The sequence below is a fragment of the Paenibacillus sp. UNC217MF genome, from assembly GCF_000686865.1.
GTDB lineage: Bacteria > Bacillota > Bacilli > Paenibacillales > Paenibacillaceae > Paenibacillus_B > Paenibacillus_B suaedae.
In genome coordinates, this window is record NZ_JMLT01000010.1 from 230,685 (window position 1) to 288,355 (window position 57,671).

Consider the following 57,671-nt stretch of genomic DNA (forward strand, 5'->3'; position numbering starts at 1 on the left):
CTTGCAGGGAAATCAGTTATCGTTGAAAAACCATTCTGCGATACCGTTGAACACGCGAAAGAATTATTAGCTTTAGGCCGCGAAAAAGGTGTAGTCGTGATGCCTTACCAAAACCGTCGATTCGATGGTGATTTCTTAGCTGTGAAGCAGGTCGTTGAACAAGGCTTCCTTGGCGACATTATGGAAGTTGAATCGCATATTGATTATTTCCGTCCTGGTTCAATCAGCCGCGAAGGTTCGAAAGAAGAAGGTTCATTCTATGGATTGGGTATTCACATGATGGATCGCATGGTTTCGCTATTCGGACGTCCAGATGTGGTGACCTACGATATTCGCAATAATGAAGTGGCAGGTGCGATTGATAACTATTTCGATGTGGATCTTCATTACGGACACCAATTGAAAGTTAAACTGAAAACCAACCATGTCGTAGCAAAAGATTATCCGCGCTTTATCGTTCACGGAACAAATGGCTCATTCATCAAGTACGGTGAAGATCAGCAGGAAAATGATCTGAAAGCAGGCATTATGCCTGAGAGTGCAGGCTTTGGTGAAGATTCACCGATGCACTATGGCATTGCGAAATACCGGAACGCGAACGGTGATTGGATTGAAAAACAAATCAAAACTCCGCTTGGCGATTACGGCCGTTTCTATGATGCAGCGTATGAAACCATCGTACATGGCGCAGCAAAGCTTGTGAAAGACGAAGAGGCGATAACAAGCATGGAAATCTTGGAGAACGGATTTGCAGCACCATCCCCTTCCGTTTATAAGCTTGAGGCATTGCATTTGAATGAATAGAAGTTGTCTAAGCAGAACATCCAGCACATAGGAGGCGAGGAAATGGCAAGCGGGTCTACGCAAGTAAAATACCTCGCCATTTACCAAAAAATCAAACAGCAGATTTTAGACGGTGAGTATAAAGTCAATGAGAAAATCCCAAGCAGCCCGATCCTTGCTGAAGAATTCGGTGTGTCGGTTCTCACCATCAAAAAGGCGTTGGATCTGTTAGTTCGTGACGGCTACATTATCCGCCGACGGGGCAGTGGAACGGTGGTACAGGATTGGCATCAGCAGGAGAAGGCGCGAATGATTCAGACCTTAACTGGTACGAAAGCTGTATACGGCAGTGAGGTTGAAAGCAAGATCATCGAGTTTGTGATTGTCGGCGCAGATGAAACCATTGCCGGAAAATTGGGGATCGCAGCCGGCGATTTTGTCTATAAAATCATCCGCCTCCGCATCATTCACGGTATTCCAACGATTATGGAGCATACATGGATGCCGATTTCGATCATACCAGGTGTTGAAGTTTCGGTTCTAGAGCAATCAATATACTCGCACATACAAAACAAGCTTGGTCTTGAAGTGGGGACATCGATTGTCCGGGTCAAAGGAATTCGCCCAGATGAAAGGGAAAAGCAGTTTATGGACGTGCAGGATCAGGATTTCCTGATGCGGGTCGAACAGGTAGCCTACCTGACTGACGGACGCACCTTTGAGTACTCTTACGCCGACCATCTGCCAGAAACCTTTGAATTTGAAACTGTCATTACCGCGAAGAATTATAAAGAATCATAGACGTAACAGGATGGAGCAATTTATTTGCCCATCCTGTTTTTATTTATCCTCAATTAAGCGTTAACCCCAGAATCACTTTTGTAGCCCGGTTTCCTTTGGAAATCTCGAATGCGTTCAGGAATGAAGATTGATCGATGAACCTCCAGGTGTAAAAGTTGATGCTGGTGTAAGCATGAAAAAATACGGATATAAAAGATGATTTCTTAGACGAGTAAGGAATTGAAGCAGCTGTAATTTTTAATGATAAAACTTATCTATATGTATAATTGTGCAAATAAAATGAATGATAGGTTATGTACCAAAACGTAGTGCGCTGATAAAAATGAGTTCAAACGATCAGGTATTGATGAAGTTAGTCTAAAATATGCCGGAATGATCATGAGTATTTAAGGTGTATAGGGAATGAAATCAATTTTAATGTTAGATAACCTTACATTAAATAAAAAAATACCTTACATGAGTATTGACGAAAGAGCATCCTGCTACATATAATGATTTCAACAAATAATACAAAGTGAACATTCGGATGAAAAGAATATGAAATGTTCGGATTGGGGAGGAATCGAGATGTCAGTCAATACCGTGTTGGAGTTAATGAAAGAGAAACAAATTGAGTATGTGGATTTTCGTTTTATTGATCTGTTAGGTCGTGCGCATCATATCAGCTTGCCTGCATCCGAAGTGGATGAGAGCACGTTCGAGAACGGCGTTGCGTTTGACGGTTCCTCGATTACTGGTTTCCGTGGAATTGAAGAATCCGATATGGTCATGATGCCAGATACGGAGAGCAGTTATGTCGATCCATTTACGGCACGTCCGACGCTCATTATTATGTGCAACATCTTCACGCCTGACGGCGAGCGTTATGAGCGTGATCCTCGCAGCATTGCACAGAAGGCGGAAGAGTATTTGGCAACCACAGGAGTAGGCACGGATGCTTACTTTGCGCCAGAATCTGAATTTTTCATCTTCGATGATGTTCGTTATGAGAATACAATGAACAGTTCTTCCTTCTTCGTCGATTCCGAAGAGGCTTCTTGGAACACGAACCGTAAGGAAGAGGGAGGGAACCTGGGCTTCAAGATTCATACAAAAGGCGGATATGTACCCGTAGCGCCAATCGATACACAACAAGACTTGCGCAGTGAGATGTGCAGCCTGCTGCAAGAAGCAGGACTTCGCATTGAACGTCATCACCATGAGGTTGCAACGGCAGGGCAAGGCGAGATCAACTTCCGCTTTGATTCACTGACGCGTACTGCGGATAACCTGATGAAGTATAAATATATTGTGCACAACACGGCACGCCGCTTCGGGAAAGTAGCGACCTTCATGCCGAAGCCGCTGTTCGGGGATAACGGAAGCGGGATGCATGTGCATCAATCGATCTTTAACGGCGATACACCGTTGTTCTATGAAAAGGGCGGCTATGCGAACTTGAGCGAGATGGCACTGCATTATATCGGCGGAATTTTGCACCACGCGCCAGCGCTTATCGCATTGACGAATCCGAGCACGAACTCCTTTAAGCGACTTGTGCCGGGATATGAAGCGCCTGTAAATCTTGTGTTCTCGAAAGGCAATCGTTCTGCGGCTGTACGTATTCCGGTAGCGGCTGTTACACCGAAGGGATGCCGGATTGAGTTCCGTACACCGGATTCTACGGCGAATCCATACCTGGCCTTCGCTGCAATGTTGATGGCAGGTCTCGACGGAATCAAGCGCAAGCTGGATCCTACAGAGCTTGGTTATGGTCCATATGACCGCAATATTTATGAACTGTCGGATGCGGAGAAGCGTGAGATTCGCAGCGTTCCAGCGACGATGGAAGAATCACTTGATGCGCTTGAAGCTGATTATGAATTCTTGCTTGAAGGCGGCGTATTTACCAAAGCATTTATCGAAAATTATTTGCATATCAAACGCAAGGAAGCCAAATCCGTAGCGATCCGCATCCATCCGCAAGAATATAGTTTGTATTTTGATTGCTAATTCCGACATTCATATCGTCATAGCCTTCGTGTCCCTAGCGGATACGGGGGTTTTTGTTTTTGGAACTTACTACGAACAGCAGCTTATTTTCTTCATGTTGTCCCTGGTTCCACAATTTTTATTTGACGGCATCGGGCATTAGAAGTTATCATGTTACTGAAATTACTTAAACGTTTAAGTTGAGTTAACCTGTCATGATGTGAAAAACGTTTCTGCTTGAATTCAACAACTAATAGATGGGATGGGAGGGGAAGAAAGTGTCTAAACGCTTCTTCATTTCAATGTTGATGGTCTCATTGTGCACCATGATACTGCTCTCGGCTTGCGGCGTACAGCATGCGACCTCAACATCTCCGGAAGCTGAAGGGAAGAATGCACATCAGGGAGAAGGGCAAGCCAGATCGCAGCCGGAGAAGGGAGCCCATTTGCTCGTATGGGAATCGAAGGGGCCTGAACTAGATTTTTTGAAAGCGGTCGCAGAAGATTTTGAACAGGAATATGGGATTGGTGTAAAAGTAGTGGCGGTTCCGTCAATCGACGCTGTCACGAAGCTGACGACGGATGGACCAGCCGGAATCGGGGCCGACGTGTTTTCCGCGCCGCATGATCATTTGGGGAATGCAGTCATGGCTGGACTCGTGCTGCAAAATGATGTGTACGACGAACAAATGAAACATCAAATTATGGATTCCGCCCTAGAAGGTGTCACCTATGATGGGGTGTTCTACGGTTTTCCAACCGCGATCGATACGTACGCGCTGTACTACAATAAAAAACTGCTGAATAAAGCTCCTGCCACTTATCAAGAGCTCATTCGGTTCGCTGATACGTATAACGATCCAAAAAACAAACAGTACGCCTTTATGTGGAATGTGGGGCAATTGTATCAGTCTTACTCGTTTCTGGCAGGCTACGGGGGATACATCTTTGGCAATGGAGGGAAGGATGCTGGCGATATCGGCTTGAGCAATGCGGAATCGATTGCAGGAGCCGAGTTCTTTCAATCTTTGAAAAAAATACTGCCTGTCAACAGCAACGATATGAACGACAATATCATTACCGGATTTTTCATGGAAGGGAAAACAGCTGCTATCATAGGAGGGCCTTGGCTCATGACGGACGTGAAGAGCGCGGGCATCGATTTCGGAGTGGCGCCGCTTCCTCTGCTGCCTAATGGAGAACATCCACGAAGCATGTCCGGCATCCGGGCGCTGTATGTGAGTTCCTATACCGAATATCCGGTTGCTGCGAAGCTGTTCGCGAGCTATGCGACCTCTCGCAAAAATCTCGTCAAGCGATATGAAATGACAACACAGCTGCCGCCGAGACAAGACATGATGGAGGAGCCGAGCATCAAGGGGAATGCGAACGCACTTGCCTTTCTGGAACAAACGAAGCATTCTGCTCCAATGCCGTCCATCCCAGAAATGGGCAACGTATGGGTGCCGGCGGGGGCTGCCCTTGCTGCAATATGGAATGACAATCAACAACCAGGCGAAGTTTTAAAGAAGGCAGTCGAGCAGATCAATACAGCGATTCAGACAAAAAAATAGGGTGCTCAAAATCGGACTTTTTAAACTACATCTAAAAAATCGACGAAGGCGGTCTTCCGAATGGAACTGACAACAGGTGCCCGTCGGCATCGGACGAAAGCGGCTGTATTCTCCGCTGTGTGTATCGGATTAGGCCAGCTGTACAACAAGCAGTATATGAAGGGCTTGCTGTGGATGATCGCGGCACAGTTATTCTTTTGGATCTACTATCCGATTGCTTATCGAGGAATAAGAGGGCTGATAACGTTAGGCGACGCGCCTACGAAGGTGGTTGCCGGACAAGTGTTCAAAGGCGATCATTCTATTTTCATGATGATTGAAGGACTTATTACGTTGGTGCTCATTCTCTTGTTCGCCGGGTGCTATGTCCTGAATATTTATGACGCAAAGAGAAACGGAGCATTGCGGGATGAAGGACACCCTGCTCCGGGGTTCATCGAATCCATCAAGCAGACGAAGCTTCGGCATTTCCCATATCTGCTGCTGCTGCCTTCTATCTGCTTCGTGCTGTTCGTAACGGTAGTGCCGCTCATCTTCAATGTGCTGATTGCCTTCACGAACTATTCGGCTCCGAACCATATTCCCGACCGGAACTTAGTAGATTGGACGGGGCTAAGCTCGTTTTATGATTTATTTGCACAAGAAGCGTGGCGCAACACCTTCTTCGGCATTTCGGTGTGGAACATCATCTGGGCTGCGGCCTCTACGGTGTCCGTCTTTTTTAGTGGGCTTCTGCTAGCATTGATGGTGAACCATCCCAAAGTGAAATTCAAAAAGTTTTGGCGTACGATGTTCATTTTGCCGTGGGCGGTTCCGCAATTTATATCGATTCTGGTATTCAGGGTGCTGCTGAACGGTTCGTTCGGACCTGTGAACGATATGATCACCAAGCTCGGCTTCGCGCCAGTACCTTGGTTGTCTGATCCGACAATGGCCAAGTTTACGATTCTGCTCGTGAACTTGTGGTTCTCCACTCCGTTCCTGATGGCATTGATGTCAGGGGTATTAACGACAATGCCGAAGGACTTGTACGAAGCTGCCGCTGTGGATGGAGCAACGGGAACGCAGAGATTCGTCAAGCTGACGCTTCCGTTGGTATTGGCGGCGACGGCACCGATTTTAATCATGCAATTTGCTTTTAACTTCAATAACTTCAATTTGATCTACATGCTAACGGACGGCAATCCGACCCAGCCTGATTATTATTACGCGGGCAGCACGGATATTTTAATCTCTTGGATATTCAAGATGACGTTGAATCAAAGCCAGTTCAATATGGCCTCTGCTGTCTCGATCATTATGTTCGTCTTTATCACCGTATTCTCCTTATGGAACTATCGGCGGATGAAGATAACTCAAGAAGAGGATATGGTCTAAATGTCTAAATTTTTGAACAACTTGGTCGTGGCGGGCATTTACGCGGTGTTTGCCGTGCTGCTCCTGACAACGGTATATCCGCTGATTTGGGTGATTGGAACTTCGCTTAACCCGGGCAATTCCTTAATGGTAAGCCGAATGTTTCCTGATCAGCCCACGCTCGCTCATTATACGGAACTGATTCGAAATACGGATTTCGTGCTCTGGTTTTCGAACACAGTCACGATCGCTCTTGCGAATGCGGCATTGTCAACGACATTGGTGGCAGCGACGGCCTATGCATTTTCCCGTTTTCGATTCAAAGGGAGAAAGCAAGGGTTAATGACATTGCTCATTCTTCAAATGTTTCCGGGCTTTCTGTCCATCATGGCAATCTTCGTGCTGCTGATGCAGACGAAGCTGCTTGATACGCATTTGGGTCTCATTCTCATCTATGCGGGCGGTTCTATTTCGATGGGAACTTGGGTCATGAAGGGCCATTTCGACACGATTCCGAAAAGCTTGGAGGAAGCGGCCTATATTGATGGCGCGGGCCACCTTGAGACGATGTTCAAAATCATATTGCCATTGTCTTTGCCTGCAATTACGTTTGTTGCATTGAACAGCTTCATTACGCCATTCATGGATTTTATCCTGCCGCAAATCGTGCTCAGATCATCTGAGAAGATGACGCTAGCCCAAGGCTTGTACAACATGGTGGCGAACGAGACGAATTCAAGCTTTACGACCTTCGCTGCTGGCGCCGTTCTTGTAGCGCTGCCGATTACGTTCCTGTACATGTATTTCCAGAAGTATCTCATTCATGGGATGACGGCAGGTGCAGACAAAGGCTGACGACAGGGGTACATCCTGAGCAATCTTCGTGATCAAAAGCGACCATAAATTAGTGTCTAAAAGTCGGTTTTCAGCACCGAGAAGGTTGCAAGAACTCGAAGAAAGAGCAGCGGAATTCGAGAGTGAATGCAAGATTCGATGTCGAGTTTACACCTTGAATAATCTTCGTGATCAAAAGCGACTTAAAAAGGAGTTTGTTATGTTACTGGAAGCGATCTACCACAGACCCGGAAATTCATACTGCTATTCTTACGATAACGACACGATCCATATCCGGCTGCGCGCGAAGAAAGGCGATCTTCGGTCAGTCACAGCTCTGTATGGTGATAAATACGATTGGGACAAGACCGTAAGGGAAGCTGCCATGTTCATCATGGGTAGCGACGAACTGTTCGATTATTGGCATGTGGAGGTAGCTCCTCCGCACAAGCGGCTTCGTTATGCCTTTGAATTAGCTGCGGGCGAGCAGACGATATGGTATACGGAAAAGGGATTCGTTGCCGAAAAGCTAGCTGATCCACTGACGTTTTTCGACTATCCGTTCTTATGGTCAAGCGAGGTGCTACAGCCGCCGGCGTGGGTGAAGGATGCGGTGTTCTATCAGATTTTCCCTGATCGGTTTGCCAACGGGAACCCTGACAATGATCCTGAACAGGTGCGGTCTTGGACAGCCGACGATCCGGGGCAGGATGATTTCTACGGCGGTGATCTCCAAGGGGTGTTGGATCGTCTGGATTACATCAGCGAGCTTGGCGTTAATGCCATTTACTTTACCCCGTTGTTCGAGGCAAAGACGAATCATAAATATGACACGACGGATTATTTGAAGGTGGATCCGCAGTTTGGCGACGTGGCCCTGTTGAAGAAACTGGTGAAGGCCTGCCACGACCGGGGGATTCGCGTTATCTTGGATGCGGTATTCAATCATTGCGGCTATTGGTTCGCCCCGTTCCAGGATGTTATGAAGCATGGGGAAGCATCACGCTATCGGGACTGGTTCCATATCGAGCAATTTCCGCTCGTGCGGGAGCCGAGAGCATCTTACCGCTGCTTCGCCTTCGAATCTCACATGCCGAAGCTGAATACGGTCAATCCCGAAGTCAAAGCCTACCTGCTTGAAGTCGCGCAATATTGGATTCAGGAATGCGATATCGATGGCTGGAGATTGGATGTTGCGAATGAGATCGACCATGATTTCTGGCGCGAGTTCCGCAGAACATGCAAAGGATTGAAGTCGGACTTTTATATTTTGGGTGAGATATGGCATGATGCGATGCCTTGGCTGCGCGGCGATCAGTTTGACGCGGTCATGAATTATCCGGCTACGGAGGCTATTCTTGATTTCTTTGCAAAAGGGACAATCGATGCGGAACAGTTCTCTTATCAAGTGAACAGGCTGTTGGCTGATTATCCGAAGCAAGTGGGTGAAGCTACCTTCACGATATTGGGCAGCCATGATACCCCGCGTTTGTTAACCATGGCTCAAGATGAACGCAAAATGAAGCTTGCAGCGCTGTTCCAGTTCACATTCCTCGGTGCCCCATGCATTTATTACGGGGACGAGGTGGGCATGACAGGCGGGCCGGATCCGGATTGCCGGAAGCCCATGGTATGGGAAGAGGAGAAGCAGAATGGCGGACTGCTGCGTTTTTATCGGGAACTGATCGCTTTGCGTACCGCCCATCCAGCACTGCGGCAAGGCTCATTCCGATTCGTTTATGCGTCCGGAGATCACTTGGTCATACGAAGACAGCATGCTGACGAGCAAATGTATATTTGCTTCAATAATAGCGAGCAGGCAGGAGCGTTCTCCTTTTCGTTGGAGCAGGCCAATTCGTTGTCGTTATCACCTTCGATGCTCGGAGACGGATCTTTTACGTTTGAAAATAACAACGTTGCGATTAGCTTGCCTGCGTATGGCTGGATGGTATTGATGACTGAATCAAGATAAATGAAGCTAAATAAAGCTACGACTAGATATGTTCTGTGGGAGACTAGGGCTAAATTGACACCCTATGGGCGGTATGCTTTAATTGGCTTAAACGTTTAAGTCTAAGCCAAGCGAGGTCGAATAAGATGAAGAAGACAACGATAAAAGATATCGCCCAAGCAGCGGGTGTGTCCATTGCTACTGTGTCCTATATATTGAATGACGTTAAGAATCAATCCATTTCGAATGAGACGCGCGTCAAGGTGTTAAAAATCGCGCAGCAGCTCAAATACGTGCCGAACCGAACAGCCCGCTCTTTAAAAGTAAAGAAGTCGGGCTTGATTGGAATTCTGGTATTCAAGGACGATCAACAAAGCCTTGGGTCAGATTTGAAGTACGCCAAGACCATAAGCAAGATCGAACAGCAATGCAGTGCGCTTGGCTATCATGTTATTTATATGCAAATCGACAATACGGAACCGTCATACAAGGTTATTATGGAACGGAATTTGGACGGCGTATTTTTAATCAATGTGGATCAGGAGCGATTTGCGACGATTACGCCCTACTTTGGCTTCGGGATACCCGTGTTTGTCGTGGACAGTTATATTGAAGACTCGCTTTTTCATAAAATTATGCCTGATGTGGAAGCGGGCTTTCAACGATCGCGCGATTTGCTGAATGAAGCTCCGCAGTTTCTTATCATGGATCGCTACAACAATAACCAATGGGCGGATGTCATCAAGCAGGCATCGGGTTTGCCGGAAGAACGGATTCATGTATATGAACACAGCCAGGGGATGGAGTCCTTCTTGACCAAGTTCGATGGCCAACCGGGCATCGTACTGAACGAATTTATTGCCAATGAAGCCGCCAAAGTCCATCCCAACTTGATTGCATGGTGCACGTGCCACTGTCCCGAAATTCTCGGTCAAGATACAGAGAGGGTCACTTTCGACTTGAGTAGATACGATTCATTTGTAGGCGTTATGAACAGCTTTATTGATGATGTGGAGTATGTGCACGAGGAGAAGTTTTTGAAATTACCAGTCTCCTCGTAGATCAATATATGAGGAGAAATGCGTAGTGGATTCATCACGTCTTATTGAGATCGACGAGTTTTATTCGAGGATCTTATCTAATAGAAGAAAAGTATTTATTTACTTGCCTCCGAGCTATCGGACGAACGAACAGAAGCGGTATCCCGTGCTCTATATGCACGATGGGCAGCATGCCTTTTTCGCGGATCACAAGGGAGACTCCTGGGATGTCCATCTTACGGTTGATCGTCTTGTAGCCGAAGGCAGGATGAAGGAAATCATCGTGGTTGCCATTTCCCATATCGAAGATGCACGGATTGCGGAGTACATGCATGCGAATCCGGATGGGCACAACCTATTCAACACAGCGAACCAAGGTGAGCGGTATGAGCAGTTTCTCGTAGAGGAAGTGAAGCCTTATATCGATCGAGAATACCGTACACTTCCAGGCAAGGAGCACACTGCCTTAATGGGGTCATCCGCTGGCGGCTTGGTGTCCTACAATATCGGATTTCGCCAATCGGATACGTTCGGCATGATCGGGGCATTATGTCCGTTCGTCGTTAGCGTAAATCCGGATACGATGGAGGATCGCTGGCTAAGTCATATCTATACGGAAAAGAAGGATCTCAAGATCTGGATGGATGTCGGTGATGCGGAAGGCTTTACCGTTATGGAGAAGCATGTGCGGCAGGTCGTAGACACGCTCGTTCGGATCGGATATGAGCCAGGGAATGATCTGATGTATTACTATGCCGTCGGTTCCGGACACGCGCAGAAGGATTGGGCCGCAAGGGTTCATGCGCCGCTCCTTTATTTCTTCGGAGATATCGGCATGCCTGTACATGCTGAACTGCACGGTTCCCATGTAGTCGGAATTCTGGGGCCGACGCTAAGGTTCAATGCGGTCGTTCATTACGACAGCGGTTTTGTCATGACGGATTTGAACGCTCGGTATGAAGTGGCCGATCCCCGCATCCTAGAAGTAACCGTGGATGGAACGCTCATTCCGAAGCGGTCGGGCAAGACGCGCGTGATCTATCATCATGATCAGCTCACGGCACATGCAGATATTACAGTCATTCCATATCTTTCGGAGAAGGCTGCAGTTACGTTGGTCGTAAAGGTACCCGAAAATACGCCGCCTACCGAAAGGCTGTATGCAGGGATTGAGCTGCCAATGATCGATGAAGGGCAATATGGAGGCACGTTCGAGGTGCCGCGGGATATGGCGTTCGAGTTCCGGATTTCTCGTGGCTTGGGCAAACATGAGACGGATCGTTACGGACAAGAAGTGCCATATCGCAAATTTACGGTTACTGATGGTTTGGAGCTGTATTACGAAGTCGAGAATTGGATTGATCTAGCGGCGGAAAGGGTGGAGGAGCGATGAACACGAAGTACGGATCAAGCATACTGCGCGTTGAAACATTTCACTCGGAACATCTGAACAACGATAGAGAACTGTTCATTTATCTTCCTCCGAGCTACCAACAAGATTCGAACAAGCGGTATCCAGTCTTATACATGCATGACGGTCAAAATATTTTTCATCCGGCCTTCAACGGCTATTCATGGAACGTGCATGCTGCCGCCGATAAGCTGATTGCCGAACAGCGTATGGAAGAGATCATCATTGTCGGCATTCCGAATATGGGGATGGAGCGGGCAGATGAGTTCACGCATGACTTGGAGGGCGTTCGTTATCAGGACGACAAGTTTTCAGTCCAACCGCGAGGCCATCAGTATGAGCGCTTCCTGATTGAAGAGGTCAAGCCTTATGTGGATGCCTTATTCCGCACGCGACCAGAACCGGAGCATACGGCCTTAATGGGCTCTTCAAGGGGCGGACAGGTGACGTATCATATTGGGCTGCGGCGTCCTGACGTATTCAGCATGCTGGGGATTATCTCGCCTTACTTGTATTGCGTTTATCCTGAAACGTTGGAAGAAGTGCCGTTGTACCATACTTTTACCACCAAGCAGTCACCCATGAGAATATGGATCGATGTCGGCAGCCGTGAAGGGCTGCTGGTCATGGAGAAGCATGTGCGCGAAGCAGCGGAAAGTTTGCTTAGCCTTGGCTACAAAGCAGATGATGAGCTTGTCTATCTCTATGAACCTGGAGCGGCTCACGTTGAGAAAGATTGGGCGGCGAGGGTGTCTGCACCGCTCATTCACTTCTTCGGCAAGGGCGGCAAGGCTTGCTCTCTTACGCTGCATGGCGATCAAGAGGTCGGGATCGCAGGGCCTCTGTGCCGGCTGAATCCGATTATCGAGTTCGATTCCGGCTTCAAGATGTCAGCGCTTCGTGCGGCGTACCGTGTGGAGGATGAGCAAATCGCGCAGGTTCGGGATGATGGTACGGTTATTCCGCTTCGCCCGGGCGTTACGGAAGTAACGGTGCAATTTGAAGGTTGTTGTGAAGCCTCGATGCCACTGCGAATCGTGGAGGAGCTCAGTACGCATGTTGACTTGGAGATCATTGTCCATGTGCCGCCTGGTACGCCGCAGGATCTCAAGCTGTACGCTTGGTTCCCATTGACGTACGATCCGAACACGGATGCATATGCGACACGCCTGCGCATCCCGCTGCATACAGATTGGCTGTTCCAAGTGAGTCGAGCAGACGGAATCGTGGAGGTAGATGGAGCGGGGGCTCGTGTCGAACGCAGCTATAAGGCAGAGCAGGATGAAACCTTAGTGATACATGTTGAGAGATGGAGCGGGCAATAAGGATAAACGGATGGAAGCACGATGTGAATGGTCGAATAAATGAGTGATATGCGAATCGGCATCGGGAGAAGAAGAAAGAGACGAGGGGAACGATACAGCATGAAGACATGGAAAATAGGCTTCTTATGCGGCGCTATCTTGTTTACGGGAATCGCATTCGGTACTTCAGCGATAATAGCCTATGCTGAGGAGTACGGACTTGACGAGGAAGGAAAGAAGCTGTCTGTATCGATAGATAATCAACTTCCAGTGCGAGAACTGTCGGGGGCAATGGGTAATCGAACGATGTCGCCGATGGATAAAGATATTCCAAAGAATGCCGGTACAGACGTTATCGATCATGGCGGCATGTCAAAGGGCAAGACTCATAATCGTAAGAAGCCGGGAGCGAATTCTGGCAGCAGCGACAAGAAGCTGGACGAGCTGCCAGTAACCTATACGGTGAACGATATAGAGGTTACGGTTCATTCGATTCGGGTTACGGAAAAGGCTACAGACTTCGAAGTAACGATTACAAACAATTCGGATAAAGACAAGGTTACACTTGATTTGCAAAAAGTAGCAACTAAAGCGAACATCGGCGTGAAAGGGAGAACGGCAGAAGAGGTCGAAATTGCATCGGATAATCCGGACTTTGCGAACAAGACGATTCGTCCGAAGAAGGAACTGCATGGCTGGATCCGCAATCAAGGCTTGCAGGATCGAGATATTGTCAATTTGTCGCTTGCATTATCCGTAAAAGGAGCCAAGGAGACAAGAACGTATTCGTTCCTTATCGATTGCACCAAGCTGAAGTTTCGTACCTTATAATCCAGCACTTAATTAATCCAGCATCTGATAGAGAAATGAACAAAGATGAAAAAGGCGTGTATGAGAAGAATTTTTTCTCTTGCACGCCTTTTGGTTTCTGTTCTTGCCATGCTCCGTCCGTGTATGCACGAAGCACGAGATGAAAACCTTCCGATATGTTGCTTTCTTAATGCGCTGCTGCTTTTGAACTGTGTGAATCCGACGACGACGCAGGGCTTCATTAGCGATATAATCGAATACAAAGAAAAAAAGTAGAAAAGTACCGAACCTTTTCAGATGATCGAGGCAATATAGGTTGTAAGCTTACCAAGGAGGGCCCTTTTTTCATGAAAGATATCAATATCGAGCACTGGATTGAACGGATGAAGGAAGGGGATTCGTCTGCGTTCCAAGTGATCTATGATTGGTCATTCCCCGAAATCTACCGCTCTGTTGTCTTTTTGATGACGGAAAAAAATGAGATAGAGGATGTCATGAACGAGATTTATTTTCAGCTGTGGCGATCCATCGGCAATTACGATGCGAATCGCCCCTTCCGATTTTGGATGCATGGCATTGTGCTGAAGCAAATACAAAAGTGGAGAACCAAAAGCTGGAGAAGGTTCCGAATCTTCGAGAAGAAGAGGCTCTTGGAGAGGGAAGAGCATCTGTTCTCGGATCGCCGGATCTTGGAGGCCGAGACCCATCAGGAGATATTGACCATGGTTCACCAGCTATCCTACAAGCTTCGGGCGGTGATTATTCTGCGCTATTATCACGAATATACCTTCGATGAAATCGCTGAATTGCTGGACATTCCCGTGGGCACGGTCAAATCCAGGCATCATGCTGCACTAGGGAAGCTTCGCGAGCTCAGCCCGTATCTAGAATCAGCAAAGGAGCAGGAACTTTATGTCCATTGAACAACAACTGCGCGATAAGCTTCAGGATTGTGCGGAAGCAATGGAAAATCCATCTGACATGCAGAAGCGCATTCAAGAAGCTTCTTACGAGCGATATCGCAATGAAAAAAATAATGAAACATCAAAATCAAATCTGAACATTCGTATGGTAGCATGCGTTCTTGCGGTTGTACTCCTCGCGCCAATTATCATTTATACCGGTCCAACCGTAGCGGCACAGATTCGCACCTTGCTCAATCTATCTGGGACAGAAGATGCGCGCAACTTCGTCACGAAGGATGCGGATTCAGATTATGTCATTACGAACTTATATGCGGATGAGATTAGCGGCAATAAAACGGCACAAGAAGTGCTTGCGCGCATTTACAGTGGGTTCCCTGAGACGAAGAACTTCGACATCGCAAACGCGCAAATTACCAAGGGAATCAGAGCCGGAGAAAAGATCCATATCTTTAATATCATTTTAATGGAAAAAGGAAAGACATTTGCGGAGCCGCATCAAGAGATTGTAGTCAATGCTGATGTGGATACAGGGCAAATTCATTTTGTGCAAACGATTGGTTTAGAGCCATACGCTGCGCATGCTGCGAAATTGCAGAAATCAGAAGCGATTGCGATAGCCAATGCATTCTTGAAGCAATTGGATGTGCCTATTGATGGATATGAGGCTGAAATGACAGGAGCCCATGGGGATGAAGCGCAAGGAATAGGGCAACCCATCGTCACCTACAAGCGTGCTGAGGATGGCAAGAAGCTGTTCCAAGTGAACCTCCAAGATGGAGGCATGAGTGTAGCATTCTCCCCTTCAGAGAAGTCATGAGGCGAAATCGTATCAGCAGAAGAGAGAGCATGGTGGCTCTAACGTTCTTGTTGCCGAGCGCCATCGGCTTTGCTTTATTCTATCTCATCCCGTTTGGGATGGGGCTGGTCTACTCGGTATTGGATCGAACGGTTGGCGGTTCATTTGTGGGACTCGCCAATTATGAGGAACTATTGAATAGTGATTCCTTTCGCAAAGCCGCCTTGAATTCGTTCTGGTTCACAGTAGTGAATGTCCCGCTGATGCTAGTGCTGTCACTTGGAATCGCGCTCGTGCTGAACCGGAATCTCTATTTGCGTCAATTTCTTCGAATGGCTTATGTCCTGCCGTTAGTTGTACCCGTTGCCTCCGTCGTAATGGTGTGGCAAGTGCTGTTTGATTGGAATGGATCACTTAACGCCTGGATGCACACTGCCGGGCTTGAACAGATAGATTGGATGAAATCGGACTGGGCGAGAGGCGTTATTTCCGTGTTCTATCTGTGGAAGCATATCGGCTACAACATCATCTTATTCCTTGCAGGGCTGCAGAGCATCCCACGAGATTATTATGAGACGGCTGAATTGGAGGGGGCGGGCAAGTGGTTTCAATGTTATGGGATTACACTTGTCTACTTGACCCCAACGATGGTCTTGGTCGTTTTGATGTCCATTATGAATACATTCAAGATATTTCGTGAAACGTACCTGATCGCAGGAGATTACCCACATGACAGCATCTATACACTTCAGCACTACATGAACAACATGTTTCTCGGACTGGATGTACAGAAGCTGTCTGCGGCTGCGACGCTTATGGTGATCGTTATCTTTATCATCGTGACGATTCTGCTTCGGATAGAGAAACGATACACCCAATTTATGGAGTGATACAGGAGGAAGAATGAAGAACAGGGGGTTCATTCGGAACCTGTCGTTCACGCTGGTAATGGCGTGCATCGGGCTTATCATGCTATTTCCAATTGTGATAACTTTCACAAATTCACTGATGACGGAGCATGAAATTCGCGGCAATTACGGTCTAGTGGGTCAAATGCCAGTCGTTACGCAAGGAGAGCCTGCTGTATTCGTGAATCTGAAGCTTATCCCGGATTGGCTGTCCTTCGAGCAGTATGGGAGCGTTTTGCTAGATACGCCGACGTATTTGTTCATGCTATGGAATTCCGTCGCGATGGTCGTGGGAATTATTGCGGGACAGACCGTTGTCAGTGCGCTGGCAGCGTACGCTTTTGCCAAACTCCGGTTCAGAGGGAGAGAAGGATGGTTTCGGGTGTATTTGCTGACGATGCTGATGCCTTTCCAAGTGACCTTGGTTCCGAATTATATTATTGCTGACAAGTTGGGACTAATGAATACAGCTAGCGCGATTATATTGCCAGGGATATTCGCGGCATTCGGTGTGTTCATGCTGAGACAATTTATGCTCTCGATTCCTTATGCGCTGGTTGAAGCGGCTCAGATGGATGGCGCGGGTCATTATCGTATTTTCTATCAAATTATGCTGCCTCTGATGAAGCCGGGGATTGCGGCGCTGATCGTATTGCTGTTCGTCGATTATTGGAATATGGTCGAGCAGCCCCTGATTTTCCTGGAGGAAGCATTCAAGCAGCCATTATCGCTCTATTTATCCAGAATTCATAAGGAAGCACAAGGCATCGGCTTTGCCGCGTCGATGATCTATATGACGCCCATGGTTCTCCTGTTTTTGTATGCGGAATCTTATTTTATCGAAGGGATTCAAATGTCGGGGATCAAAGGGTAGCTCATGAAAGGAGGGACAGGATGGCTATAGGGTTCACAGCAGCGCTGGATGCAAGAAAAAAACGAAAAATCGTGTGGCTCTCCGGCCTTTTCTTTAGCTTGCTCCTTTTCCTTACCCTGGCGAGCAATACATTGCTGACGTTACATTTGCCAAAGGTGCGAACCGAGGAAGGAAGGGTTGGTGAGCTGGTAACCACGTGGCGTGGTACGGCCCGGCTGATGCCACGGCAGCATATCGATTTATCGAACAAGGCGGAATGGTTTATTAAGGATGTTCATGTAAAAGAGGGGGATCGCGTAGCGAAGGGGCAGACATTAATCACCTATGAAAATCCTGCTGCTGCTCAGGAAATTCTGGATGTACAGGCGGGCCTTGCAGGGCAGCGGCTATCGTTAGCTGACTTGCAGGAGGCTTATATTGAAGCCGTACAAAATAACGACGAGTTGCAGGCGCGCCGCACGAAGCGGGAATTGGAACGTGCGCGATTAGCGATTGGTGTTCAAGAGCGAAAATTGAGCACGTTGAAGTCGGAGGAGATTGAACGCAGACGCCTTATCGCGCCTTTTGACGGTGTTGTGACACAAGTACTAGCGACGCCGAAGCTGCCTTCAGGAAGCGGAGGGGCAGATATCAGCTTGGCGAATAGGCAGCAAGGATATCAATTCGAAATTGTCATCCCGGATGCCTTCGGCCGGGAATTGCGTACCGGGGAAAAGATGCGCGTGCAAATCGAGCATGAGGAGGCAAATGTTCCGGTTGAAGGAAGCATTACCGACATTCGACCGATGACCAGCGTTAATGGAGGGGCTTCCCTCCAAGGGGAAGCGGAAGGGAATGCATCTCAGGCAAATGCGAGTCAACGGGTCATTGTGAAGGTTCAACATCCGAATGTTCAAGCGAATGAGCTCGTAAGTGTGGAATTAACACAAACGAAGAAGAGCGATGGAGGCATGCTCGTATCGAACCAAGCGATTCGTCAGGCCGGGAAGGACAGCTATGTGCTTGTTATCAAAGAGCAATCCGGCCCGCTGGGCAATATTTTTATTGCTAGCAAGCTTACCGTTCAATTAGGGGGGACGAATGGCCAAGAAACGCTGGTACAAGGGGTATACCCGAAAACCCAGATTATTGTCGAGAGCAGTGAGCCATTAACAGATGGTCAACGTGTAAGGATCTAATGCGTCTGAGCGCGCAACGATCCCATGAAGAATGGAGAGGAGCGATTCAGGGTGAGAAAAAGGAGTGTACGTAGTCTGTTCGTAGCAATAACAATAGCGATGACATTGGCAGCATGTGCCGGCAAACAGGCTGATGAGGCGAAGCAAGAAGGGCAGCAGGGACGGGACGGGAAGAAAGTCGTTGTCGTATCCGTATCCGGAGCTGATCCTGTGTATGCTCAGGCTGAGAAGATGTATGAAGCGAAGCATCCCAATGTGGATATTCAAATCAAGGAATACAGCCAAGGGGGAGGCTCCAATCAAGAAGGAAGTGCGGAGAAGTATGTGAATACCACGACTACAGAGCTATTGTCCGGTAAAGGGGCCGATTTGATTGACTTGAATGTGAGCGGGTTGCCGATTGGGAAATACGTAGACAAGCAAGCGCTGGTGAACTTGAGTGAACTTATGAAGCAGGACCCTGCCTTTGATTCTAATTCGTACGAGATGAACATTCTGGACGGAGCCAAGATGAGAGGAGGTCTCTATGCGCTGCCTCTGCGGTTTTCCATGGACAGTCTTATGGGCGATGCGAAGGCAATTCAGCAATCCGGCGTAACATTCGATGACAGCACATGGACATGGGGAGAGTTTACGGAAGTAGGCAAACGTTTGGCAGCGTCCGGCGGACACACGTATTCGTTGGGGAATACGCCGCCTGAGAGGATGTTGAACATTCTGCTCGCTGATAACTATGCTCGCGTTGTCAATGAGGAGCAGCGCCCCGCCAGCTTCGATGCCAGTGCATTTGTCGGATTGATGGAGCAAGTGAAGACGATGTATGCGGAGAAGGTAGTGACGGATGCGGCAGTGAACGCAGGAGATTATTTTTTTGCACCTAATTTGATTACTTCGCCGGAAGATTATTTCAGTACGCCAGCGATGTTCTATGAGCAAGGGAAGATTTATCGCAAGCCGCTTGCGGCTGGGCAGCAGGCCGGAGGCACCTTCGCGACATTGAAGAAATTAGGGATGAATCGGAATTCGAAGGTGCAGGCGGAAGCATGGGATTTCATGAAGTTCTTATTGTCTGAGGAAATACAGACCATGCCTGGCCTGCAAGGGTTCTCTGTCAATAAAAAGGTGAACGAGAAGATGCTCAAGAAGCTTGAGGACAAAGGCACTGTCGAATCGCCAACGGGATCCGCAATCCAGATTCAGAAGGCAGACATTGACATGGTCAAGCAGATGCTGGCCGATTCGAACACCGCAATAATGGATAATTCGAAAGTTCAATCGATTATCGAAGAAGAAGCGAAGGCTTACTATAACGGTCAAAAATCGGCCCAAGCAGTTGCGGAGTTGATCGCAAACCGTGTAACGACCTTTTTAAATGAATAGACGCGGAGGGGGGGAGATGTAAATGCGAAGGGACAGGGATGATGGAAACAGGTTGAAAAAGCGGATGGTTCTGTTGGTGCTTTCGGCAGCAGTCAGCATGTCTGCTTGCAGCTTCTCAGGCAGCAAGGAGAAGAATGCTGGTGAGACCAAGAACGTCTCTTTGACTCCGCCGCAGGAGGAGCAGGCGCAGGGGCAACCAGAACAAGATAATAAGACTGCGGAAACTGAGGCTCCTGAAGAAGGAAGAATTCACGTATTCTCAAATTTGATGTCATTGAAGCTACCGCAGGGGTTAGAGGCGCAAACGAATGAGACTTCGAACTCGAAGCTTGTTTATATGGATAGCAGCAAGAAAGTTAAGCTTGAGATACAGCATGATTCAGAACAGCTCGTGACCGATGCTGGAATCGATGAGGCACGATTAAAGATGAAGATGATTTTGGAACAAGACAGTGAAGGAGAAAAGCTAGAGTGGTTGAAAAATGAAACGTTGCTCGTTCATGGGAAGCACATTGCAGTCAATGAAGTCATCATGCCTTCACAGAAGGGAGACATGTATCGTCTCCTCGGTTGGGCGGAACTAAATGGAGCTCTTCTTGAAATTCAATTTAGCGCTCCAGCTAATGAGCAAGGGGAATGGCAGAATGCCGTTCATGAAATGATTGAATCGATTCAGATGTAGGAATAAGAACCGTTTAGCGGCATAGCTAAGCGGTTCTTTTTTTTGCTTATTTATTTGCGATAATGAAAGCGCATGATCTTGAAACATAAATTCCCCTATACTACACATGCAAATTCGAATGGCAATTCGTTGTGTCGAAGAATGGGGGAACGAGCATGAGTAACAAGGTGGAAGGATTGTTAACGAACACAGATTTTCGCAGGCTCTGGATTGGGCAAACTGCATCACAGATTGGGACTCAGGTTGCATTATTAGGAATGCCATTAGTGGCAGCTCTCTATTTAGGGGCCAGTCCTATGCAAATGGGGTTGCTTGGTTTTGCCGAGTATGCGCCATTTATTATTTTCGGTTTGCTCGCTGGTGTATGGATAGACAGATTTCCCCGGCGACCAATTCTTGTTGCCGCTAACTTTTTCAGGGGTGCATTACTGCTCATTGTGCCGCTGACAGCCTCAACCGGATTCCTGAATATTACAGTTCTATATTTGGTAGCCTTCATAGTTGGTATCTGTACTGTCTTCTTTGATGTTGCCTATACATCCTTTTTGCCTTCCATTGTGAGCAAGGAGCAGCTTGTTGATGGGAATAGCAAACTAGAGACAAGTAAATCTACCGCACAAATTGCTGGGCCGGGTTTATCAGGCGGACTGGAACAGTTAATCACCGCTCCTTTTGCAATATTGTTCACGTCGGTATCCTTTTTTGTATCCGCTGTGTACATAGCCCGGATTCGCAAGTTGGAGACAGTTGTGACAGATGCGAAAAAACAAAAAAACATGTGGCTGGAAATGAAAGAAGGGCTGCATACGGTTTACACCAAACCGTTGCTGTGGGGAGTGGTACGCTGCTCAACAGTCTTTAACCTTTCCTGGAATGTTATTTTTAGTGTTTATGTTCTATATGCATCGCAAGAACTTAAAATCAGTGCAAGCATTCTTGGCATCATTTATGGAACGCTAGGAGTAGGGTACCTATTTGGTTCTCTGCTTGCCCAAAGGGCTGTACGTCGTTATGGAGTAGGTCCAACAATTGTGGGTTCCGCTACGCTCGCAGCAAGTGGCGGTTTACTTGCTCCATTAGCAGTAGGATCAGAACTAAGTATTGCGTTGATTATGATGCTCGGACAGCTTCTTTTCGGAATGGGTGTCTCCATGTTTAGCATTAGTACCATCAGTTTACGTCAAGTCATTGTTCCCGATGCCCTGCAAGGTCGCGTGAATGCTACATTTCGATTTATCTCGTGGGGTTCATTGCCGCTTGGTTCGTTAATTGGGGGGATGATAGGAGGGGCAATGGGTTTGCGGTTCGCTTTATTTGCGGGTGGCATTGGATTGTTAGCTTCGGCTTGTACATTATTGTTCACCCCATTTTTACAACTACGCGTGAAATCATTTCATGAATTAACACTGGACAAAGATATGTCTATAAATAGCTAAGTAGTGCCCTAAAAAGTAATATTCGATCAGGTTCGTAAGTTCAATGAAACAGCGACAGTCTAGGACTTAATTTTCTTGCCCCAGTCTAATACCATATTTTCTGCTGACAGATGGGATAATGGCGTTATACCCGAAACCGATTTTTTCACAATGTAGTGTATGAGGGTATGCACTCTTTTGGTTTCGGGATGAAGTAATACAAATGTACTGCAGATCGCAAAGAAGCCCGGGGATTTCCACCCTTGGGCTTCCTGCAATTACGGCTCCGAATCGTCAGTAGCCGTAATTCTGTCTTTGCCGATAACATAGCGTAGCCGTATCAAGAAATGAACTTGGCCTAATCACCAAGTAAGGTCGATTTGTTGGTAGCTATTAGAACCGGAATTTGGACTGAAAGAAACAGATGCTGGACCAAATGCTATAGTTACGCTATAACTTCCAAAAATATTACTCTTTGCTTCATTATATGCTCCTACGACACGGTTTATCGCTGTACTATTCTTCTTTTTCATTGTAAGTTTGGAAGTGCCTTTGAATTTAAAACCAGGTACTGCAACTTTTGTGCTATTAAATTCCCAGGCTGCCCCATACATGTGATACTGAACTGGTTGTCCATTATTACATGTTGAACTATCCGGAGCTGTCCATTGCCATCCATTGGCAATTGTGTAATCATATGTTTGAGTTGCACACGCATATTTTCCAGACTGAACTTCCCAGCCGTCTGGAACAGCAATCGCGATATTATTCTTGTATATTCAATTAACCTAATTCAAAACAATTATGAAGTTGATTCCTTTGTATAAAATAACTGAAAGGAGAGAACAAACTTGATGAATAAGAAAAAGTCCTTACAGTTGATTTTAACTGGAGCATTAATAGTTGCCGTTTTATTTTTCCTGTTTAGAAATTACAGTTCACCAGCTCACACTACATCTTTTATTGAAATTATTGAAAAAGGAACTAAAACTAACAGTAATGAGCCATGGGCTATTGTGAAAAACCCATTAGATGCTAAAGCAGAATCATTTAAATTAATTCTTGATACTTTTAATACTCAAAATCTTTTAGTTGTAGGTAAAACTTATCTTGTAACTTATGAACACTTCAAAAATGATAACACTTACAAATTAGTGATAATTGATGAAGTTGATACAAAATAAACCAAGTAATATATTACCAATATACCATTTTTATCTAAATCTCGCAATATTCGAAAGTTTCATAACTTCTTCGAGGGGAATTAAAAAAAAGTACAATCCCCGTTGTTGTGCAGACCAAAGGAGATGCTATGAATGTATCTATCATAGTAACAAGCAATATAAGGGCGCACAGACGGCCGCAGCGCGTATCTACGATAGCAATAACAAGCATGTAACGACTGTTACACTGGAGAAGACGGGCGGCAACTGAAAACAAGATACATTCGAGCTCTCGGTTACCTCCCATAAAAACGCAGTTACAGGCAAAACCATTATGTACCGTAAATTCTCTTCGGACTATACAGCGCCAGACGGCAAGTCTCGGGTTGAGATTGAATCTGACCCTGCAAGTGCAACCGGCATATCGGTTTGTAAGACTGTATTCGTATGGATTTACGGAAGTATGTACGATGACGTACAGAATCTCCAGATAAGAAACTAAACAAGGAAAAGTCCTATTTGGGGCTTTTTCTATGAAATTTACGAGATTCCTAGGCAATGCTAGAGAAACGAAAAAACGCCCATTGCTTTGGCGGGCATGGCGCTCTTCGTTCAAATACCATACGGGCGTCACCCATCCTTTGGAGGGATTTTTTACGAGTCTAGCAAAGGTGCAAAAGTCAGGGGCATTAGCGATGAATCTCTTATTTTCCGTAACGAACTCATCCATGTTAAGATACCTATAGATTGGATAGATTCAGAATTAGCCCGGTAATTCCGAATGGTTGGTCAAGATGACGCATAGTGTTGTTGATCCGTACTCTAGGAATCCGATGAGTATAAAGGTTCGGTAGGTTTTTATGATCGATAAGGGGGATGCGGAAATGGCGGAATGTACGGCTTCATTTCATATGGGAGAGGGACTAGACAATATCCTCGTGCTGGATCGCACGCAGCATCTGGAGGAGTCTGATATTCTGTATCCTTTTGCATTGGACGAGCTGCTGTGCAGACATACTGGCAAGGGAGGGCCCGCTGTATGTCACCTGTGGCGTCATCCGCGGGGCTTCGTGATGGGACTGCGTGACAGCAGATTGCCGCATGCGGCAGAGGCGCAGCAATGGCTAGAGTCGCTTGGCTACTCGACGGCTGTCCGCAGCACGGGCGGGGCGGCCGTACCACTTGATTTGGGCGTTGTGAACATTTCCCTGATCTTGCCGAAGGAAGGGATGGGCGACAAATGCTTCCGATCGGACTATGAGCGCATGTATCAGTTGATCAAGCTTGCACTGCAGAACACGGGCTACACGATCGACAAGGGTGAAATCGATGGCGCATACTGCCCTGGCGATTTTGATCTCAGCATTGGCGGCATCAAGTTTTGCGGCATTGCACAGCGGCGTCAAGCTCATGCCTTTGTCGTGCAGGCATTCGTCATCTGCGGGGGTTCGGGCAAGGAGAGCGCCGAGCTCGTCCGCTCCTTCTATGAGCGTGCTGCGTTGGGTGAGGTGCAACCGGATCATCCTGTTGTGACCGAAGATAAGACAGGCAGTCTGGAAGAACTGGCTTCGCTCGGCAGCACTGTTGGCGGCGGGGCGGCTCACGTATTTATTGAATCTGTCAAGCAAGTGATCCGAGAACGCCAGTCCGAGCGTTGTCTCGAACAAGCGTCCTCAGGATTGTGGCTCCCAGAGCCAGAGCAAGTGCACGAGGTTATCCATACATTGCGTGAACGTTATGGAATCAAAGCGTGAGAGTCTAAGCACTGCTTCTGCCCGTGTATCTGAGTACACATCTGCGGTGTCGAATGTAGTGATCCCAGCTTCCAGCGCAGCATGTACACAAGCCTGGGCTGCATGAACGTCCACTTGGGCGCCGTGAGTTATCCAATTCCCAAAAGCAATCTCGCTCACAGATAATCCGCTTGTACCAAGCTTTCGCGAGTTCACTCTAACCCTTCCTTTTTCAGGTAACGGTTCGAGCATAGCAAGCTTATAGTAATTGGTGAAATACTCATTATTTTGCGTATTGATTCGAGAATCCTATTAATACTCCAGATGCTCCTTATCATCGATCCGCTTGCGGAAGACGTAGTAGCTCCAAATTTGATATCCGAGCACGAACGGCAGAATCGTCAGCGAGATATATGTCATCACCTTCAGCGAGTAAGCGCCGGAAGCCGCATTCATAATCGTCAGATTGAACTCAGGGCTGATCGAGCTGACCATCACTCGTGGGAACAAGCCGATGAACATGCTCACGGCCGATAGAATGATAACGGCCCCTGTCATGGCGAACGCCAGTCCATCCCGCTCACGCTTAATGAATGACATGGCCAAGAGCAATACGCCCCCAGCTAACAGCGGCAGGATAAGCCAACCTCTGCCATGAACCGTATAAATATCAGTGCTGACATATGTCATCATGGCGAACAGCAGCAGGACGATGACAACTGCCGGGCTGACATCGCGAGCTGCCTTCCGTGCCCGCTCCCGCAGGTTGCCGGTGGTTCGCAGCGTAATGAAGACGAGTCCGTGCAGAATGCATATCATGACTACGGCCACACCGCCAGCGAGGGAATATCCGTTCAGCAGGTCAAACACACTCCCGACCATTTCTTTGTTCCCGTCAATCGGCACACCGCGAATGATATTGGCGAATACGACACCGAATAGGAAAGGAGGCAGCAGACTACCAATGAAAATCGCGGCATCCCACGCTTTCCTCCAAGCGCCATAATCCATCTTGCCCCTGAACTCGAACGCGACACCGCGCGCGATAAGCGCCAGCAGCAGCACGACGAACGGGATATAGAAACCGCTGAACATCGTCGCATACCATTCCGGAAAGGCAGCGAACATAGCCCCCCCGGCCGTAATTAACCATACCTCGTTCGCATCCCAATAAGGACCGATTGTGTTGATAATGATGCGGCGCTCATGATCCGTCTTCCCGAGGAACCTGGCGACCATGCCTACGCCGAAGTCAAATCCTTCAAGGAAGAAGAAGCCGACGAACAGCACGGCGACGAGCATGAACCATAACTCATTTAGCGATAGCATGCCTTACCTCCTTATCAAATGGATCGTAATTCTTCATATCTTCTTCCCCCGGTTCTTCCATCTGCTCATCTTTACGTATCACCTTGACGAAGAGAACAGCGTCGATAATGGCGAGTACCGCATAAATGGTCGTGAACGCAATGAGCGAGAAGAGAAGTTCTTCCGCCGTAACTGTCGGCGATATGGCGTCCTCTGTACGCATAACTCCGAACACAACCCACGGCTGACGACCCATCTCGGCCATAAGCCATCCCGCCGAATTGGCGAGGAACGGAAAGGCGATCATGCCAACCATCAGCTTCAAGAACCATGGGCGCTGCTCCAGCTTCTTCTTGCGGGATAATATCAGGCCGTAAATGCCGACAAGGCACATGAGCCCTCCTGCGGCAACCATCATGCGGAAGCTCCAGAACGTCATCTTGACCGATGGAATATAATTGCCGGGCCCGTACTTCTGTTCATAGCGTGCTTGAATCTGATTCATCCCTTCTACACTGCCGCTAAGCTTGTTGTACGATAGCAGACTGAGCATATATGGAACTTGGATTTTGAAAGAGTTCTCTTTCTTTTCCGTATCGATTGTGGCAAATAACGTGAACGGTGCCGGATCCTCACTCGTATCCCAGAGCGCCTCGGCCGCTGCCATCTTCATCGGCTGAGAAGTGAGCAGATGCTGCGCCTGTGCATGCCCAATGTAGGCAACGATGACGGACGAAATCAAGGCAACGGTAATCGAGACGCGGAACGAACGGCGGAACATGTCCGGATTGTGTCCACGCAGCAGTTTCCAAGCGCTGACGCCTGACATGAAGAAGGCGCCGGTTGCGAATGCGGCGAACAGCGTATGCGGAAATTGCAGCCACAATTGCGGATTCGTAATAAGTGCGAAGAAGTCGCTCATCTCTGCCCGTCCATTGTTGAATTCATATCCGACAGGCGCATGCATGAACGAGTTGGCGGTCAAGATCCAGAACGCGGACAACACGGTACCGATCGAGACGATCCAGATGCAAGCGAGATGAACGCGCTTCGATAAGCGCTCCCAGCCGAACACCCATAAGCCGATGAAGGTGGATTCCATAAAGAAGGCGAGCAGACCTTCGATGGCAAGCGATGGCCCGAACACATCACCGACGAAGCGGGAATAATTCGACCAGTTCATCCCGAACTGAAACTCCTGCAAAATGCCGGTGACGACGCCAACTGCGAAGTTAATCAGAAATAATTTGCTCCAGAACAAGGCAGCTTGCTTATAAATCTCCTTGCCCTTGACGACATAGAGCGTCTCTAATACGGCGATTAAAAACGCCAGTCCAATCGTCATGGGGACGAAGATGTAGTGGAATAAAGTTGTTGATGCGAATTGGATTCGCGCGAGAATGACCTGATCCATAGAGGCCTCCTTGTGATGAAAATGTGATTGTTGTGCAACAAGAAAAAGGTCTGTGAGATTCGAATAATGTGAATGTCTTCACGTTATGTGGTGCTGTTAGTGTGACACTCGTTAAGATTCAGTCGTTAAGAAAAGCGTTAGGTTATGAGCTTGACGAGGCTGTACGTACATCGCAGCACACATCATTGCACACATCGTACATACTCTTGTCATATGGCACTGGCAGCCAGTCAAGTGAAGTTCTCACGTTCAGCATTATCTTAGAGCAGACTGGATGGGATGTCGCCATCCATTTCAACAGGGCGGGGTCATCCATGTTCAAGAGACTGACACAGAGTTGACAACGTTTCGATGAAAAGGGTCAGTACGAGATCATGAAGAGCAATGATATACTTATTTATATGTGATAAAAATCACAGATCAAGAAAGCAAGAGGTGTATTTCCATGTGGCAACCGGATCGTTCCAGCAATCAACCACTATATCAGCAGATTGCCGCATATATCGAGCGCAGCATTTATAACGGTGAATTTTCTCCGGGAAGCGTCCTTCCATCGGAACGCAAATTTGCCGAGCAAATACATGTAAATCGAAGCACAATCGTTCAAGCTTATGAAGAGCTGCGTGCTGCAGGCATTATCGAAAGCATGGTCGGTAGTGGTACTCGAGTAAGCAAGTCGAAGTGGGGGGCAGACTCTCAACAAACGCCAGATTGGCATCAATATTTAGATAGCTGCAAGCTAGTCCAGCCTGATCCGGTATACGCCGAATTGATTCGTTCCGCACTGGATTCGGACAGCAACTGTATAGACTTTGCCAGCGGAGAACTGTCACCCGATTTGTCGCCAAATGAAGAGATGAGGATGCTTCTGAGCGAGCATCTGCTGCATGAGGACATGAGCTATGACGATCCTCAGGGCTATGTGCCGCTGCGGGAGGTTCTGTCCACTTCTTTACATCAATATCGCGGCATTCGAACGACAGCATCATCGATTCTCGTTACATCAGGGTCTCATCAATCGCTCTATTTAATAACTCGCCGATTGCTTCAGCCTGGGGATGCGATCGCGATCGAGGATCCTTCCTACTATTATTCTCTGCCTATGTTTCACTCGGCGGGCTTGCGCTTGTTTCGGCTGCCTGTAGACGAGAAGGGGGTATGTCCGGAAGGGATATTGTCCTTGTATCGGGAGCACAACATACGGATGATATTCGTGAATCCGAATTACCATAATCCAACGGGCCGTGTGCTTGACCCCTCTAGACGGGAACAATTGCTTGAGATTTGCGGCAACCTAGGCATTCCCATTGTAGAGGATGATCCGTTCAGCTTGACGTCCTTCACAGGCAATCCGCCGCCGACACTGAAATCGATTGATACAAACAATACCGTCATTTATATTGGCTCATTATCCAAAGTTGTAGCGTCAGGCCTGCGGATCGGATGGATGGTTGCCCCGCAGTCTGTTATCACGCGGCTTGCTGCTGAACGACAGCAAATCGACTTCGGAATGAGTGTGCTGCCACAGCGGATCGCCGCACGTTTGCTGTCGGAAACTTATTTTGACCGCCATTTGGTACGGCTGCGGCAGGAACTCCTCAAGAAACGGAACTTGCTTATCGATGCGCTGCAGCGCGAACTTCCAGGGGAGGTGGCATATTCCCTTCCACAAGGAGGTCTGCACTTATGGTGCAAAGTAAAAACATCGATTCCTGATGCAAAATTGCTAGAGGAAAGCATAAAGCGAGGGGTTCTCTATAATCCTGGTACGGTCTACGGTTCAGAACCTGGGTATGTCCGGTTTACGTATGCAAGGCCGCATGAGGATGAAATTGGGTTAGGAATAGCGCGATTTGCTCAAGCGATTCATGCATCACAGCAGCGAGCAAAATGATTCATACCGGAGTAGAAATTCAAAAAAAGAAATGCAATTGGAAAGTTCCTCCTTTCTAGTTGCATTTTTTTGTAATATGATAGAGAGGAAAGAAAAAGAAAGCGTTTGCGAAATTGAGCGCAGATGAGATTGGAGGGAGGAAGAAGGAGGGACTATGCTATCCGATAACTAGATGAGATGGAGGGAAATAATGAAGAGATCTATGTATTTGAAAGCGGTTTCGATGCTGCTCAGTTTGATGGTTGTTATGACCTCGACGCTTACAGTAGTACAGCCTAAGGCGTACGCTCAACCAAACGGGCAGGAGAATGTAAAGGTGGAGCATCAAGATGAAGGCTCAGTCCTATCTAAACCAGATAAGGGTGATGGGACTCCGCCGAGCGTTACAGATGTCGTGTATGACAAGGACGGCAATATCCTTCCGAATCCGATTGGAGACTCCAATGAGGAAGCTGCTCGTCTCCTCGCGGCTGCTACATTTAGCGGAACGAATCTAGCTCTGCATAAGCCAGCCTTTTCCTCCGGTAATGAAGTAGATTATTTGGGGCCTGAGCTGGCTGTAGACGGAAAAGGGAATACAAGATGGTCTTCGGCGAAGGAAGATGATCAATGGTTCTATGTAGATCTCGGAGAGAAAAAAGCATTCGATCGTGTCGTAATCCGTTGGCAAACGCCGGCCGATACATACAAGATCCTCGTATCGGATGACGCTCAGAATTGGACGAATGTGAAGGACAACGATGGTTCCATCCAATGTAAGGGCGGTGTGGAGACGGTTGATTTCCCTTCCCTCGAAGCTCGTTATGTGAAGTTCCAAGGTGTGAAGCGTGCTCCTGTCGATGGAGTACTGTATGGCTATTCCTTTTTTGAATTTGAGGTGTATCAATTGAATGACTTGCAATCTGTCATTGACAAGGTGACGGCAGCGCTCACGGTGCAAGCCGGACAGACGAAGCTCGATTGGTCCACTGCAGGAGTGCCGGAAGGCTACAGCGTCAGTGTATTTGGTAGCGACAGGGTTCCTGTCATCGACCGTGAAGGCAACATCCGTACACCACTAGTAGACGCCAAGGTGAATCTGATGATTCAGGTGGAGGATCAGAATAATCCAGACCGGAAGCTGCTGTCAGGAAGTATCCCCGTAATCGTTCCAGGCTTGCATAAGCAGACATCGGATCGCAATTCCGAGCCGGAAGTAATCCCTTCTCTGCGCGAATGGTACGGGGATTCGGGCAATTTCCAGTTAAAGAAATCTTCGCGAATTGTAGTCAATCCAAAGGATGAGTCTTTGCTCCGTAAGGCGGCAGAGCTGACTAGCGCAGATGTATTGGATCTGACGGGATACCAGCTTGCGGTAGTCTCTGGGACGCCGAAATCTGGGGATTTGTATCTGTCGATTGATCCTTCTTTATCATGGCTTGGCGATGAAGGAAACGTATTCAAGGTAGGGGAGTATGTATCCATTACCTCTTCTTCAGCTAAGGGAGCTTTCTTCGGAACGAGAACAGCGCTCCAAATCATTAAGCAGAATAAGGACTTGACGATTCCACGAGGTGAAGCAAGGGATTATCCGAAGTATGAGAAGCGTGGACTCATGATCGACGTAGCCCGCAAATTCTTCACGGTTGATTTCCTTCGCGATTATGTGAAGCTGTTGTCATGGTACAAGATGAACATGTTCCAAATTCACTTGAATGATGACGTCGGGGAGCCATTCGCAGATGGCACACGTGCAGCATACCGCTTAGAAAGCACGACGTATCCTGGACTTGCTAGTGCCAGTGGGCATTATACGAAGCAAGAATTCAAGGATTTGCAGCTCATGGGCATGGACTATGGCATTAATATCATCCCGGAAATCGACACACCCGGACATTCTCGCGCATTCACGACCTACAACCCGGCGCTTGGAGACGATTCCCATTTGGACATTTCTAAGCCGGAAACCGTGGAATTCATCAAGAACTTATTCAATGAGTATATAGATGGAAGTGACCCAACATTCGTCGGGCCAGAAGTGCATATTGGCACGGATGAATATTGGGGTCCGGATATCGAGCGCTACCGTTGGTACATGGATACACTCGTGAAGCATATTAACAGCAAAGGCAAGCACCCGCACATGTGGGGAGGCTTGACCCAATATACCGGAACGACGCCGATTAGCAATGACGCAACGATGGACATCTGGTATGAGCCATACGGTGCGCCACAGCAGGCGGTGGATCTCGGCTATGATGTCATCAACTCGCAGAATGTATACATGTACATTGTGCCTACCCTATACGGAAACTACTTGAATTCGCAATTCCTGTACGATGAGTGGGAGCCGAACAAGTGGGAGAACACATCGCTGCCACTTGGCCATCCGCGCGTGAAGGGCGGCATGTTCTCCATGTGGAATGACGTATCTGAAGCGAATGGCTTGTCAATGGACGATGCGCATATCCGATTGCTGCCTGGCATACAGGTCGTGGCAGAGAAGCTGTGGACGGGAACGCGCGATGATAAATCCTTTGCGCAATTTAACAATCGTACAAAGGTGATCGGTGATGCGCCGAATGCCGATCGTTCCCACAAAATTACAGTAAACAATCCAGACAATCTCGTTATGCAGTACATGTTCGAGAAGGGATTTAAGGATGGCTCGGGCAATGGATTTGATGGCAAGGCAGTCAATGTGGATATAACGGAAGGAAAATATGAACAGGGGGCGCATTTCAACGGCGGCAAGAGCTACATCGAGACGCCAGTTGATGCGATTGGGTTCGGTTGGACCGCGTCCATGTGGATCAAGCCGGACAAGGATAATCCAGATGACGCTGTCTTGATGGAATCGCCTGTTGGTACGATGAAATTGAAGCAGGGCAACACAGGAAAGCTCGGATTTAGCAAGGAGCATTATAACAGCACGTTCAATTATGTCGTTCCGGAAGACAAGTGGACCCATATCTTGCTGAAGGGCGATGACAAGGGTGTATCCCTGTTCGTCAATATTGATGAGTATGTGGAACGTTTGGAAATGCAATATCCAAAGATGAATACGCTTGTCTTGCCGACGCTTCGCATTGGAAGCGAGACGAACGCATTTAAGGGCATGTTGGATAATGTGGTCATCTACAACAAAGCAATCGAGCTGCTCAGCACGGAAAATCTGGCTCTGCACAAGGCTACGGAATCCTCGGAGCCAGAGTTCCCATACTATTCCTCCGACAAGGCCGTAGATGGCAATCCGTCTACTCGCTGGGCCAGCAAGTATGTGGATGATGCTTGGTTCCTTGTAGACTTGGGAGAGGTCAAGGATATCAATAAGGTAATTATCAAGTGGGAAGGCGCCTATGCGGAGAAGTATCAGCTTCTTGTATCTGATGACAAGACGAACTGGAGAAATATTTCCGGTGAAGGCGGAGTCATTGAGTCCAAGGGTAAAATGGACATTCTCGAATTTAACACGACGTCAGCTCGCTATGTGAAGTTCCAAGGCATCCAGCGGGCAACCGTCTTCGGCAACTCTTTCTACGAGTTTGAGGTATATTCACCAGGGCAAATTCCTGAATACAAGCAGTTGATCGCTACCATGGATGATATGCTGGCGAAGATCGGCAACAAGGGGAAATGGTACAAATTAATGCTCGAAGTGCTGAACCGATACCCATACGATGCCAATCGTCCGATTGATGAGATGAAGACGCTCATGTCGAAGCTTGAACCGAAATAACAGATAGACTGTTGAAATAATTAAAAAACTCGCTTCCTTGCTGGAGGCGAGTTTTTTTGTGCAGATGAAAGAAGATACATCGGTCTTTTGATCTAAAATAGTAGATGATATTCCTGATTTTAGGGATTAAAAAAGGGACTTTTCCCCTATTAATATTCCTTATTATGGAACTGTTAAAGAATAGTGAATGTTAAATTCTAGAATTTGAATGAAAAGGAGAATAAGATGATTTATAAGAAGCTAATAAAGTGTGTTCTTGCTATCGCTATAGCGATAAGTATTCCGGGAACGGGACAAGTGTTAGCGCTTGACCTAGAGGAGGAAGAGGTTAATGCTCCATTGCCGGAAGATATTGAATCTGATGTTCCAACTATACCTGTTACAGAAAATGTATACGGAGATAGGGTGATGATGGCCGCAGAGTATACGGAATTCGTTATCAATCCAGGAGAGTCGTATGAATTCTCGTTTGATGTCTCATCGACTACTCGTACGATTTATACAGATGCAAGTCAATCCAAAGGCATCTTTTATGATTATGTTGTATATGGAAAAAAGGGTGATGCCAAGCGGAAGGGCATGGATCGTACGGGAGTCATAAATTTTGATACGGATGAGACAGTAGTTATCAGTATACCAACTGAATCTAATCCGATGACGGTGAAGATTCGCGACGATGCTACTTACTCCATAACATCTGAACCTGCTTTATTAAGATTTACCCTACAGAAAGGGGAAAGCTACCGCCTCCTTAATGTTGGCCCGAACGGGTCAAAATCAATCGCGAGCAACGTATCTTCAAGTCAAGAGCGGCGCTATGACTATTCTGTGTACAATGCTGATGGCAAGAGGGTTAGTGGGGCCTACTACTCTGTAGGCAAACCACAGATTTCTAATGACGAGGAGTTAATTATTACAGGAGTAACTTCGAACCCTGTGACGATAGGATTTCCTTACCGAATCGCAGATGGAGAAGTGAGTGATGAGCCTGCTTATTTACGCATTGATTTGAACCCTGGTGAAAGCTATGAACTGACCAATCTAAGTACGAAAACGGAAATCATTCAATTTGAAAATCCAAGCAAACACCGATTTGATTATGTAATTTATAAGCCGGACGGAACAGAACACACCCATAGATCGAACAGCAGCAGTGAGCCGAGTGTTCAATCGGGCTATAAGATCGTTATAACATTAGTTAGCGATAACCCTACTACGATAGGCGCACCTTATCGAGCGTTCGAGGGCAGCGATTCTGATGAAGCAATTCATCGTATCACAGTAAGCCGAGGTGAGTCCTATATCATTTCAAATAATAGTAGCAAGAGCCACTCACTGCATAATGATGCGGTTAAGCTTGGAGGAACATTTGATTATGTAACTTACAGAGCGGATGGAGCGCGTCTATATGATGAGATGAACTCCAAGAAGCAGCCGGGTATATCATCAGGAGCATCGACAATTGTCACGGTTCAAACGGACATACCAGTAACCTTTGAATATACGGATGATTTTTCAATGGAATATACCGGAGAACCAGCTTATGTTCGTGCAACATTAACACAAGGGCAGACTCATGAGTTCACGAACAGAAGCGAGGGCCCAGCCTATCTACGCAGTGACTCTACCTATTCTGGAGGAAGATTTGATTATGTCATTTACTATCCAGATGGAACCGAACGGTCGAGAGGGAAAAATTCATATAGTAAACCGAATGTGCCTGCAGGCCATACAATCATAGTTACCAATGTAACGGATATACCTATCACGTTTGGTGGCCCATATCGCATATTCGCTGAGCAGGAGAACCCAGGTGAGGCAATCCAGCGCATTACGGTGAATCAAGGTGAATCCTATGTATTTCATAATAATGGTTCACGAATGCAATCTGTTCGAAATGATGCCCCTAAGGTAAAAGGGTCATTTGATTATGTTGTATATGAAGCAGACGGGAACATTCACGGCAATGGGATTAATTCGAAAGTTGCAACGTATATCCCGGCGGGAGGCTATGCGATTGTGACTTCTCAGTCTCTCGAGCCAATTACTTTTGAGTACGCCGATACTATTACTATTCAGCAAAGTTCCGATCCATCTCATCTGCGTGTCACACTTACGCAAGGGAAAAGCTATGAATTCACGAATGTAAGCACGAAAACAAGAACGCTGAATAATGATGCAACCATCTCTACGAGTGGAAAATTTGATTATGTTATTTATCGTGCAGATGGTACTGAAAGCAGTAGTGGATTAAGCACCTCTTACAGCCAATCAGTTGCAGCGGGCGATCGAATCGTAGTGACGACAGTGTCTGAGGCACCTGTAACCTTTATCGGAATTTACACGGTGTTTAAGGGTCAAGAAAACGCTAGCGGCACGTATCAACAAATTACGATAAATAAGAATGAATCTTACGCATTCTTAAATAAGGGTCCATCAGGAATGGTTATCAGAAAAGATGTCACTTCTGAACATGGGTCAATAGATACAGTAGTATACGATGCAATGGGAAAAGTGGCGAGTAAAACGCCGGACTCAACAAGTAGCTTCACAACATCGGTATCTGGAAAAATGATTGTAACCGTCACATCATCTGCACCTGTGGTACTTCGGTACAATGACGGCATCTCTGTTGAAAAGTCAGCTCATCCTGCTATGCTCCGTGCTTTAGTAGCAAAAGGGAATAGTTATTCTTTTACAAATATAAGCGACTCTACGGAAACGTTATTTTCTCTCCCGGGAGGACTGCAGTATGAATACGCTTATATTCTAACGGGACCTGACGGTCATATTCAGAAAATGAGTGATCGATATGTCGGTACATTAAGTATTCCTGCAGGATGCAACGTAGTGGTTACAACTGTAAGTGCCGAGTCGATTACCTTCGCTGGTGTATATACTTCCTTCCAAGGAGGAGAAACTGTTACGCCAGGGAAATCGTTCAAAGTAAACAAAGATGAGAGCTACGTACTCGTAAACCAACACAACCAGTCCGTATTGCTTGAAAATTTGGCACCGTCAGATGTAGGTCGTCACTATGATTACGCAGTATATGATGTTCAAAATATTCCACTAAGCGCTCAATTGGAGCATGTAGGCAATGTGACTATACCTGCTGGTGGCACGGTTGTGATTACAGGGACCTCCGAACTTCCTGTTCTCTTCAAGGAGAATGACAAGATTATCGCGACTCCGAGCAGAGAACCAGCTCTGCTTAAGAGAGTGCTCGAGTTGAATCAGCAAGTCATGTTCCAGAACAAGACGTATTCGACAGCTCACGTCGTAACCGATGCATCGAAGGCGAATGCGAAATTCTATGATTATGTTGCTTATAAGGCAGATGGAAGCATTCATAAGCAAGGCACTCAAGCAGAAACGAGTGCAGAAGTTCCTGGTGGAGGCAATGTTCGGATTACAGTGACTTCCAATTCACCAGTCAAGTTCGGAGCGCCATATCGAGCCTTTACGATTTCTAGAGGGGATGTCGTATTTGAGGAATTACTAAATAACGTACAGAAAACGGTGATTAAACAGCTAAATCAAACCGGCTACTACAAGTATAAAGCGTTACGTACCGGAGTGGTTCGGTTTGTGACGAAAGAAAAAGAACCATTTGAGCTGCAGCCTGTCATCACACTATATGCAGATGAGTCACTGACGAAACCAATTAAGGCCTCCAAAGAAGTAAAGCAAGTGCACGGGGAAGACTACACAGTACTAGAATATGAACTGACAATTAATCAAGTCTACTATTTGACTTTGGAAGAAGAGAAAGGCAAAGGGCTAGATGTTGTTCTTGTTGCAGCATCCTTGTACTTGCTGCCTAAAACAACTTACCAATACAACTATGGAAATAACACATTAAGCAAAATAACACTCTATACAGGTGATGAAATTCAATTCGAATACGATGCCAGAGGGAATCTGATCAAGAGAACGAAAAAGGTTTATCCATTTAAATAGTAAAAATAAGTTCTTGAATTTGAATAGGAAAGGATTTTGCAGATGTTTAAGAAATGTTTAGCGATTCTGTTATGTATAGCGATTGTTCTGCCTGGCTTTCCAATAACGAACGTCTATGCAGAGGCGGAACAAAACAATAATAGACAGCTACGGGCAAGTGAATCTGTTAAGCCTATTACAATTAAATGGGTACTAGAGCAATTTCAAGTTACAGAGGAATGGCTCTATAAACAGATTGCTTCCGGCCATTCATTGTACAACATTTATCAGGCATTGCTGGATCAAAAGCAGGGTAGAGGAAGTGCGGATGAAATCCTTAAGAACGCTTCTGTTACTGAACCCATCCTCTGGGATACAGGAGAAGAACCTAAGGAAGAATATTCAAAGACACCTCAACAACTGTCGGTAGAAGTAGAAGCAGGGCAACCTGCTTTTGCTTCTGCATCCTATGATGAACCTGCGTTGCAGCATCATAAACTAAGAAATGAAACTTCTTCGTATGAAATTGGCTATGGTCAAGATTCGATTTCTACTACGACCGGTGATTTGTACGTTCAATCGGTAGATATCATATTACCAGGTACGATCCCTTTTGCTCTCGTTCGGAAATATGATAGCGCATTAGCAAGCCAGGAAATGGGTGTGGAAAAGGATGCGCAATCGGGGCAGTATCGTAATGCTGTGAAAGTGCGAAGAGAAGAGGCTAGCTCCGCATTAGGTCGTGGTTGGAGATGGGATCTGCCTTATCTACAAACGGATAACGGAAATAAGTACTTGTACGTTCCGGGAATTGGAACCTATCTATTAGGTACAGATTTGAGTTTATTAGGGTATGGGCTAAAAAATGTGCTTGTTAAGGTGGATTCCAGCCAGTCAGTATCAGGCATCCCAAGTGCCTATAAGCTCTCTGTATTGAACGGATATGATTATTTTCTGGATGCGAACGGATACTTGATTCTGATTAAGGATAATTACGGTAATAAAGTAGAATTTGCATATAACACGAATGATGGCATTAAAGTATTGTCATCGATTTCGAATAATGATGGAAATAAGCTGATTTTTACATATAGTACGAATCAGGTTATCGTTCAACAATCAGGGACGGAACGGAAATACACATATAACAAAAGTCAAGAGGAAGGCCGCACGGTATTGAACCAGGTCGTCGATCCGGCTGGTCGCAGCACCAAGTATATATATTACTTCCCGGAATCTAGATTTAACTTTTTACCGGATCTCGTGAATGATATAGATAATCAAGGGATGAACGAATATGCCATGTTAACTCGAATTGTTCATCCTTCATCTGCGTTTACGACGATTGACTATGTAGCTAAGCGTAAACAGATCGGAGCATACGCTTCTGAATTTGTGTACAAAGTTCGGAGCCGAGAGGATTCTTATGCTTCGATGGAAGGAGACGTGAAGTTACATCCTATTAAACTGGAGTACTCGAATGAAGATTTAGAAAGCTTCGGGAAGGACGCATCTTGGACGACGAAGGTAAACTCAGAACAGTTAACGGAGCAATATCGAATTAAAAAAGCGTATGCATCTCCAAATCAGCCAGACTTGCATGTTATGGAGCGGGTTCAGATAAGCGATGGAACAACAGAGATGGATCGCTCGATGACTTATGATATGGCCGCCAAGCATAATCTGCCTCTTCGAATTGAAGAAACGACTTCTCAGAATGGAGCATCGACGAAGGCTGAGTCCATATCGTACAGCTATGATGATAAGGGATTGCTGTTGTCTGAGAAGCTTAGCACAGGGCAAGAATCGACAATTCAATATCAGACAGGCTCAACGCCGTATTATTGGTCAAGACCTAGCCAGGTTCTAACGAAGATTTTACCTGCATTGAATCAGAATCGTGTAACTGTACTCAAGTACGATGATAAAGGAAGCGTTACAAATCATTCTGTTCATGAAGGTGCTTCGTCCAACAAAGCAATTGCTTCGTCCGAATATAGATACGATTCAATCGGGAACGTGTCAACGAGCATCGTGTATGATGATGGCCGCCTAATCATTACGTCCTTCGGTTATGAATCTCCATACGGGAAATCACTCGTTACAAGTCGAGGGTTGAATGTAACCGATGCAGATGGAAGCAAGAATATGATTACGACGAGATTCGAATACTTGCCGACGGGTCAGCTGAACAAGGTGGTTGATGGTCGCGGTATTGCGGAACAGTACCAATATGATCGCTTAGGACGTATGCTGCAGTTGATCTATCCAGACGGTACCTCGATTCGTAATGTCTATGACGATTCAAATAATGAGGTAGCCACGACGGCTCCGGATGGAATCATGACAGTACAAAGATATAATCCTGTAGGCATGCTGGCAGAGGAGCAAAATGGTCAGGCTCGTTACAAATATACTTATGATGAACGAGGAAACTTGATCTCACAATCTGATGCGGAAGACAATAAGACACAATTCCGCTACGATGCATTTAGTCGCCTGCTAGAAACGCAATATGCGGATCAAACGAAAGATCGCATAGATTATGATCTAATTAATCGTAAGTTAACGTATACGGATGCGGCAGGGTATGAGGTTCGTGAAACGTATGATTCACTATGGCGAGTGAGCGCTATGGAAGAAAATACGGGAAATGGTTATAACATTACGAGCAAGCTGACTTATAATCTCGCAGGTAATGTTTTGAACAATGAAGATGCCAAGGGAAAACAAGTGAAATTTGGCTACGATGTGCTCGGCAGATTGAGAAGCGTTGAGGATCAAGATGGGAGATTAACCTCCTATGCTTATAGCCAGGGTGGTTTTCTGAAGGAAGTTTCATCTTCAAACAACATGCGGGATCTGCTTAATTATGACGAACTCGGGCGTCTTACGAAATATACAAGATCGGGAGGCACTGAGAAATTCTACTACGACGAAAGCAATAATTTGAAAAAATTCGTCAACAAAGCTGGTCAAGCCACCGAATACTCGTACGATCAAAATAATTTGCTGAAGACCATGAAAACAGCAGATGAAACCGTAGAGTATAGTTATGATTCCAATGGCAGCATTACTGCGATGAAGGATCGTCATGGGGTAACCGGCTACAAATATGATGCGGATGACGGTATGCTGATTGGCATTTCTTATCCAGACGGTACGAAATTGGATTATGAACGGAACTCGCAGCAACATACTGGATATACGTTAACAGGCGCGGATAAGCAAGTCATGCGTGTTCAAGGACAATTAAATGAAATGAATCAAGTGTCGGAGCTTCAGGTATACGGTGGGAATGCAAACAGTAAAGGGTTGAATGCTGCGGCAAATACACCACTGGATCGATTCACCTTCGAGTACAGTCCGAACCAGCAAATGAAGCGCCAAGCAAATGGCAAAGGGTTAAGCACTGATTATTCATTCAATGGATATGATCTAACAGGATTATCGAATAATGGCGCACCAAGTGACCAAAAATTTAATTATCAGTATGACGTGAACAAAAATATTACGGGCATAACATCAGGAAATCAAGTCAGTGAGTTCACTTATGATGCTTTGAACCGGATACTAAGCGTTAAGGATCAGAATACAGATGATACGTATACGTATGACGTAATTGGTAACCGGACTGGATTAGTCAACAAGACTGTGTCAGGCATGAAGAATGCATCATATTCCTTTGACTTGCTTAACCGTCTTACTCAAGTAAAAGGGGGCAATGGAAAGGAAGTTAATTACGCTTATAGCGGGGATGGACTGCTGTATGAGCGGGCAACAAAAGAGAAGCGGACTCGCTATTACTATGATGCATCTGCAAATCTAGTTGCAGAAGCGGAAGTAGGAACAGATGGCAAGCCAAGCATCGCATATGCATACATCTATGATGTGCAAGGCAAGCTGTGGGCGCGCCAAGAAATGAAGTCCAAGGAGCTTCAATACTATCGTTTTAATGGACATGGCGACGTCGTAGCGCTACTGGATAGTGCAGGCAAGGAATTGAACACGTATACGTATGACATCTGGGGCAATCCGGACACGGAGAAGGAGCAAGTACCGAACATCTTCCGCTATTCCGGAGAGTATTGGGACTCGGAGACAGGCTTGCAATATTTAAGAGCACGCTGGTATGATCCGAGCCAAGGCCGCTTCATGTCGGAAGATACGTATGCTGGGAACCTTACGAATCCGTTAAGCATGAACCGGTATACGTATGTAGCCAATAATCCACTGATTTATTGGGATCCTAGTGGTCATAGGTATGAGTCATACCAACTTAAACAGATTGAACATTTAATTAATGAAGCTATGGAATATGTTACATCAAGAAAAAGTGCGGCGTACTGGGAATATAGGGCTTTACTTGGAAAAGAATTCAAACCTATATTTGATGACCCAAATAATAATCGTTTTAAGTATTTATATGGATTATTGACTCAGACTAGTCCCTACAAAAATGGTAAAGGTAATGCTGATTGGGCAAAAGGTGAATTGTTAGACAAATATGACGAATGGCAAGGGGCATCTCTCTTAGAGGCTGCTGCTCTAGGAGGGATGACATCATACGGGTTACAGAAAAATAAAGGTATAAATAATGGTGTAAGCACCAAAAATGGTTGCAACTGTTTTACTGCTGGAACTAAGGTTCAAACAGACGAAGGGGAGGAAAATATCGAAGACATTGAAGTCGGAGATTTGGTTCTCGCCAAGGATGAAAATAACCCTGATGGAGAATTGGCATACAAGGAAGTAACGAATCTTTACCGTAACCAACGTGATGATATAATTAAGCTGTACGTTGAAGAACGGATCATCGAAACGACCGACAATCATCCGTTTTGGGTGGAAGGAAAAGGGTGGGTTTTCGCAGATGAACTTCAATCAGGCGATAAGCTTCAAAAGGCTGACGGAAGTAATCTGACGATTGATAAAGTAGAGTTTGTTAAGCTTGATGAGCCAGTTACGGTTTATAACTTTACGGTAACTGATTTCCATACGTATTATGTAACTGATATTGGGATTTGGGTGCATAATACGAATTGTTACAATGATTATCATAAAATAACTAAGACCGACAACAGTACCCGAAGAACACTTAGTGAGCTGACTGATTGGATGATTGATAACGGAATGACATCAGTGAAGAATAGTAAACGTAAAACCTGGAAAAGTAACGACGGGTATTATTGGCAATGGGATTCGCAACATGGTGCTCTAGAAAAATGGGATTCGAAGAAGAAGAAACATCTAGGAGAATATAATCCTGTAACAGGTCAGCAAAATAAGCCTGGAGAAAAATCTCGAACTTTCGATGAATAAAAAAGGAAGGTAATTAAATGAAGCATGGTATACATTTTATTGAAGAATACCCTCGGTATGGTCAACTACTAGAAAAGCTATACAGAAAAAGAGAACTGGATGATTGGTACAAGGAAGTATGTAAAAAAGAGTTGCTTCTACCAGAAGAATTATTTTGCCTTAATGAAGTTGAGAAAATAAATGTCTCTAGTAGGTACTGGCCTTCTATTGATGTGAGTATGCATGTTACAAGTAAGATTGGTGAAGGAAATTTTTTGTTCAATCAAATCATTCAACTTAGAATTTCAAAGATAATACCCGTCTATGATGTCAATTTCTGTTATAAAATTAAACATCAAGTAATTGCAGGTACTCTTGATATGTGGGGGCCACCTCAAACCGCAGCGCTGATGGATTTAGATAATTGTATTTCTGAGATAATGGTGCTAAATGGATTTTTGGGACTGAGTGAGTTATATGATTTACATGATACAGTTTATGAATGGAGTGATTTGCAAGAAATTGATAAGGTGAATAGAAGACTTACCTTAGAAGATGCAGTATTTGTGGATATATTGGAGCTTTGTAACTAAATTTAAAGTTAGCTTTGACCTTGAGGGCGGCTTTCCTTAAGGTCTTTTTTATACCCACCCCAAGCCGTATGAATCGTGCTGTTAATCCTGAACATTTTTAATTTCTATATAACTCTTGCTTAGTTGAGTTCATATAATAGTAACCAGGATAGTACGATAATTTTCAAGCTTGAAAAGATACTTCAATTATTCTCATCAACATCACGCAATCTTCACATCTTCATCCACACTATGGAATGACCCGTGGTTCATTATCGTGTTATCATAAGGGGAGCAGCTGATATTTTACGTCTAAACCATATAACTAGAACTTTAGTAAGTAGGCTGCGCTGAAATGCTAGGGGGATTATTTCATACATGATAGACAAAAGGGGAGTGGGACAATTATGGCAGTGAGAAGACGTTGGCTGATTACGGGGAGCATTCTGCTTATGCTCGGAACCGCAACAGGATGCGGAAGTCCGGAGGCAGAACAGCCAATGCAGGGAGCACAGGAGAAGGAGACGCCTGTTCAGGTGGCAGCCGTGCAGAAGGGGGCGTTGAATCAGACCAATGAGATGATTGGGACAGCGAGTGCAAGCCGATCTGTCGAGGTGATACCGAAGCTGAGTGGTGAATTGAGAAGTGTGAATGTGAAAAAGGGTGACACCGTCAGCAAAGGCGAGACTCTGGCAAGCGTGAAGGCAGACGATCTGGACATCCAGCTGCGCTTGGAGCAATTAGGATTGGAACAAGCGCAGGATCAATATAAAACGCTGCATAATGCACAGGCGTCTGAGCTTGAATTGGATCAGGCGAAGCGCAGTATCGAACAGGCCGAGCTCCGTATTCAGCAAGCGAGCAACCGCAAAGCAGACGCGTCCATCAAGGCGCCGATCAGTGGTCAGGTGGTGCGTGTAGCGGCCGAGCAAGGCGAGATTGCTGCAGGCACTTCGCCGTTGTTCACGATCGTGTCAACCAATCCGATCAAGTTCACGGCAAATGTGAGCGCTAATCAGATGCTGCTTCTGCAGAATCGGAAGGAAGTCAAGGTGGAGCTGCCGGATCTCGGCAAAACCATGAATGCGCACATTACATTCTTGTCTCCTGTGGCGAACGAATCTGGATTTTACGCACTGGAAACACAGGCAGAGAACAAGAAGGACGAGATTAAGCCAGGCATGACGGCCAAATTCTTAGTTGATCAGCAAGTGCTGAAGGATGCCTTGCTCGTGCCGACAGAAGCAATCGTCGAGAAGAATGGTACTTCACACGTATTCGTTATTCGCGATGGACAAGCTGTCGAGGAAGCGGTAGAGGTGCTTGAGGCGCAATCCAAGCTGACGGCGGTGAAGGGCAATCTTCAGCCGAATGATCAGGTTGTTGTCAAAGGACAGCTGACTCTGACAAGCGGCAATAAAGTCAAAATTGTCGAGGGGGCACGCTAACGTGAAAGTAATCGACGTCTCCGTTAAGCGTCCTATCGGCGTAATGATGCTCGTGCTGGCGATTCTGGCACTGGGCTTGTTCAGTCTGCGCAGTCTTGCAATCGACCTTTTCCCGAAAATCGATGTGCCGATTGCTGTGGTCGCGACCTCCTATCAAGGGGCGGCTCCAGAGGAAATTGAGAAGCTGATCTCCAGACCGCTGGAGTCTTCTCTGAGCACGATTCAAGGGATTGACACGCTGTCGTCTCAGTCACAGGCGAATTCCTCGCTGGTCATGCTCCAATTCAAGACCGGCACGAATATGGACAACGCCCTGATCGATGTCCGGGAGAAGGTCGATCAAGTGAAGGGGATGCTTCCTGATGATGCCAATGATCCGACCGTGCTTCGGTTCGACCCGAACCAGATGCCGATTATTACGCTTGGCTTGACGGGCGCATCTCCAGAGAAGCTTCAAGAATTTGCGGACAAGACCATCATTCCAACCTTGGAACGGGAACGCGGGGTTGCATCTGTCTCTGTTGCTGGGGGCAAAACACGCGAAATTCTCGTTGAGCTGAATCGTGCAAGCCTGTCGCGGTACGGCATTACGCCATCTCAAGTGGTGCAGGCGATCAACGCAGAAAATAAATCTCAGGCAGCGGGCTCTGTACCGAAAGGTGTACAGGATCTGCAAATCCGAGTGAAGGGCGAATACGGTTCCGTAGATGACATCAAGCAGACTATCATTCATTTGCCGCGTGGGGGACAAATACAAGTTAGTGATGTAGCTGTCGTCAAGGATACGTTCAAGAAGCAAACCTCGCTGACGTTAGTAGATGGCAGCCCTGCCCTCGTTCTGTCGGTACAGAAGCAATCGGATGCGAATACCGTAGCGGTTGCGGATAACATCGACAAGGGACTCGCGAAGATGAAGGATGTATTGCCGCAAGGTATTGAATTGAAGAAAGTGTCGGATACGTCGACCTTCATTCGTCAATCGATCGACAGCGTCATCGGCAATATGATGAGCGGCGGCGCATTGGCCGTCGTGATCCTGCTTCTCTTCTTGCGTAGCGTACGCTCGACCTTCGTAATCGCGCTCTCCATGCCGATCGCGATTATTTCGACGTTTACGCTCATGTATTTCACGGGGCAGACGCTCAATATCATTTCGATGGGCGGGCTTGCGCTCGGCATCGGGATGATGGTCGATAACTCTATCGTTATATTGGAAAATATATTTACCTACAGGCAGCAGGGCATGTCTATGAAGGAGGCGGCCGTGAAGGGGGCATCTGAGCTCGCTTCTGCAGTTATCGCCTCAACAATGACAACACTCGTCGTGTTCCTGCCGATCGTGTTCATTCAAGGCTTGACTGCCGATATCTTCCGTCCGCTTGCACTGACGGTCTGCTTCTCGCTTATTGCATCGCTTGTTGTGGCAATTACGCTCATTCCGATGCTGGCGTCGAAAATCGTATCCGAGAAGAAGATTATGCAGCAGGAGAAGAAGGGCTGGTATATGCGCTTCTTCGGCGGGTTTGTTGCAGGATACAAAAAGATATTGAAATGGGCGCTCGGACATCGTAAAACGACGGTGTTTGCCACGATTGCTTTACTTGTAGGGAGCTTCTTCCTCGTACCGTTCATCGGCATGGAATTCATGCCTGGCGGGGATCAAGGGCAAATTCAGATCAAGGTTCAGACGCCAAGCGGTACAAGTCTGGAAGAGACGAAGAAGACCGCTGACGAAGTGGCATCCCTGCTCAAGCCTTATGAGGGCATCATTGAGACGGCCTCGCAATCGATTGGCGGCGGTGGAGGTTTCGGCGGAGGCGGAACCAATTCCGCTACGTTCACCATTCAACTGGTTCGCGCTTCGGAGCGGGATATCAAGACCAAGGAACTAATGCAGAAATTAACGGATGCGACAGGAAATATTGCAGGCGCAGACATTACCGTATCTGCACAGGAGTCAGGCTTTAGTGCAGGAGCTCCAATTCACATCAAGCTGAATGGCCAGGACCAACAGGTATTGGAGGAAGTTGCGAATCAAGTGGTGTGGATGATCTCTGACGTACAAGGGGTATACAATGCAGAGTCTTCCGCAGCGGAAGGCAATGCGGAGCTGAACATTACTGTCGATCGCAGCTTGGCCGCTTCCTACGGCATCTCCTATCAGCAAATTTTGAGCGAGATTTCGCTTGCCATGAATGGGCAGATGGCTACCCAATATCGGGAAGACGGCAATGAATATAATGTGAGAGTCATAATGCCGGAGGAAGAACGCAACAGTATCGCTGCATTGAATGCCTTAACGATTCAATCGCAGAATGGCCAGTTAATTCCACTGTCTGCTGTTGCGAAGTTCAATCAGCTCCAAGGGCCTGTCATGATTCAGCGCGAGAATCAGCAGCGTCAAATTAACGTTACGGCTGATATTGCGGGCAGAGACCTGGGCAGCATATCGAAGGACATTGAACAATCGCTGAAGAAAATGAATTTCCCAGATGGGTATTCATACTCCATGGGCGGAGCGAGTGAAGATATGGTGGAAGCATTCGGGGATCTTGGAATTGCACTCGTATTCTCTATCTTCCTCGTCTATGTCGTCATGGCGGTTCAATTCGAATCGCTGCTGTATCCGTTCATTATTATGTTCGCGATGCCGACGACGTTCATTGGGGTTATTGGCGGATTGTTCCTTACAGGCACACCACTGAGCGTTACGGCGATTATCGGTGTCATTATGCTCGCGGGTATCGTTGTCAACAACGCGATTATATTGGTGGATTACATCAATATCCAACGCCGCAGCGGATTGGATCGCCATGAGGCCATCATGCAAGGTGCGCCGAGCCGGATTCGTCCGATCTTCATGACGACGTTAACGACAGTGCTCGGCTTGCTGCCGCTTGCGCTCGGCATCGGGGAAGGCGCGGAAATGCAAGCGCCATTGGCGGTTGTCGTAATATTCGGTCTGTCCTGTTCGACGATCTTTACGCTGCTGCTGGTGCCAGTTATGTACACGTATTTGGATGATTTCTCGAACTGGATGAAGCGCTTGTTCACACGCAAAAATAAGGCGGAGAACGTAAGCGAAGCAACAGTATCTAATTAATTGGACAAAGGACAACCTACAGTTTTATCGAAGAAATCTTGGTATATAGCAAAGCTCCCACGAACGAATATACTCGTTTGCGGGAGCTTCTTTATGTAAATGCAACTTGCTACAATATCGGCCAAATCTTTGACCACACCGCATCCAAAATATCCTGCAGCCGATCTTCCTGACTATTGATGGCGATCACGACATCCTTATCGGGCATGACAATACAGAACTGTCCATGCGCGCCATCCGCCCGATAGGCATTGTGGGAGCACATCCAGAATTGATAGCCGTAGCCTTGACACCAGTCACGGCTGCCTTCATTGCCGATCTGCTTGCTCGTTGCAAGCTGAATCCAATCGGCAGGGATCAATTGTACCCCGTTCCACATTCCTTGCTGCAGAAGCAGCTGGCCGAAGCGGCTCAGTTCTTCGTTCGTAAGTGCCAGCCCGGCACAGCCCAGCGTTACGCCAAGCGGCGAGGAATCCCATGTCTCTTCTGTAATCCCAAGGGGCACGAACAGCCTTGGACGCAAGTAGTCGTGCACCGTTAGTCCGACGGCTGCCTGCACCATTGCCGAGATCATGAAGGTATCTCCGCTGCTGTATGTGAACCGCTCGCCTGGCACTCTATCCAGAGGCAGAGACATGTAATAGCGGATCCAATCCGTTTCCTGCAGTGAAGCTCGTTCCTCTGCCCAGAGAGGGGGAGAGTCATGACCGGAAGACATGCGAAGCAGTTCGCCCAGCTTGATGCCTGCGGGGTGAAGCAGGGGATTGGGCTCCGTGTGCATATGAGCGTACTGCGGGAACATATCTCCTAGCGTTGTGTCCAGGGTCAACTTGCCTTCTTCAATGGCGAGACCGACGGCCATGCATGTAAACGATTTGCTGATCGAGTGCTGCAACCGCCGACTGTCTTCGTTCTGATCCCACTTTCCGATCAATTTCCCGCCCTGACGAACCCGCACAGAGGTGACCTGCAATTGTTCAGCCTTAATTCGATTCACGAATTCGGTCAGGCTTGAGGTTTCTATCATCTCCATTACTCCTTTCTCAATATGAGTGGTATGTTCCTATACCCGTCCAAACCATTTCGCGTGCATTACAATTCGAGCACATTTCGTTTCGCCAAAACGCTTGTTGTATATGTCAGGGATGATCGATGTAGAAATGTGATCCAAATCTCTTCATGAAAATCATGAAATCATGCGTCACTATTGAATAGAAACGTTTCAATTACGTATGATGAAATCTATATTTCAAGTATGTCATTGGTTCTAGTGCGTTGTCAATGAGTCTATAGTAATCGCTTTCTTTTTATTTTATATCTCAAAAAATGGGTAATTGCCAATTAAGAGTATTCAAATTTTACCCCTTTGTTCGATTGTATAAAAAAAGCATTGACAGATTCAGGAACATAGATCTATGATTGTGTCGAAACGATTCGAAAGAGTTGCTTACATTACGCAATCATGTGTTTTCAGCGAGTGATTTTCACTTAGTTGCAGACGAAAAGCTGGATTACAGTAGCGAATGAACATGTAAAACGGTCGATGTTTGATGATCTATTAGCAGTCAGAACTATATTTCAAAAATCCAAAAATGAAAGGGATTACATATGGCGCATGTAACGATAGAAACTGGGTCGAACGTTTTGCGAATGAACACGAGCATTCACGTGATTTATCCCTTGGAATCGCAAACTCCGCCAAGCAGTACGCTCTATTTGCTGCATGGTGCTGGTGATAATGCGAGCACATGGCAGCGGCTGACGACGATTGAGCAATATGCGCAGCGTCACAATTGCACGGTAATTATGCCAGAGGCTAATCGCAGTTATTACACAGACATGGCGTATGGACTCGACTACTTTACATTCATTACCGAAGAGCTTCCCGATTTGTGCAGCAAGCTGCTCCAGTTGAATGTCGAGCCAGAGCATACATACGTTGCGGGCTTGTCGATGGGGGGATATGGCGCATTGAAATGTGCACTTACCTATCCCGAGCGATACGCCAAGGCAGTATCGTTGTCCGGAGTGACCGATATGCAGCGCCGACTTCGCGATCCCGATATGCCCCAAGGAATGGTGAGAGAGATGCAGGCGGTGTTTGGCATGGATTTACTCGTGAAGCCCGAGCAGGATCTATATGCGCTGGCTGCCAAGAGGATGGAAGCGGGAAGTGCGATACCGTCCATTCTGTGCTGCTGCGGTTCGGAAGATCCTTTCATCGAAATGAATCGAGCATTTGCTGTGCACATGAATGCCGCTTCCTCATCCGGGTTCCATTTCCGCTATGTTGAAGATTCAGGCACCCATGACTGGGTATTTTGGGAGAAGCATTTGAGGACAGCGTTTGACTTTCTTTTTGACAACAAGTAGCTATCTGAGAGGGGAAATGCAATGTGAAATCTGCAGCCTTGCAGGGGCCAGACGGCAAGCTGAAGAGTCGTTCAAAGCTGGGAGCGCTGTTCAGTGAAATATGGAAGCATCGAATGGTATATACGCTGCTCCTTCCTGGGCTGATCTGGCTACTATTATTTGCGTATTTGCCAATGGGCGGCTTATCGCTTGCCTTCAAGGATTATAAGGCGAACTTGGGCATTTGGGGCAGTCCATGGGTCGGGTTTGAAAATTTTAAGTACGTGTTCCGTGATCCTGCCTTCCTCGATGCGCTGTGGCGGACGCTGTACATCAACATCATTAAGCTGGTCATACAATTTCCATTTCCGATCCTGCTGGCGCTCATGCTTAACGAGCTTCGAATGAAGCGTGCGAAAAAGGTATTTCAAACCATACTGACGTTTCCCCATTTCTTGTCGTGGATTATCGTCTCAGGGATCGTGATTAACGTATTAGCCTACGATGGACTCTTGAACAGCACGCTGACGCTGCTTGGCTTGCCAACGATTAATTTTCTTGGGTCAGAGAGCACATTCGTTCCGATGCTGCTGCTTACGGATATCTGGAAGTCCGCCGGTTGGGGAGCCATTATTTACTTGGCCGCTATTTCGGGTATCGATCAGGATCAATTCGAATCTGCCCAAATTGATGGGGCATCACGGATACAGCAGGTGTTTCGCATTACGTTGCCCAACATTATGCCTACCGTCACGGTCATGTTCATTCTGTCCGTAGGTGGACTGATGTCATCGGGCTTTGATCAAATTTTCAACTTGGCAAATGCAGCTACGAAAAATGTGTCTGAGGTGTTGGATGTGTACATTTACCGGATCACCTTCCAATCTTCGACTGACTTCTCGTTCTCAACGGCGGTCAGCTTGTTCCGATCTCTGGTGAATATGATCCTGCTGCTTGCTGCCGATCGAGTAGCGAAAATGCTGGGCGGAGACGGGCTATTCCGATAAGGGGGGATGCAACAATGAGCAAGAAAACTGCACGACGGTCATCGTTCCGCAGAGAGAAGATGACTGCTCTCGACTATATCTTATTTGTCATTCTACTTGGTATTGCACTGTTGATTCTCATTCCGTTCTGGAACGTCATTATGATTTCATTCTCGACGCCGAAGGAGTACGCCGACAATCCGTTCATGCTGTTCCCGAAAAATCCAACGCTGGCCTCTTACAAGGCGCTTTTCACGGACGGAAGCATTCTTATGGGATACTGGAACACCTTCAAGCTGCTAATTGTCGGTTTGCCTCTAAGCCTGTTCCTGACTAGCAGCATGGCCTACGGACTTAGTAGAAGCAAGTTTCCGGGCAAGCGGATCATCTTTTTCCTTGTTCTGTTCACGATGATCTTCAACGGCGGTATTGTTCCGCTGTACTTGATCATGAAATCCCTGCATCTGACAGGGACATTATGGTCTGTCATTTTTGCTGGCAGCTTCAGCGCCTTCAACATGATATTAATGATGAACTATTTCTACAGCCTTCCGGAATCGCTGATGGAGTCCGCACGCTTGGATGGTGCGGGCGAATGGAGAATTATGTTCTCCGTCGTGCTGCCGCTGGCTGCTCCCATTATGGCGACCATTACGCTGTTCTATGGTGTCGGGTATTGGAACAGCTGGTATGATGCGATGATCTTCCTGCGCAAGGCAGATCAGCTTCCACTGCAGAATGTGCTTCGCACCATTATTGTAGAATCGTCGACGAACGCATCCAATGCGTCAAGCGTAGATGCTGTCGGCAAGCAAGCTTTTTCAACGGGGATGAAGATGGCTGCGGTGTTCGTCACGATGGTGCCTATCATGTGCTTCTTCCCTCTGCTTCAGAAGCATTTCGCTAAAGGGGTGTTGACAGGGGCTATTAAGACCTGATGATACACATAGATTTTTGTTTTTTGCATGATGGTATGAAGGCAATATGTTCAATGCAGTACAGTATGCATCAAAAATCTATTATCCAAAAACAAGGGGCGACAAAACATGAAAGCAGACAAAAAGCTGTCGGTAAGATCCATTCTTCTCCTCTCGCTATGTCTGGTAATGCTGCTGGCTACGGCATGCTCGAAGGAGGGAGCGCAAGGAGGCAACGAGAAGGATGATAGCGGAAATTACAAGGACAAACTCAAAATTTCCGTGGCAAGCACCATAAATCTGAAGGACGGACAATTAAACAATGAGTTCCATAAGTTCTGGATGGATAAGTTCAATCTAGAGTGGGACTACAATTTCATCGAATGGGATTCATGGGCGGAGAAGCTGCGGTTGTGGGTCAGCTCCGGCGATCTGCCTGACGTAGCTACATGGAACTACATTCACGGCGACGCGATGAACTATATTGACCAAGGACTTCTGTACAAGTTCCCTGATGATTGGAAGGAGCGCTGGCCGAACGTAGCTGCTGCCTACAAGCTGACTGGGCTTGGCGAGAAGCTGGAAGAGCTGAAGGGCGGCACGTATATTCTGCCGCGTCCAGTGTACTACGAGAACAAGCCTGCTGATCCACTCGTCAACCAAATCGGCGTTATTGCCCTGCGCAAGGACTGGGCACAGGCTGTTGGCTTCGAATTGAAGGATGTGTATACAACAACTGAATTAATGACGTATGCCAAGCTGGTGAAGGAGAAGGATCCGGGCAAGGTCGGTGCGAATCTGGTGCCTCTTTCCTACAACGCAGGAGATGCATTGACGAACATCATAATGCCGAACAGCGAGCATTCCCGTGTGGAGTCTGCCTTCTATAAAGGAGAGGACGGAAAATATCACTGGGGAGCAGCGGATCCAGAAACGCTTGCCGGTTTGAAGCTGATGCAGCAGGCGTACAAGGAAGGATTGCTGAATCCTGAGTTCTATACATGGAAAAACAGCGAGGGCAGCGACAACTTCCGCGTTAAAGGAGTTGCGGCAGTTACCAGCCTTGGCGGTCTGGCTTCCTACAGACAAGACGTGGATAAGGCTATGAAGAAGAACCTGGGCGTGAACAGCGATGATCTTGTTCATACCGCAATCGTGCTCGGCGACGACGGCAAATATCGCAATTTGGAGCAGGTGAATTTCTGGTCGGCGCTTATTTTCTCGCCGAACATCAGCAAAGAGAAGTTTGAACGGGTTATGGACTTATTGGATTATTCGACTAGCAAAGAAGGACAAATGCTCTTGAACATGGGCTTTGAGGGCAAGGACTGGAAATACGGCGACAACAAGGAGCTGGCAAGCCTGCTGCCGGAAGGGACATCGCTTGAGGATAAGTATCCAAGCCGCTTTGAAGGATTGTATTTGTTGGGAGATGATTTCAGCATCATTAACCCGGCGATTAAGAAGGAATATCGCGAACGCGCCGTTCTTCATTATCAGAACAAGGCGAAACTGGGCAAAGAGGGCGGCAAGCTGGCTGCTTACGACTGGACGGTTCAATTGCACGATTCCAAGGTGAAGAACCAGGCAACATTCGATTACGAGACGGAGTATACGAATCTCATTTTGCAGAGTGGTGATCTGGAATCGAACTGGAAGAAGTGGGTGGAGAGCAAAATGTCGCTCGTTCAGCCGGTGTTGGATGAGCTGAACAATTTGAAATAGGTACGATTTGTTTAAAAAGAACCCGGTATGCCAACTGTTGCAAACGGCTTGCTGCTGCCGGGTTCCTATTTCACAACATTATTCTTCTCAATGAGGAATTTGCACAACCGATGATTCGCTGCACCTTGGTGTATGTATAACGGAGTCAAGTATTTGCGCAAGTCCCTGAGGAAGGAGAATCACTACTTTAGGAAATGAAAATGAAATCCCTTCGAATGATGACAAGTCAATTGATCGTTCAAACGAGAAATTCGAACCGTGGAGGAACTATTATGGATAATCAACAACTTCAAGCGCTTGTACTACAGATGACATTGGAAGAGAAAATTGCTCAGCTGCTGCAGCTTACGGGACATTTTCATGAAGGCTCGGACAGCGACGGGCAGGTAACGGGGCCAATGGAGGAAATGGGCATAACGGAGCAGATGGTTGCGGCGAGCGGCTCTGTGCTTGGCTTGTCCGGGGCGCAGGCGGTAATCGATGTGCAGCAGAATTATCTGAAGAAAAGCCGCCTCGGCATTCCGCTTCTGTTCATGGCAGATGTCGTTCACGGCTTCAAGACCATTTTCCCGATTCCGCTCGCGATTGGCTGCTCGTGGAATACGGAGCTCGCAGAACAGAGTGCGGAAATCGCGGCACGAGAGTCGGCTGTCTCGGGCATTCATGTGACGTTCGCACCAATGGTCGATCTGGTGCGTGATCCGCGCTGGGGAAGAGTGATGGAAACGACGGGCGAGGATCCGCATCTGAACAGCTTATTCGCGCGGGCGTTCGTGCGCGGTTATCAAGGCAGCGATATAAAGGGAGATTTGGAGCGGCTGGCCGCATGTGTGAAGCATTTTGCCGCTTATGGGGCACCGGAAGGAGGCCGCGAGTACAACACGGTTGATATGTCGGAGAGAGCCTTGCGCGAATATTACTTGCCTGCGTACAAGGCAGCGCTGGACGAAGGCTGCGAGTTGGTCATGTCCTCCTTCAATACCGTCGACGGGATACCAGCAACAGGAAATGAAAAGCTGCTGCGCGGCATTCTGCGTGAGGAATGGGGCTTCGGTGGCATTGTGATATCGGACTGGGCTTCCATACGGGAAATGATTGCTCACGGTGCGGCTGAGGATGATCGCGAGGCAGCACTTCGTGCTATACGGGCGGGCGTGGACATCGAGATGATGACGCCGTGCTATGTACATCATTTGCCGGGACTTATCCGCGAAGGCAAGGTAGATGAGGCTCTTGTCGATGAAGCGGTGCTGCGCATTCTGCGCCTTAAGGATAAGCTGGGACTGTTCGAGAATCCACTGCGCGGCGCGAATCCGGAACGGGAGCGTGAGATTCTTTTCTGCGCGGAGCATCGCAAGGCATCCTACGAGCTGGCAGCTAAATCCTGCGTTCTGCTGAAAAATAGCGGCATCCTGCCATTGCAGCCTAATACCAAGGTGGCGCTGATTGGGCCATTCGCTCAGAGTGAGGACGTGTTAGGCTGGTGGTCCTGTGTCGGTGCGAAGGAGGATGCGGTGAAGCTGGGCGATGCCTTGTTGGAGCGGCTGCCAAGCGGGCAGCTAAGCATTGCGGCTGGATGCGGCATCGAATGTATGTCAGCGTCTCAGTTGAAGGAAGCGCTTAATACGGCTGCTGCCGCGGATGTCATTGTGCTTGCGCTGGGCGAGGCATCCGCGATGAGCGGCGAAGGCGCCTCCCGTACGGATCTTCGTCTGCCGGAAGTGCAGCTTGATCTAGTGAAGCAGTTGAAGACGCTTGGCAAGCCGATGGCTGCTGTCTTGTTTAATGGCCGGCCGCTCGATCTGCATGGCGTCATCGAATCAGCAGATGCTGTATTGGAAGCGTGGTTCCCTGGCAGTGAAGGCGGAGCAGCCGTTGCGGACATCTTGCTCGGCAAGGTGAATCCGTCAGGGCGGCTTACGATGTCGTTCCCGCAATCAGTCGGACAGGTTCCGGTTTATTACAATCATTTCAATACGGGACGGCCGCTGAATCCGAGCAAGACGGATGAACGCTATGTCTCGAAATATATCGACTGCTCGAATGAGCCGCTGCTTCCGTTCGGCTACGGACTGTCCTATACATCGTTCGCCTACAGCAATCTGGAGCTTACCAGCAGCGAGATATCAGATGAGGAGAAGCTTGAAATCCGCATAACGATTACGAATACAGGAGCGAGAGCAGGTGTGGAAACGGTACAGCTGTATATCCGTGACATATCGGGCGAGGTTGTTCGTCCGCTGCGCGAGCTGAAGGACTATGTGCAGATTGAGTTGGAATCAGGAGAAAGCAAGGAAATCTTATTCCACTTAACCGAGGAGCAGCTGAGATATCACCATTCCGATCTTCGCTTGGTAAGCGACGAAGGAATGTTCCAAGTACATGTTGGATCGAACAGCCGTGATACATTGCAAGATTCTTTCCGACTCGTTCGCTGATGCTGATTTAGGAATAAGAGATGAGCTAATCAAAAAAGCATAGCCTTACTAGAACAACTAGAACTAGATTTATAGATACAATAGATGCCTTGCTATGAGCTGGGATAGGAGGAAGGGCAGACATGACGACAATAGAGCGATCAACGCAGTCGAAGTTTACGATACAAGCCGGCGAATTGCGCTTTACATTTTGGCCGAGCGGTGATTTGCATCAAGCAGTTAGCGGGCAGATCATGCTCAATCAGTTGGTGACGAGTCCGCTTGATGGCTCGCTCAATAACTTATATCTGCGGATTCACGACGATTCGGGTATCCGCTTCTATCCGCTGCTCGGGATTCGCTCACGCAGCGCCGTGCGGGTGGAAGGGAACCAGGCCGTATGGGAAGGGGCCGTCGAGGGAGTAGCGTATACGGTTACCTTTGCACTTCTGAAAGAGGGCATTTGGTTCTGGGATATTGCGGTACGCGGGGAAGGTGTAACCGTCGATATCCTGTATGGCCAAGATCTTGGCATTGCTTCAGTAGGTGCGGTACGCAGCAACGAGGCGTATCTGTCGCAATATATCGATCATGCTGTCTTCGAGGATGAAGAGATCGGCTGTGTTGTATGCTCACGCCAGAATCAACCGCAAGGTGGAGTATTCCCTTATATGCAGCAGGGAGCGCTCAGCCGTGCGATTGGCTACTCGACTGACGGGTTTCAATTTTTCGGATTGTCCTATAAGGAAACCAACATACCAGTGAGTGTGATCAAGCCTTGTCTTTCCAATGAAGTGTATCAGTACGAGTGTGCCTATACTGCGCTGCAATCAGAGCGTGTTATGCTTCATGGAGAAGAGCGGTTTGTATTTTATGGCCTGTACAAAACAGACCATGCGGCTGCAATAACGGAGCTGGAGTATCGGGACGAGGTCCGGCAGGCATGGGAAGCCTACTTGTCCGAGTCAAGTCATATAGCTGCCAACGAAAAAAATGCAGCATCGAATCCGTTAAATCCTGTCCAATACAATGCCGATATTGCTGAACCCCTGCGGACGCTTTCGATGACAGAAGCAGAAGTACAGGCGCTTTTCCCGGAACGAAATCAGGAAGAGCGTATAGATGGCAAGCTGTTGTCCTTCTTCACAGATTCCTACGAGCATGTCGTGCTGAAGGAGAAGGAACTGCTCGTTGAACGTCCGCATGGTCATATCGTAATGAGCGGAACCAGCGTGAAGCTTGGCGCGCAGGTCATAACGTCGACTGCTTATATGTACGGCATTTTCAACTCGCATGTGGTGGTCGGCAACACAAATTTCAATAAAATGATGAGCAATGCCCGCAACCCGCTGAACGTGCCAAAGACGTCTGGGCAACGCGTCTATATACACTTGAACGGAAAGTATCGCCTGCTCGCGATGCCGTCCATGTTCGAGATGGGCTTCAATTACGCGCGCTGGTATTACAAGACTGACGACGACATGCTAATTGTGACGAATTACACGGCATCGGACGCGCCTGAGATCCGCTTGAACGTCCGCTCTGTGAATGGAACGGCCTATAAGTATGTGGTCACCAATCAAGTGACGATGAATGTCAACGAGTTCGAGCTTCCGGTTCACATGAAGCAGGAGGGCGGAACGCTGATCTTCCATGCGAATCGGGAATCGCTGAGCGCTAAGGT

Annotated in this window: 37 protein-coding genes and 1 pseudogene (2 of these 38 cut by a window edge); 34 read left to right on the top strand and 4 right to left on the bottom strand. The window is 47.2% G+C overall.

Annotated elements, in window-relative coordinates:
* The 21 genes from BP95_RS0108320 to BP95_RS0108425 form a co-directional block, all read left to right on the top strand.
* On the top strand, positions 1–804 hold the 3' portion of the coding sequence (locus BP95_RS0108320; RefSeq protein WP_028531879.1) for an oxidoreductase. 258 nt of this gene lie to the left of the window's left edge; only the last 804 of its 1,062 coding nucleotides appear in the window; its start codon lies off the left edge, out of view; it ends in the stop codon at positions 802–804.
* A 42-nt stretch (positions 805–846) separates the two neighbouring features.
* Positions 847–1,584, top strand: a complete 738-nt coding sequence (locus BP95_RS0108325) for a GntR family transcriptional regulator (protein ID WP_028531880.1) — start codon at positions 847–849, stop codon at positions 1,582–1,584.
* Positions 1,585–2,151: 567 nt separating this feature from the next.
* Entirely contained in the window at positions 2,152–3,576 is a 1,425-nt protein-coding gene (gene glnA / locus BP95_RS0108330) for a type I glutamate--ammonia ligase (RefSeq protein ID WP_028531881.1), read from the top strand.
* A 257-nt stretch (positions 3,577–3,833) separates the two neighbouring features.
* Positions 3,834–5,129, top strand: a complete 1,296-nt coding sequence (locus BP95_RS0108335; protein ID WP_028531882.1) for a sugar ABC transporter substrate-binding protein — start codon at positions 3,834–3,836, stop codon at positions 5,127–5,129.
* A gap of 60 nt (positions 5,130–5,189) precedes the next feature.
* On the top strand, positions 5,190–6,506 hold the full coding sequence (locus tag BP95_RS0108340; protein ID WP_021253981.1) for a sugar ABC transporter permease: 1,317 nt from the start codon (positions 5,190–5,192) through the stop codon (positions 6,504–6,506).
* The gene (locus BP95_RS0108345; protein WP_021253980.1) at positions 6,507–7,340 is read left to right on the top strand and encodes a sugar ABC transporter permease; all 834 of its coding nucleotides are present in this window, start codon (positions 6,507–6,509) and stop codon (positions 7,338–7,340) included.
* 199 nt (positions 7,341–7,539) lie between these two features.
* The gene (locus BP95_RS0108350) at positions 7,540–9,291 is read left to right on the top strand and encodes a glycoside hydrolase family 13 protein (RefSeq protein WP_028531883.1); all 1,752 of its coding nucleotides are present in this window, start codon (positions 7,540–7,542) and stop codon (positions 9,289–9,291) included.
* 125 nt (positions 9,292–9,416) lie between these two features.
* Positions 9,417–10,331, top strand: a complete 915-nt coding sequence (locus tag BP95_RS0108355; RefSeq protein ID WP_021253978.1) for a LacI family DNA-binding transcriptional regulator — start codon at positions 9,417–9,419, stop codon at positions 10,329–10,331.
* Positions 10,332–10,356: 25 nt separating this feature from the next.
* Positions 10,357–11,703, top strand: coding sequence for an alpha/beta hydrolase (locus tag BP95_RS0108360; RefSeq protein ID WP_021253977.1), 1,347 nt, complete (start codon positions 10,357–10,359; stop codon positions 11,701–11,703).
* On the top strand, positions 11,700–13,046 hold the full coding sequence (locus BP95_RS0108365) for an alpha/beta hydrolase (protein ID WP_028531884.1): 1,347 nt from the start codon (positions 11,700–11,702) through the stop codon (positions 13,044–13,046). The genes BP95_RS0108360 and BP95_RS0108365 overlap by 4 nt, the downstream gene beginning before the upstream one ends.
* A gap of 99 nt (positions 13,047–13,145) precedes the next feature.
* Positions 13,146–13,856 carry a hypothetical protein gene (locus tag BP95_RS0108370; RefSeq protein WP_021253975.1) on the top strand — a complete coding sequence of 237 codons (711 nt, stop codon included), beginning with the start codon at positions 13,146–13,148 and terminating at the stop codon, positions 13,854–13,856.
* 326 nt (positions 13,857–14,182) lie between these two features.
* Complete coding sequence (locus BP95_RS0108375) at positions 14,183–14,758, top strand: sigma-70 family RNA polymerase sigma factor (protein ID WP_028531885.1); 576 nt, start codon at positions 14,183–14,185, stop codon at positions 14,756–14,758.
* Entirely contained in the window at positions 14,748–15,578 is an 831-nt protein-coding gene (locus BP95_RS0108380; RefSeq protein ID WP_028531886.1) for a hypothetical protein, read from the top strand. The genes BP95_RS0108375 and BP95_RS0108380 overlap by 11 nt, the downstream gene beginning before the upstream one ends.
* Positions 15,579–15,607: 29 nt before the next feature.
* Positions 15,608–16,447, top strand: a complete 840-nt coding sequence (locus BP95_RS0108385) for a carbohydrate ABC transporter permease (protein ID WP_036666848.1) — start codon at positions 15,608–15,610, stop codon at positions 16,445–16,447.
* A gap of 13 nt (positions 16,448–16,460) precedes the next feature.
* The gene (locus BP95_RS0108390) at positions 16,461–17,339 is read left to right on the top strand and encodes a carbohydrate ABC transporter permease (protein ID WP_028531888.1); all 879 of its coding nucleotides are present in this window, start codon (positions 16,461–16,463) and stop codon (positions 17,337–17,339) included.
* A 20-nt stretch (positions 17,340–17,359) separates the two neighbouring features.
* Positions 17,360–18,517 (top strand): efflux RND transporter periplasmic adaptor subunit, encoded by a 1,158-nt coding sequence (locus BP95_RS0108395; protein ID WP_028531889.1) that lies wholly within the window; start codon positions 17,360–17,362, stop codon positions 18,515–18,517.
* 51 nt (positions 18,518–18,568) lie between these two features.
* Positions 18,569–19,897, top strand: coding sequence for an ABC transporter substrate-binding protein (locus BP95_RS0108400; protein ID WP_028531890.1), 1,329 nt, complete (start codon positions 18,569–18,571; stop codon positions 19,895–19,897).
* A gap of 22 nt (positions 19,898–19,919) precedes the next feature.
* Entirely contained in the window at positions 19,920–20,579 is a 660-nt protein-coding gene (locus BP95_RS0108405; RefSeq protein ID WP_028531891.1) for a hypothetical protein, read from the top strand.
* A 155-nt stretch (positions 20,580–20,734) separates the two neighbouring features.
* Positions 20,735–22,015, top strand: coding sequence for an MFS transporter (locus BP95_RS0108410; RefSeq protein ID WP_028531892.1), 1,281 nt, complete (start codon positions 20,735–20,737; stop codon positions 22,013–22,015).
* Positions 22,016–22,848: 833 nt separating this feature from the next.
* Positions 22,849–23,178 carry a hypothetical protein gene (locus tag BP95_RS0108420; protein ID WP_028531894.1) on the top strand — a complete coding sequence of 110 codons (330 nt, stop codon included), beginning with the start codon at positions 22,849–22,851 and terminating at the stop codon, positions 23,176–23,178.
* Between the two features lie 863 nt (positions 23,179–24,041).
* Positions 24,042–24,911, top strand: a complete 870-nt coding sequence (locus BP95_RS0108425; protein WP_028531895.1) for a lipoate--protein ligase family protein — start codon at positions 24,042–24,044, stop codon at positions 24,909–24,911.
* A 6-nt stretch (positions 24,912–24,917) separates the two neighbouring features.
* Here BP95_RS0108425 and BP95_RS32300 read toward each other — a convergent pair.
* The 3 genes and pseudogenes from BP95_RS32300 to BP95_RS0108435 form a co-directional block, all read right to left on the bottom strand.
* A pseudogene (locus tag BP95_RS32300) lies at positions 24,918–25,106 on the bottom strand (aldo/keto reductase); the annotation flags it as partial.
* A 96-nt stretch (positions 25,107–25,202) separates the two neighbouring features.
* A complete protein-coding gene (gene cydB, locus BP95_RS0108430; RefSeq protein ID WP_028531896.1) occupies positions 25,203–26,219 on the bottom strand; it encodes a cytochrome d ubiquinol oxidase subunit II in 1,017 nt (338 codons plus the stop codon).
* Positions 26,203–27,612 carry a cytochrome ubiquinol oxidase subunit I gene (locus tag BP95_RS0108435; RefSeq protein WP_021253964.1) on the bottom strand — a complete coding sequence of 470 codons (1,410 nt, stop codon included), beginning with the start codon at positions 27,610–27,612 and terminating at the stop codon, positions 26,203–26,205. Before BP95_RS0108435 ends, cydB begins: the two co-directional genes overlap by 17 nt.
* Positions 27,613–28,057: 445 nt before the next feature.
* Here BP95_RS0108435 and pdxR point away from each other — a divergent pair, with 445 nt between their 5' ends.
* From pdxR to BP95_RS0108470, 7 genes are all read left to right on the top strand, one after another.
* Positions 28,058–29,506, top strand: a complete 1,449-nt coding sequence (gene pdxR, locus BP95_RS0108440) for a MocR-like pyridoxine biosynthesis transcription factor PdxR (RefSeq protein WP_021253963.1) — start codon at positions 28,058–28,060, stop codon at positions 29,504–29,506.
* Between the two features lie 190 nt (positions 29,507–29,696).
* Positions 29,697–33,224: a discoidin domain-containing protein gene (locus tag BP95_RS0108445; protein ID WP_028531897.1), complete on the top strand. Its 3,528-nt coding sequence runs from the start codon at positions 29,697–29,699 to the stop codon at positions 33,222–33,224.
* Positions 33,225–33,449: 225 nt separating this feature from the next.
* Positions 33,450–37,187 carry a hypothetical protein gene (locus BP95_RS0108450; protein ID WP_028531898.1) on the top strand — a complete coding sequence of 1,246 codons (3,738 nt, stop codon included), beginning with the start codon at positions 33,450–33,452 and terminating at the stop codon, positions 37,185–37,187.
* Positions 37,188–37,229: 42 nt separating this feature from the next.
* Entirely contained in the window at positions 37,230–42,488 is a 5,259-nt protein-coding gene (locus BP95_RS29895) for a polymorphic toxin-type HINT domain-containing protein (RefSeq protein WP_051614025.1), read from the top strand.
* 17 nt (positions 42,489–42,505) lie between these two features.
* Positions 42,506–43,060, top strand: coding sequence for a hypothetical protein (locus tag BP95_RS0108460; RefSeq protein WP_028531899.1), 555 nt, complete (start codon positions 42,506–42,508; stop codon positions 43,058–43,060).
* Positions 43,061–43,446: 386 nt separating this feature from the next.
* Positions 43,447–44,487: an efflux RND transporter periplasmic adaptor subunit gene (locus tag BP95_RS0108465; protein ID WP_036666852.1), complete on the top strand. Its 1,041-nt coding sequence runs from the start codon at positions 43,447–43,449 to the stop codon at positions 44,485–44,487.
* Between the two features lies 1 nt (position 44,488).
* Positions 44,489–47,590 carry an efflux RND transporter permease subunit gene (locus tag BP95_RS0108470; protein WP_028531901.1) on the top strand — a complete coding sequence of 1,034 codons (3,102 nt, stop codon included), beginning with the start codon at positions 44,489–44,491 and terminating at the stop codon, positions 47,588–47,590.
* A 109-nt stretch (positions 47,591–47,699) separates the two neighbouring features.
* Here the strand turns inward: BP95_RS0108470 and BP95_RS0108475 are convergent, their stop codons facing one another.
* Positions 47,700–48,617, bottom strand: coding sequence for a serine hydrolase domain-containing protein (locus tag BP95_RS0108475; protein ID WP_021252595.1), 918 nt, complete (start codon positions 48,615–48,617; stop codon positions 47,700–47,702).
* A 581-nt stretch (positions 48,618–49,198) separates the two neighbouring features.
* On the opposite strand from BP95_RS0108475, the gene BP95_RS0108480 reads away from it, so the two are divergent.
* From BP95_RS0108480 to BP95_RS0108505, 6 genes are all read left to right on the top strand, one after another.
* On the top strand, positions 49,199–49,963 hold the full coding sequence (locus BP95_RS0108480) for an alpha/beta hydrolase (protein ID WP_021252594.1): 765 nt from the start codon (positions 49,199–49,201) through the stop codon (positions 49,961–49,963).
* Between the two features lie 23 nt (positions 49,964–49,986).
* Entirely contained in the window at positions 49,987–50,949 is a 963-nt protein-coding gene (locus BP95_RS0108485) for an ABC transporter permease (RefSeq protein WP_021252593.1), read from the top strand.
* A 14-nt stretch (positions 50,950–50,963) separates the two neighbouring features.
* A complete protein-coding gene (locus BP95_RS0108490; RefSeq protein WP_021252592.1) occupies positions 50,964–51,866 on the top strand; it encodes a carbohydrate ABC transporter permease in 903 nt (300 codons plus the stop codon).
* A gap of 108 nt (positions 51,867–51,974) precedes the next feature.
* On the top strand, positions 51,975–53,570 hold the full coding sequence (locus BP95_RS0108495; protein ID WP_021252591.1) for an extracellular solute-binding protein: 1,596 nt from the start codon (positions 51,975–51,977) through the stop codon (positions 53,568–53,570).
* A 272-nt stretch (positions 53,571–53,842) separates the two neighbouring features.
* Positions 53,843–56,008 (top strand): glycoside hydrolase family 3 N-terminal domain-containing protein, encoded by a 2,166-nt coding sequence (locus BP95_RS0108500; RefSeq protein WP_028531902.1) that lies wholly within the window; start codon positions 53,843–53,845, stop codon positions 56,006–56,008.
* Positions 56,009–56,130: 122 nt separating this feature from the next.
* Positions 56,131–57,671 carry the 5' portion of a GH36-type glycosyl hydrolase domain-containing protein gene (locus BP95_RS0108505; RefSeq protein WP_028531903.1) on the top strand. It continues 1,855 nt past the right edge of the window, so only the first 1,541 of its 3,396 coding nucleotides appear in the window; its start codon is at positions 56,131–56,133; its stop codon lies off the right edge, out of view.

Bases quoted from the DNA above. Each gene is read 5' to 3' on its own strand.
- BP95_RS0108475 (WP_021252595.1), bottom strand. From the start codon at position 48,617: ATGATAGAAACCTCAAGCCTGACCGAATTCGTGAATCGAATTAAGGCT.
- BP95_RS0108490 (WP_021252592.1), top strand. From the start codon at position 50,964: ATGAGCAAGAAAACTGCACGACGGTCATCGTTCCGCAGAGAGAAGATG.
- BP95_RS0108325 (WP_028531880.1), top strand. From the start codon at position 847: ATGGCAAGCGGGTCTACGCAAGTAAAATACCTCGCCATTTACCAAAAA.
- pdxR (WP_021253963.1), top strand. From the start codon at position 28,058: ATGTGGCAACCGGATCGTTCCAGCAATCAACCACTATATCAGCAGATT.
- BP95_RS0108465 (WP_036666852.1), top strand. From the start codon at position 43,447: ATGGCAGTGAGAAGACGTTGGCTGATTACGGGGAGCATTCTGCTTATG.
- BP95_RS0108375 (WP_028531885.1), top strand. From the start codon at position 14,183: ATGAAAGATATCAATATCGAGCACTGGATTGAACGGATGAAGGAAGGG.
- cydB (WP_028531896.1), bottom strand. From the start codon at position 26,219: ATGCTATCGCTAAATGAGTTATGGTTCATGCTCGTCGCCGTGCTGTTC.
- BP95_RS0108450 (WP_028531898.1), top strand. From the start codon at position 33,450: ATGATTTATAAGAAGCTAATAAAGTGTGTTCTTGCTATCGCTATAGCG.
- BP95_RS0108370 (WP_021253975.1), top strand. From the start codon at position 13,146: ATGAAGACATGGAAAATAGGCTTCTTATGCGGCGCTATCTTGTTTACG.
- glnA (WP_028531881.1), top strand. From the start codon at position 2,152: ATGTCAGTCAATACCGTGTTGGAGTTAATGAAAGAGAAACAAATTGAG.
- BP95_RS0108480 (WP_021252594.1), top strand. From the start codon at position 49,199: ATGGCGCATGTAACGATAGAAACTGGGTCGAACGTTTTGCGAATGAAC.
- BP95_RS0108500 (WP_028531902.1), top strand. From the start codon at position 53,843: ATGGATAATCAACAACTTCAAGCGCTTGTACTACAGATGACATTGGAA.
- BP95_RS0108425 (WP_028531895.1), top strand. From the start codon at position 24,042: ATGGCGGAATGTACGGCTTCATTTCATATGGGAGAGGGACTAGACAAT.
- BP95_RS0108365 (WP_028531884.1), top strand. From the start codon at position 11,700: ATGAACACGAAGTACGGATCAAGCATACTGCGCGTTGAAACATTTCAC.
- BP95_RS0108435 (WP_021253964.1), bottom strand. From the start codon at position 27,612: ATGGATCAGGTCATTCTCGCGCGAATCCAATTCGCATCAACAACTTTA.
- BP95_RS0108405 (WP_028531891.1), top strand. From the start codon at position 19,920: ATGCGAAGGGACAGGGATGATGGAAACAGGTTGAAAAAGCGGATGGTT.
- BP95_RS0108355 (WP_021253978.1), top strand. From the start codon at position 9,417: ATGAAGAAGACAACGATAAAAGATATCGCCCAAGCAGCGGGTGTGTCC.
- BP95_RS0108445 (WP_028531897.1), top strand. From the start codon at position 29,697: ATGAAGAGATCTATGTATTTGAAAGCGGTTTCGATGCTGCTCAGTTTG.
- BP95_RS0108495 (WP_021252591.1), top strand. From the start codon at position 51,975: ATGAAAGCAGACAAAAAGCTGTCGGTAAGATCCATTCTTCTCCTCTCG.
- BP95_RS0108395 (WP_028531889.1), top strand. From the start codon at position 17,360: ATGGCTATAGGGTTCACAGCAGCGCTGGATGCAAGAAAAAAACGAAAA.
- BP95_RS0108345 (WP_021253980.1), top strand. From the start codon at position 6,507: ATGTCTAAATTTTTGAACAACTTGGTCGTGGCGGGCATTTACGCGGTG.
- BP95_RS0108380 (WP_028531886.1), top strand. From the start codon at position 14,748: ATGTCCATTGAACAACAACTGCGCGATAAGCTTCAGGATTGTGCGGAA.
- BP95_RS0108460 (WP_028531899.1), top strand. From the start codon at position 42,506: ATGAAGCATGGTATACATTTTATTGAAGAATACCCTCGGTATGGTCAA.
- BP95_RS0108420 (WP_028531894.1), top strand. From the start codon at position 22,849: ATGAATAAGAAAAAGTCCTTACAGTTGATTTTAACTGGAGCATTAATA.
- BP95_RS0108390 (WP_028531888.1), top strand. From the start codon at position 16,461: ATGAAGAACAGGGGGTTCATTCGGAACCTGTCGTTCACGCTGGTAATG.
- BP95_RS0108340 (WP_021253981.1), top strand. From the start codon at position 5,190: ATGGAACTGACAACAGGTGCCCGTCGGCATCGGACGAAAGCGGCTGTA.
- BP95_RS0108410 (WP_028531892.1), top strand. From the start codon at position 20,735: ATGAGTAACAAGGTGGAAGGATTGTTAACGAACACAGATTTTCGCAGG.
- BP95_RS29895 (WP_051614025.1), top strand. From the start codon at position 37,230: ATGTTTAAGAAATGTTTAGCGATTCTGTTATGTATAGCGATTGTTCTG.
- BP95_RS0108350 (WP_028531883.1), top strand. From the start codon at position 7,540: ATGTTACTGGAAGCGATCTACCACAGACCCGGAAATTCATACTGCTAT.
- BP95_RS0108385 (WP_036666848.1), top strand. From the start codon at position 15,608: ATGGTGGCTCTAACGTTCTTGTTGCCGAGCGCCATCGGCTTTGCTTTA.